General features: G+C 55.3%; 55 protein-coding genes and 2 pseudogenes (2 of these 57 only partly in view). 27 read left to right on the top strand and 30 right to left on the bottom strand.

Annotated features, from left to right (window positions below):
- The 3 genes from BN3277_RS06670 to BN3277_RS06660 all read left to right on the top strand — a co-directional run.
- A protein-coding gene (locus BN3277_RS06670; RefSeq protein ID WP_059041494.1) for an S-layer homology domain-containing protein crosses the window boundary here: on the top strand, window positions 1-1639 show its 3' portion. It extends 164 nt beyond the left edge of the window; 1639 of the gene's 1803 nt are visible here — the last part of the coding sequence; the start codon falls outside the window, past its left edge; it ends in the stop codon at window positions 1637-1639.
- A 133-nt stretch (window positions 1640-1772) separates the two neighbouring features.
- The gene (locus tag BN3277_RS06665) at window positions 1773-2984 is read left to right on the top strand and encodes a lysophospholipid acyltransferase family protein (RefSeq protein ID WP_059041493.1); all 1212 of its coding nucleotides are present in this window, start codon (window positions 1773-1775) and stop codon (window positions 2982-2984) included.
- Window positions 2985-2996: 12 nt separating this feature from the next.
- Window positions 2997-4364, top strand: coding sequence for a sodium/glutamate symporter family protein (locus BN3277_RS06660; RefSeq protein ID WP_059041492.1), 1368 nt, complete (start codon window positions 2997-2999; stop codon window positions 4362-4364).
- Between the two features lie 67 nt (window positions 4365-4431).
- On the opposite strand, the gene BN3277_RS06655 is transcribed toward BN3277_RS06660, so the two are convergent.
- The 6 genes and pseudogenes from BN3277_RS06655 to BN3277_RS06630 all read right to left on the bottom strand — a co-directional run bounded on the left by BN3277_RS06655 (window position 4432) and on the right by BN3277_RS06630 (window position 9033).
- Window positions 4432-5460 (bottom strand): HAAS signaling domain-containing protein, encoded by a 1029-nt coding sequence (locus BN3277_RS06655; RefSeq protein ID WP_059041491.1) that lies wholly within the window; start codon window positions 5458-5460, stop codon window positions 4432-4434.
- Window positions 5438-5794: a PadR family transcriptional regulator gene (locus BN3277_RS06650; RefSeq protein ID WP_059041490.1), complete on the bottom strand. Its 357-nt coding sequence runs from the start codon at window positions 5792-5794 to the stop codon at window positions 5438-5440. Before BN3277_RS06650 ends, BN3277_RS06655 begins: the two co-directional genes overlap by 23 nt.
- Before the next feature lie 252 nt (window positions 5795-6046).
- A pseudogene (locus BN3277_RS06645) lies at window positions 6047-6631 on the bottom strand (carbohydrate ABC transporter permease); the annotation flags it as partial.
- A 178-nt stretch (window positions 6632-6809) separates the two neighbouring features.
- On the bottom strand, window positions 6810-7922 hold the full coding sequence (locus BN3277_RS06640) for a sensor histidine kinase (protein WP_059041488.1): 1113 nt from the start codon (window positions 7920-7922) through the stop codon (window positions 6810-6812).
- Window positions 7915-8619, bottom strand: coding sequence for a response regulator transcription factor (locus tag BN3277_RS06635; RefSeq protein WP_059041487.1), 705 nt, complete (start codon window positions 8617-8619; stop codon window positions 7915-7917). The genes BN3277_RS06640 and BN3277_RS06635 overlap by 8 nt, the downstream gene beginning before the upstream one ends.
- A gap of 42 nt (window positions 8620-8661) precedes the next feature.
- Window positions 8662-9033, bottom strand: a complete 372-nt coding sequence (locus tag BN3277_RS06630; protein ID WP_059041486.1) for a winged helix-turn-helix transcriptional regulator — start codon at window positions 9031-9033, stop codon at window positions 8662-8664.
- Between the two features lie 186 nt (window positions 9034-9219).
- On the opposite strand from BN3277_RS06630, the gene BN3277_RS06625 reads away from it, so the two are divergent.
- Together BN3277_RS06625 and BN3277_RS06620 are read left to right on the top strand one after the other, a co-directional pair.
- Window positions 9220-10455 (top strand): MFS transporter, encoded by a 1236-nt coding sequence (locus tag BN3277_RS06625; RefSeq protein ID WP_059041485.1) that lies wholly within the window; start codon window positions 9220-9222, stop codon window positions 10453-10455.
- Window positions 10452-11294 (top strand): aldo/keto reductase, encoded by an 843-nt coding sequence (locus BN3277_RS06620; protein ID WP_059041484.1) that lies wholly within the window; start codon window positions 10452-10454, stop codon window positions 11292-11294. Before BN3277_RS06625 ends, BN3277_RS06620 begins: the two co-directional genes overlap by 4 nt.
- Window positions 11295-11352: 58 nt before the next feature.
- On the opposite strand, the gene BN3277_RS06615 is transcribed toward BN3277_RS06620, so the two are convergent.
- Together BN3277_RS06615 and BN3277_RS06610 are read right to left on the bottom strand one after the other, a co-directional pair.
- The gene (locus tag BN3277_RS06615) at window positions 11353-11859 is read right to left on the bottom strand and encodes a hypothetical protein (protein ID WP_059041483.1); all 507 of its coding nucleotides are present in this window, start codon (window positions 11857-11859) and stop codon (window positions 11353-11355) included.
- A 119-nt stretch (window positions 11860-11978) separates the two neighbouring features.
- On the bottom strand, window positions 11979-12836 hold the full coding sequence (locus tag BN3277_RS06610) for a M23 family metallopeptidase (protein WP_059041482.1): 858 nt from the start codon (window positions 12834-12836) through the stop codon (window positions 11979-11981).
- Window positions 12837-13010: 174 nt separating this feature from the next.
- Between BN3277_RS06610 and BN3277_RS25300 the strand changes: the two genes are divergently transcribed.
- Both BN3277_RS25300 and BN3277_RS06605 read left to right on the top strand, forming a co-directional pair.
- Complete coding sequence (locus BN3277_RS25300; protein ID WP_392396620.1) at window positions 13011-13181, top strand: DUF421 domain-containing protein; 171 nt, start codon at window positions 13011-13013, stop codon at window positions 13179-13181.
- A gap of 156 nt (window positions 13182-13337) precedes the next feature.
- On the top strand, window positions 13338-13697 hold the full coding sequence (locus tag BN3277_RS06605; protein ID WP_059041481.1) for a DUF5412 family protein: 360 nt from the start codon (window positions 13338-13340) through the stop codon (window positions 13695-13697).
- Window positions 13698-13744: 47 nt separating this feature from the next.
- Here BN3277_RS06605 and BN3277_RS06600 read toward each other — a convergent pair whose 3' ends face one another.
- Complete coding sequence (locus BN3277_RS06600; protein ID WP_059041480.1) at window positions 13745-14347, bottom strand: polymorphic toxin type 44 domain-containing protein; 603 nt, start codon at window positions 14345-14347, stop codon at window positions 13745-13747.
- Between the two features lie 391 nt (window positions 14348-14738).
- On the opposite strand from BN3277_RS06600, the gene BN3277_RS06595 reads away from it, so the two are divergent.
- Both BN3277_RS06595 and BN3277_RS06590 read left to right on the top strand, forming a co-directional pair.
- Entirely contained in the window at window positions 14739-15218 is a 480-nt protein-coding gene (locus BN3277_RS06595) for a DsrE/DsrF/DrsH-like family protein (protein ID WP_059041479.1), read from the top strand.
- Between the two features lie 137 nt (window positions 15219-15355).
- The gene (locus BN3277_RS06590; RefSeq protein WP_059041478.1) at window positions 15356-16900 is read left to right on the top strand and encodes an aminotransferase class V-fold PLP-dependent enzyme; all 1545 of its coding nucleotides are present in this window, start codon (window positions 15356-15358) and stop codon (window positions 16898-16900) included.
- Here BN3277_RS06590 and BN3277_RS06585 read toward each other — a convergent pair.
- Both BN3277_RS06585 and BN3277_RS06580 read right to left on the bottom strand, forming a co-directional pair.
- Complete coding sequence (locus BN3277_RS06585) at window positions 16803-17393, bottom strand: hypothetical protein (protein WP_059041477.1); 591 nt, start codon at window positions 17391-17393, stop codon at window positions 16803-16805. The two genes, BN3277_RS06590 and BN3277_RS06585, sit on opposite strands and share 98 nt — an antisense overlap.
- 39 nt (window positions 17394-17432) lie before the next feature.
- Window positions 17433-18392, bottom strand: coding sequence for a DMT family transporter (locus BN3277_RS06580; protein ID WP_059041476.1), 960 nt, complete (start codon window positions 18390-18392; stop codon window positions 17433-17435).
- Between the two features lie 131 nt (window positions 18393-18523).
- Between BN3277_RS06580 and BN3277_RS06575 the strand changes: the two genes are divergently transcribed.
- Window positions 18524-19570 carry a hypothetical protein gene (locus BN3277_RS06575; protein WP_059041475.1) on the top strand — a complete coding sequence of 349 codons (1047 nt, stop codon included), beginning with the start codon at window positions 18524-18526 and terminating at the stop codon, window positions 19568-19570.
- 73 nt (window positions 19571-19643) lie between these two features.
- On the opposite strand, the gene aguB is transcribed toward BN3277_RS06575, so the two are convergent.
- Together aguB and BN3277_RS06565 are read right to left on the bottom strand one after the other, a co-directional pair.
- Complete coding sequence (gene aguB / locus BN3277_RS06570) at window positions 19644-20522, bottom strand: N-carbamoylputrescine amidase (RefSeq protein ID WP_059041474.1); 879 nt, start codon at window positions 20520-20522, stop codon at window positions 19644-19646.
- 36 nt (window positions 20523-20558) lie between these two features.
- On the bottom strand, window positions 20559-21602 hold the full coding sequence (locus tag BN3277_RS06565; RefSeq protein WP_059041473.1) for an agmatine deiminase family protein: 1044 nt from the start codon (window positions 21600-21602) through the stop codon (window positions 20559-20561).
- 485 nt (window positions 21603-22087) lie between these two features.
- Here BN3277_RS06565 and BN3277_RS06560 point away from each other — a divergent pair, with 485 nt between their 5' ends.
- Window positions 22088-23167 (top strand): bifunctional transcriptional activator/DNA repair enzyme AdaA, encoded by a 1080-nt coding sequence (locus tag BN3277_RS06560; protein WP_059041472.1) that lies wholly within the window; start codon window positions 22088-22090, stop codon window positions 23165-23167.
- Window positions 23168-23314: 147 nt separating this feature from the next.
- The gene (locus tag BN3277_RS06555; RefSeq protein WP_059041471.1) at window positions 23315-23863 is read left to right on the top strand and encodes a hypothetical protein; all 549 of its coding nucleotides are present in this window, start codon (window positions 23315-23317) and stop codon (window positions 23861-23863) included.
- A gap of 618 nt (window positions 23864-24481) precedes the next feature.
- On the opposite strand, the gene BN3277_RS06550 is transcribed toward BN3277_RS06555, so the two are convergent.
- Window positions 24482-25885, bottom strand: a complete 1404-nt coding sequence (locus BN3277_RS06550) for a transposase (protein WP_059041470.1) — start codon at window positions 25883-25885, stop codon at window positions 24482-24484.
- A gap of 417 nt (window positions 25886-26302) precedes the next feature.
- Window positions 26303-26911 carry a pyroglutamyl-peptidase I gene (pcp, locus tag BN3277_RS06545; protein WP_059041808.1) on the bottom strand — a complete coding sequence of 203 codons (609 nt, stop codon included), beginning with the start codon at window positions 26909-26911 and terminating at the stop codon, window positions 26303-26305.
- Between the two features lie 310 nt (window positions 26912-27221).
- Here pcp and serS point away from each other — a divergent pair, with 310 nt between their 5' ends.
- From serS to BN3277_RS25470, 7 genes are all read left to right on the top strand, one after another.
- A complete protein-coding gene (serS, locus tag BN3277_RS06540) occupies window positions 27222-28514 on the top strand; it encodes a serine--tRNA ligase (protein ID WP_059041469.1) in 1293 nt (430 codons plus the stop codon).
- A 76-nt stretch (window positions 28515-28590) separates the two neighbouring features.
- Window positions 28591-29694, top strand: coding sequence for a C40 family peptidase (locus BN3277_RS06535; RefSeq protein ID WP_059041468.1), 1104 nt, complete (start codon window positions 28591-28593; stop codon window positions 29692-29694).
- A gap of 153 nt (window positions 29695-29847) precedes the next feature.
- Window positions 29848-30498, top strand: coding sequence for a guanylate kinase (locus BN3277_RS06530; protein WP_059041467.1), 651 nt, complete (start codon window positions 29848-29850; stop codon window positions 30496-30498).
- 169 nt (window positions 30499-30667) lie between these two features.
- Entirely contained in the window at window positions 30668-31051 is a 384-nt protein-coding gene (locus BN3277_RS06525) for a GntR family transcriptional regulator (RefSeq protein WP_059041466.1), read from the top strand.
- Entirely contained in the window at window positions 31041-31937 is an 897-nt protein-coding gene (locus BN3277_RS06520) for an ATP-binding cassette domain-containing protein (protein ID WP_059041465.1), read from the top strand. Before BN3277_RS06525 ends, BN3277_RS06520 begins: the two co-directional genes overlap by 11 nt.
- Window positions 31915-32625 carry a hypothetical protein gene (locus BN3277_RS06515; protein ID WP_059041464.1) on the top strand — a complete coding sequence of 237 codons (711 nt, stop codon included), beginning with the start codon at window positions 31915-31917 and terminating at the stop codon, window positions 32623-32625. The genes BN3277_RS06520 and BN3277_RS06515 overlap by 23 nt, the downstream gene beginning before the upstream one ends.
- A gap of 187 nt (window positions 32626-32812) precedes the next feature.
- Entirely contained in the window at window positions 32813-33016 is a 204-nt protein-coding gene (locus BN3277_RS25470) for a hypothetical protein (RefSeq protein WP_148500991.1), read from the top strand.
- A 146-nt stretch (window positions 33017-33162) separates the two neighbouring features.
- Here the strand turns inward: BN3277_RS25470 and BN3277_RS06510 are convergent, their stop codons facing one another.
- Window positions 33163-33879, bottom strand: a complete 717-nt coding sequence (locus BN3277_RS06510) for an ArsR/SmtB family transcription factor (RefSeq protein WP_059041463.1) — start codon at window positions 33877-33879, stop codon at window positions 33163-33165.
- A gap of 107 nt (window positions 33880-33986) precedes the next feature.
- On the opposite strand from BN3277_RS06510, the gene BN3277_RS06505 reads away from it, so the two are divergent.
- A complete protein-coding gene (locus BN3277_RS06505; RefSeq protein ID WP_232436350.1) occupies window positions 33987-34616 on the top strand; it encodes a flavin reductase family protein in 630 nt (209 codons plus the stop codon).
- 60 nt (window positions 34617-34676) lie between these two features.
- On the opposite strand, the gene BN3277_RS06500 is transcribed toward BN3277_RS06505, so the two are convergent.
- The 3 genes and pseudogenes from BN3277_RS06500 to BN3277_RS06490 all read right to left on the bottom strand — a co-directional run bounded on the left by BN3277_RS06500 (window position 34677) and on the right by BN3277_RS06490 (window position 37868).
- Window positions 34677-35738, bottom strand: coding sequence for an LLM class flavin-dependent oxidoreductase (locus BN3277_RS06500; protein ID WP_059041461.1), 1062 nt, complete (start codon window positions 35736-35738; stop codon window positions 34677-34679).
- 608 nt (window positions 35739-36346) lie between these two features.
- A pseudogene (locus BN3277_RS06495) lies at window positions 36347-36835 on the bottom strand (glycerate kinase); the annotation flags it as partial.
- Window positions 36836-36848: 13 nt separating this feature from the next.
- Window positions 36849-37868 (bottom strand): SDR family oxidoreductase, encoded by a 1020-nt coding sequence (locus BN3277_RS06490; protein ID WP_059041460.1) that lies wholly within the window; start codon window positions 37866-37868, stop codon window positions 36849-36851.
- 338 nt (window positions 37869-38206) lie between these two features.
- Between BN3277_RS06490 and BN3277_RS06485 the strand changes: the two genes are divergently transcribed.
- A complete protein-coding gene (locus tag BN3277_RS06485; RefSeq protein ID WP_082691372.1) occupies window positions 38207-39529 on the top strand; it encodes an MATE family efflux transporter in 1323 nt (440 codons plus the stop codon).
- An 86-nt stretch (window positions 39530-39615) separates the two neighbouring features.
- Here BN3277_RS06485 and treR read toward each other — a convergent pair whose 3' ends face one another.
- The 8 genes from treR to BN3277_RS06450 form a co-directional block, all read right to left on the bottom strand.
- On the bottom strand, window positions 39616-40344 hold the full coding sequence (gene treR, locus BN3277_RS06480; RefSeq protein ID WP_059041458.1) for a trehalose operon repressor: 729 nt from the start codon (window positions 40342-40344) through the stop codon (window positions 39616-39618).
- Between the two features lie 19 nt (window positions 40345-40363).
- Window positions 40364-42049, bottom strand: a complete 1686-nt coding sequence (treC, locus tag BN3277_RS06475; RefSeq protein WP_059041807.1) for an alpha,alpha-phosphotrehalase — start codon at window positions 42047-42049, stop codon at window positions 40364-40366.
- 66 nt (window positions 42050-42115) lie between these two features.
- Entirely contained in the window at window positions 42116-43543 is a 1428-nt protein-coding gene (treP, locus tag BN3277_RS06470) for a PTS system trehalose-specific EIIBC component (RefSeq protein WP_059041457.1), read from the bottom strand.
- Window positions 43544-43771: 228 nt separating this feature from the next.
- Window positions 43772-43948 (bottom strand): hypothetical protein, encoded by a 177-nt coding sequence (locus BN3277_RS25720; protein ID WP_178022269.1) that lies wholly within the window; start codon window positions 43946-43948, stop codon window positions 43772-43774.
- Window positions 43949-44099: 151 nt separating this feature from the next.
- The gene (locus tag BN3277_RS06465) at window positions 44100-44639 is read right to left on the bottom strand and encodes an NADPH-dependent FMN reductase (RefSeq protein ID WP_059041456.1); all 540 of its coding nucleotides are present in this window, start codon (window positions 44637-44639) and stop codon (window positions 44100-44102) included.
- Window positions 44640-44983: 344 nt separating this feature from the next.
- Window positions 44984-45457 carry an IS200/IS605 family transposase gene (tnpA, locus tag BN3277_RS06460; RefSeq protein ID WP_059040449.1) on the bottom strand — a complete coding sequence of 158 codons (474 nt, stop codon included), beginning with the start codon at window positions 45455-45457 and terminating at the stop codon, window positions 44984-44986.
- Between the two features lie 209 nt (window positions 45458-45666).
- Window positions 45667-46182, bottom strand: a complete 516-nt coding sequence (locus BN3277_RS06455) for a VanZ family protein (protein WP_059041455.1) — start codon at window positions 46180-46182, stop codon at window positions 45667-45669.
- A 40-nt stretch (window positions 46183-46222) separates the two neighbouring features.
- Window positions 46223-47113, bottom strand: a complete 891-nt coding sequence (locus tag BN3277_RS06450; protein WP_059041454.1) for a M15 family metallopeptidase — start codon at window positions 47111-47113, stop codon at window positions 46223-46225.
- A 138-nt stretch (window positions 47114-47251) separates the two neighbouring features.
- Here BN3277_RS06450 and BN3277_RS06445 point away from each other — a divergent pair, with 138 nt between their 5' ends.
- The 4 genes from BN3277_RS06445 to BN3277_RS06430 all read left to right on the top strand — a co-directional run bounded on the left by BN3277_RS06445 (window position 47252) and on the right by BN3277_RS06430 (window position 50650).
- A complete protein-coding gene (locus tag BN3277_RS06445) occupies window positions 47252-47959 on the top strand; it encodes a response regulator transcription factor (RefSeq protein ID WP_059041453.1) in 708 nt (235 codons plus the stop codon).
- The gene (locus tag BN3277_RS06440; protein ID WP_059041452.1) at window positions 47960-48916 is read left to right on the top strand and encodes a sensor histidine kinase; all 957 of its coding nucleotides are present in this window, start codon (window positions 47960-47962) and stop codon (window positions 48914-48916) included. It abuts the gene before it with no gap.
- Between the two features lie 122 nt (window positions 48917-49038).
- Entirely contained in the window at window positions 49039-49971 is a 933-nt protein-coding gene (locus tag BN3277_RS06435; protein WP_059041451.1) for an ATP-binding cassette domain-containing protein, read from the top strand.
- On the top strand, window positions 49955-50650 hold the full coding sequence (locus BN3277_RS06430) for an ABC transporter permease (RefSeq protein WP_059041450.1): 696 nt from the start codon (window positions 49955-49957) through the stop codon (window positions 50648-50650). Before BN3277_RS06435 ends, BN3277_RS06430 begins: the two co-directional genes overlap by 17 nt.
- A 197-nt stretch (window positions 50651-50847) precedes the next feature.
- Here BN3277_RS06430 and BN3277_RS06425 read toward each other — a convergent pair whose 3' ends face one another.
- Together BN3277_RS06425 and BN3277_RS06420 are read right to left on the bottom strand one after the other, a co-directional pair.
- Entirely contained in the window at window positions 50848-53232 is a 2385-nt protein-coding gene (locus tag BN3277_RS06425; RefSeq protein WP_059041449.1) for a GH36-type glycosyl hydrolase domain-containing protein, read from the bottom strand.
- Window positions 53233-53397: 165 nt separating this feature from the next.
- Window positions 53398-53799 carry a hypothetical protein gene (locus BN3277_RS06420; RefSeq protein WP_059041448.1) on the bottom strand — a complete coding sequence of 134 codons (402 nt, stop codon included), beginning with the start codon at window positions 53797-53799 and terminating at the stop codon, window positions 53398-53400.
- Here BN3277_RS06420 and BN3277_RS06415 point away from each other — a divergent pair.
- Window positions 53798-54781 carry a class I SAM-dependent methyltransferase gene (locus tag BN3277_RS06415; RefSeq protein WP_082691346.1) on the top strand — a complete coding sequence of 328 codons (984 nt, stop codon included), beginning with the start codon at window positions 53798-53800 and terminating at the stop codon, window positions 54779-54781. The two genes, BN3277_RS06420 and BN3277_RS06415, sit on opposite strands and share 2 nt — an antisense overlap.
- Window positions 54782-54916: 135 nt before the next feature.
- Window positions 54917-56011 carry a GerAB/ArcD/ProY family transporter gene (locus BN3277_RS06410; protein ID WP_059041446.1) on the top strand — a complete coding sequence of 365 codons (1095 nt, stop codon included), beginning with the start codon at window positions 54917-54919 and terminating at the stop codon, window positions 56009-56011.
- A 16-nt stretch (window positions 56012-56027) separates the two neighbouring features.
- Here BN3277_RS06410 and BN3277_RS06405 read toward each other — a convergent pair whose 3' ends face one another.
- Window positions 56028-56918: the 3' portion of a Ger(x)C family spore germination protein gene (locus BN3277_RS06405; RefSeq protein WP_449289968.1), read on the bottom strand. Its footprint extends 339 nt past the window's final position; 891 of the gene's 1230 nt are visible here — the last part of the coding sequence; its start codon lies beyond the right edge, outside the window; its stop codon occupies window positions 56028-56030.

The raw sequence follows: 56918 nt of genomic DNA, 5'->3' as shown, positions 1-56918 counted from the left end.
CGGGAAATTCAATCCAACGGGGAAAATCCAACGTCAGGATTTCGCAATTATTCTTGCCAAAGCCTTGAGCTTGGATATTGATCAAGCCCCGGCATCCGCTACATTTAGTGATGTGCCTCCGGAACACTATGCTTATGCTTATGTTGAAGCGGCAAAGAGGGCTGGACTGATCAGCGGCTATGGGAATAGGGTTTTTGGTACGGGCAATCAGTTATCACGGCAGGATATGGCGGTTATTTTCGTGCGTGCCCTTGGAGTCGACGCCACCGGCAAAGGAGCCGACCTGACCTTCTCCGATGCGGACGCCATCGCCGATTATGCCAAAGACGCGGTGGGCGCCGCTGTGGAGCTTGGCTTACTTTCCGGTACCGGTAACGGTCGGTTTGACCCCACCGGAAATGCGGAAAGACAGGCCGTAGCCTTAGTCGCCAGCAACTTTCTAAAAAAAGCGGAAGAATACAAAAGTCAACCGCCGGCGGGAGATTCTCCGTCCTCCGATGAACCCACTACACCACCGGCTGAAGCGGACAAGCCGGTTGTACCTACAACCCCATCAACTCCCTCCGTCCCGAGTTCTGGGGGAAGCAGCGGCGGTGGCAGCAGCTCCCCGCAGCCTGATGTGACGGCACCAACGGTAACACTTTTGTCTTCTTCACCGGTTACGATCGGAGGTACGGTGGCCGCGCGAAGCAGCGAATCCGGTACGCTCTATCTCATTCCCGGACCCAACACTCCAAGAACGCGATCCGAACTGGATTCGCTTAGCTCCGGCCGCGGGGTCGCTGCGGCTTCGGCCAATGAAACTACACTGATCCCAACCTCCGGACTGTCGGAGCGGACCTACCGAGTTTTTGCGGTTGATGCCGCGGGGAATGTGTCCACTCCCTCCGATGGGATCGAGCTTGTCGAAGGGTTGAGTGAATTAAATCTGTCGGTGAAACCGGAAGCCCGTTTTTGGCTGAACAGCGGGGCTTCGACTAGCTCGGTTCTATTGGATAGTGTATCCTCGGATCCATTATCCCACAACACGCGCAACATCAACGATCTGATTGAAATTACGGAAGGTACAACCCCGTTACGAATCGGGGATTACTTGGACTTTTATTGCTTCGAAGTGCTGGATTCGTCTAATCACAAGGTAGCTAACCTTGTTGTTGAGTCAAAAGGACCGTGGATTGAGTTGTCTGAAGATCCAACGGCTACAGGAATGACGATCACCCCCGTCGAGGCAGCCGATCAGGATAGTGAAGAATCCCTCGTGTTTACGCTTTGGAGCGATAGTGGCAGGAACTTAGGCAGTACGGAGCTTCCCATTATATTCGATGAAGAGCCCCCTACTGTAACTGATAGCACTTACGTAGATGGGGGAATCACGTTACAGTTCGATGAGGAGGTCCTAGTACGGAACCTTATCCTCACGTATTCTTCTGATGACTTTGCCTCCAGCGAAGAGATGAGACCTGGACATGAATACAACCTAATCACATTAGATCATCGTACTTATCGAATCGAACTGACGACGGAATTCCTTTCTGCTCTTACTTCCCCTGTGAAGGTTCGGATCAAAGCTGATTCGGTATACGATCATGCCGGGAATCGCTTCGATCCGATGGAGATTATCGAAGAAACAATAAATTAATCACCCCACCCCAAGAACGGCCCCCGGCCGTTCTTTTTTCTGAACCGATAAGTTCTCGCCGACGAATTAAACCAAAATATGATATAACAATATTAATGTGTTTGATGAAAATGATTCCTCAGGAAGTGAACTTGTGAGTATAGAGAAAAAACCAGGTAAATTCGTGCAGCGCCTAGTGTTGTCCGTGGTGCGCGCGATGATCCGGAGCCGCTCCCGGATGAAAGTTGAGCGGAATGATACGGTGGGCCTGAAGCCGCCTTATCTGATTTTGGCGAACCATGTTACCAACTGGGATCCGCTGTACATCAACTGCTACGTGGACGAGCCGATCAGCTTCGTTGCCGGGGCATCCCTGTTCCGTAACCCGCTGCTCGCCAAGCTGCTGAATTATACCGGGGCGATCCCCAAAGCCAAATTTAAAAACGATACGCGCACGATCCGCGGCATGATGAAAGCCAAGCAGCACGGGCGGGTCATCGGCTTGTTCCCAGAGGGAAACCGGAACTGGGACGGGACAACCGAGCCGCTAATTTACTCCACGGCCAAGCTGGTGAAGCTGCTGGATCTTCCGGTCGTCATCGCGACGATTTCCGGCGGCCACCTGTCGTTCCCTCGTTGGGCCGAAAGCCATCGCCGGGGCCCCATTCGGATCTCCCTCGTGAAAAAGTGGGACGCCGGCGCATTCACCAACCATACGCCGGAAGCGATTCATGACCTGCTGACGGAAGCGTTGGCGCATGACGACGCGGAATGGCAAACCCAAACCGGGTCCGCTTACTACGGCAAAGCCCCGGCTCATTACCTGGAGCGCCTACTGTTTATTTGCCCGCACTGTGAGGTACCGGGCCGCCTTCGCTCCGAACAAGACCTGTTCGGCTGCACGGCCTGCGGCTACACGGTTCGCTATACGCCGCAGGGCAAGTTCGCCCCGTTTACCCATCTCTTGCGTTTCCCCACCACGCGGGACTGGAACCGCTGGCAGCTGCACCGGCTCAGCCAGGCGATCCAAGAACCGGGACAGCTGGCTGCCTGGGAACCCGTCATGCACGATCGGGTACATCTGTATGTTTCGGAAGGAGAGCAACCCTTTCAATTCCGGGGAACGGGACATTTGCGATGGAACGCCGACCAGGAAGCTTCCCTTTCTTATCAGGCGGAGGCTGGACAAACGTATACCTTCCCGTTTGAGGAGATGGAGGGCATCAATGTACAGCTTCACCACAAGTTCGAGTTTTACGTTGGCGATAAGCTGTACCGGTTCCTGTTCTTCCAACCAAGAACCTCGGCTTACAAATGGCTTCAATTTATCAACGCGCTGAAACCGCGTACACCACGGCACAACTAGGAGGTTCTCCCCTTGGATAATTCATGGTCCTTCGTGATTGACTTTACCTTTCTCTCTCTGTTGATGGTCGTATCGGCCATCCTCAAGGCGCGCATTCCGCTGCTGCGCAAAATCATTGTCCCCACCTCCATGGTCGCGGGTATCTTGGGATTGCTTGTTGGCCCGGAGCTGCTCGGCTGGCTCCAATTTGATCTCGACCGTCTGGGTCAACTCGTCTATCACCTGATGGCCATCGGGTTTATCGCTCTCTCCCTCAAGGAACGGGAGGTATCGAACAGCCCGGCGGTATTGCGATCCGGCATGCTGATCGTATCGACGTACCTAATTCAAGGATTGGTGGGGTTTGGGCTGCTTCTGCTCCTGACGAAGTTCTTCTATCCCGACATGTTTCCGGGTATCGGATTGCTGCTCCCACTGGGCTACGGACAAGGTCCGGGACAAGCCTATTCGATCGGCAGCCGCTGGGAGGCACTGGGACTGGAAGGCGGCGCAAATCTCGGCTTGACGATCGCCGGGTTTGGCTTCATCTGGGCGGTGATTCCCGGGATTATCCTGATGAATTTCCTGATCCGCCATCCCAAATATAAACGGACGGCCTTCGACTCCCACAAGGAGCGGACCGAGGTCACGGAAAAATCGGAAGAGGGCGAAATTCCGCTGAGTGACGCGATCGACAAGCTGACCTACCAAATCGCGTTGATCGGCTTCATTTATCTCGTCACCTACTTGACGTTACGCGGGCTGGAGGCGGTACTCACGCCGCTTGGAACCTATGGCGAAACGCTGGCTCAACTGTTGATCGGCTTCCACTTCCTCATCGGCAGCCTGTATGCGATGTTGTTTCGGTGGATTCTCAACCGTTGGAAGCAAGCGGGCTTCCAACTGGAGCATTCCCCCAACAACTATCTGTTGCAGCGCATCTCCGGTTTCTCCTTCGATTACATGATCGCCGCCTCCATCGCCGCGATCTCGATTTACGCGCTGAAGCAATACCTGACCCCGGTGCTTATCCTAACAACGGTTGGCGGACTGGTCACGGTGTGCTTTATCATTTGGTTAGTGCCACGGGTGTTGCCGGAGGATAAACTGCCGAATATCCTTGGTTTTTACGGCATGTTAACCGGAACGATCTCCACCGGGCTCGCGCTTGTCAAAGCTGTCGATCCGAAATTCCAATCGAATACGACGGACAATCTGGTCATGGGCAGCGCGAGCGCGATCCTATTCGGCTTTCCGCTGCTGCTGATTTTGAACATTCCGATCGTCGGATACCTGCAGAATCAGCCGGTGATGTACCTGTACACCTTCGCCGCCTTGTTCGTTTATTTCGTCATCCTGCTGGGGCTGCTGCTATACCGGTCCCGAAAAACAGCGGCCTAAGCCAAATCAGCAGACGAAAATCCCCACCCTCTTTCAACAAGAGAGTGGGGATTTTTCTATCGACGTTTTATTTCGCCGGTTGGGTAAGGTTCGCTTTGCGGAACCCTTGGTAACTGTCCAGGACGGCGGCCAACATGTAGGCGAACAACGCCAGCCACATAATCCATCCGGAGCTGAAACCGGACACTCCCGAGAGTTCAGGTCCAAAAATATCCTCCATTTTTGCAGTGAAACCTGAGGACAGCAAATCGGCATTACTAATCATGGCGGCGAACACCACCAGCGAAAGGACGTGGTTCGCCACGTTCAGGAACGCGATTGGCACCGTCCATTGGGAAACGATCCATTTGTAGATGGCCAGAATCACATCCAATGCGAGAATCAGCACAACAAACGGCCAATACGCAACCAGGACCTCCTGATTAAAGACCGGAGTGGTCATCTCGATGCCGAATCGACCCGGCTCATAGACGCCAATCAACCGATCTGCGTTAAAATAGACGCTTCCCCAAATCGCCGTCCACATCAGGTTGGCGAAAACCTCGCTTTTCTTGATCACTTTCTTTGCGGGGACATAACGAGTATCCTTCAAGTCATCCGGTGTCCAAGCCTTGAACTTGCCGTTCAGCGGCAGTTCCTTGCCGGTTCCCGTACGCTCCAGAATAACAAACGCCAGGGTAATCCAAAAAACGGTCTGCACCCCTGCACCAAGCACCACCTCGATGGCTTTGCTGAGCAAGCTCGCCGCGGCATCCGCCGGAACCACTTCACCGGAATACGTGATGATTTGGTTGGCGATAAGCGAAAGGAAGGTAATCACGACCACGACCGGGACAACCATTTTTAATACCTGAACATAAGTGTCATAGAAACGCGGCCCGATCAGATGCGCCGGTTGATCCCGATACTGAGCAGCCAATACGGCCGGATCACCCAATTGGGTGAGCGCCTCCTTCACTTCGGCTTCGCTAGGTTCCTCCGGCAGCATATCCTCGATCGTGGAGCGCAGCTCCAGCGCGATGTCGTCCCGGTTCCGTTCCGGCAGCCGTCGAGTCACTTCGTAAACGTAAAGCTCAATCAGATCCGTTGGTTTCATTATCCTTCTCCCCCTTCAATAACGTGTATAGCTCCTGGGAGGTCTTCTCCCATTCCGCCTTCAACTTCTCGAAAATCTCTAAGCCAAACGCGCTCAGCACGTAGTAACGGCGCGGGCGGCTCTCCGTTGTGTCCCAACTGCTCGTCACGAGCTCCTGCTTCTCCAACCGGCGCAACAGCGGATACAACGTGCTTTGATCAATGGTGATCCCGGACTGCTCCAGCCGTTGAACGAGCGAATACCCGTATTGCGGCGTCCGCAACTGGCTTAGCACGGCCAAGGTCAACGTTCCGCGGCGGAGTTCCGTGATCAAGGAGTTCAATAAGTCGTTCATTCTCCCACCTCGTTGTTTCATCCTGTTTTTCGTATACTGTATGTCGTACATGATGTCTTATACTATGCATCATACACTATTGTTTGACATCAAGCAATGGGCGCCACCAATTATTTTTTAGAGGCTTATGTAAAAAAGATCCCGCCTCGTGAGCGAGGCAGGATCTTCCGGTATTTTCAATTCACTAGTCTGCTTGCTTTATTCGTTCAAAAAAGTCGTCGCCCGGTTTTGCATCAGCTTCGCGGCTTCCTCTGTTGTCGTTAAGTAGACCAGCGTAATGCCGAAAAACTGGCGGGCCGGGCCGGCACCTTCCACCTGGGCGGTCTCGTAATAGTCCTGGGGAATTTGCTGCAAGCCGGCCAAAAACAAAATGACGTTGTAGCCGAGGTTCTTCCACAAATACACCATCAGGACGACATAACGAGCTGCTCCGGTTTTCATCCAGTCCACGCGTTGGATGCCGATGTGGCCCAGCAGGTAGTTGAAAACCCCGTTCCAGTCAAACACCATCTGCCAAATCAGAATAACCGATGCCACCGGTACAACCAGCGGCAGTACATAAGAGGTGCGCAGCCATTTCCGCAGGTAAACCTGCCGATTCAGCAACAGAGCTAGTCCCAGGGACAATCCCAGCAGCAGCGGGACACCCAGCGCGCTGAAATACAGCGTGTTGGCCGCAGCCTTGCGGAACGAAGCGCTGGCGAGCAGGTCGCGGTAATTTGCCAAGCCCACAAAGCTTCCGCCAGAGGTGCCGCTCTCGAAGGAGTAGAAGAGACTCATGCCAAACGGGATTAGATAAAAGAGCGCGAACCCCACTACGCTTGGCGCCAGGAACATCCCTGCCGCCGCCGCATCCCTGCAACGCCATCTGGCCAATCCCGACAAGGCCCGGCTTTGGCGCGCACGCCAAAAAACCCACTTTTTCATTTCCCAATCCTCCTGCTGTTCTTGCTCTTCCAGCTTAAGGTGGACTGTTAAAATCAAAAGTGGGGTAATTTTAAACTTTTCCTTAAATTCAGCTTCCCGTGAGTAAGGGCAACCGCACCTCAAATTCCGTGCGAATCAGATCGCTTTGCACCGAAACGGAGCCCTCATGCTGCTCCACGATATTTTTGGCGATAAACAGCCCCAACCCGGTGCTGCCCTCCTGGTGCGTCCGCGCCCGGTCGCCCGTAAAAAACATATCAAACACATGCGGCAGCTCTTCCTGCGGGATGGAATCCCCGTAGTTAGTCACGCGCACGACCACTTCTTCCCCGTCCAGCGTCCCGCGGACGTCGACGTACTCCCCGTCTTTGCCGTAACGAACGGCATTGGACAGCAGATTCTCGAAGACGCGGGCGAGCAGGTCGCCGTCGCCGGAGATCATCAGCTGGGGTTCGGTTTGCAGGCGGGCGGTCAGCTCGTTTTTTTCAAATACCGGATACATCTCTTCGGTTAATTGAACGAGCAGCTCGCTCAGGTCAAGCGGCCGGCGGTGAATGTTCAGCTTCCCGTAATTCATCCGCGTAATTTCGAACAGCTCATCGATCAGCTTCTCCAGTCGCTGCGACTTGGTGTAGGCAATCGTCGTGTAATGCTTCATTTGCTCCGCAGTCAGATCCTTGCCCTGCAGGATGAAATCCAGATATCCGATGACGGAGGTCAGCGGCGTACGCAGGTCATGGGCCAGGTTGAGCACCAGCTGCTCCTTGCTGTTCTCGGCAAAGTCGCCCCGTTCCACCGCTTGCTGCAGCTTCTCGCTGGCCAGATTGATGTCCCGCGCAATCTCCCCGAATTCATCGCCGGAGGGCACATGAACCCGGTGGTTGAAATCGCCTCCCGCCAGCTGGTTGATCCCCCGGGAAATCTCCCGAAAGTAAGCGACGTAACGCCGGGTGAGCAGATAAAAATATAAGAACGAGAGCGGGATAAAAATAATCAGAAATACGTTGATGTCGCCGATCTCACGCATGACCCGGCGGACGTCATAAAGCGGGTCCTCGCGGAGCAGCGTATGATAGTATTCCCGCAGCGCCAGGTAAACCAGAAAGGTCGTCCCGGCGGACAGCAGCATGCTGAGCCCGAACAGCCGGATCATTTGGAAGCGAAAACTGCGAAATTTCGGTTTGTCCGCGTAATTATCCATTGAACGTATACCCTACTCCCCAGACGGTTTTGATCAGCTTGTTCTTGTGCTGGTCTTCCCCCAGCTTCTTGCGCAGGGTTCGGATATGCACCATGACCGTGTTCCCGCCTTCAAAATACGCTTCGCCCCAGACCTTCTCGAAAATATGCTCCGAGCTGAACACCTTCTTCGGATGGCTGGCGAGCAGCACTAATATATCAAACTCCTTGGGCGTCAGCTCCACCGGCTCGCCGTACAGGAACACCGTCCGCTGCTCGGGATGGATTACGAGCCCTCCGGCTTCCAGCACCGTCTCGTCCACCGCAGCGGCGACCGAAGGATTCAATTGGATAAAGCGCCGCAGTTGGGCATTCACCCGAGCCACCAGCTCCATCGGGTTAAACGGCTTCGTCATGTAGTCGTCCGCTCCCCGGACCAGGCCGGTGATTTTATCGAGGTCACTGGCTTTGGCGCTGAGGAAAATAATCGGTAGATGATACTTCTTCTCGCGGATTTGCCGAGTCACCTCGTACCCGTCGATCTTCGGCATCATGATATCCAAGATCGCCAGATCCACGGATTGCGTCTGGATGACGTCCAGCGCCTCCTGCCCGTCATACGCCTTGATGCAGCGGTATCCTTCCCGAGCCAGGTGCAGTTCGATCAGGTCGGCGATTTCCGCCTCATCGTCCGCAATCAATACCGTGATGGGTTTCATCGATCATCGCTCCTTTTCATGGACAGCATAACCGAAGAGCGCTCACGATTTCAAATGTTCGTTCAGCACGTTTTCTTCCAAGACGTCATAGCCGCCGTATACCTTGCAGATATGCTGCTCGCCCCAGGCACACAGCGCATCCAAAATCCCGCGCAGGCTCTCCCCATATTCGCTGAGCTCATATTCAACCCGAGGTGGAACCTCTTGATAGACGATTCGCCGTATGACGCCGTCGGCCTCCAGCTCGCGCAGCTGCTGGGTCAACATTTTCTGGGTGATGTCGGGCATCAGCCGTTTTAATTCACTGGTCCGTTTGCGGCCGTGCGTCAGGTGGCACAGGATCACGCATTTCCACTTCCCGCCGATCACCTCCAGCGTCGCCTCCACGGAGATATTGTATTTCTTCGCTTTCATATTTTGCTCCTTTCATAGGCACTTCAAGGTGCCTACACTACTTTTTGGTGCCTATATCACTTTAAAGTGCGTACTTCTCACAAAGAACCCTATCCCCCATAATAGCATTTGTCGCTCGCTTCTGCACAAGTCCCGCAGATGGCGGCGAACATCAAACCACATCAACATAGGAGGTTAGGGAAGCTTATGAATCCTCAAAAAAGCACCTTGGCGCTGCTGGCCTTGGCGATCAGCGCCTTTGCCATCGGGACTACCGAATTTATCAGCGTGGGTCTGCTGCCTTTAATCGCCGAAGACCTGCACATCGCCACCACGACGGCAGGACTGACGGTTTCCTTATATGCATTAGGCGTGACCTTTGGCGCCCCGGTACTCACCTCGTTAACGGCGCGGATGTCGCGCAAAACATTGTTGCTTTGGATCATGGTCGTGTTCATGATCGGCAATGTTTTGGCCGCTGCAGCGACCGGGATCGGCATGCTGCTCGTCGCAAGGGTCGTCTCCGCCTTCTCGCACGGCGTATTCATGTCGATCGGTTCCACGATTGCCGCCGACCTGGTGCCGGAACACCGCCGGGCCAGCGCTATATCGATCATGTTCACCGGTTTAACCGTAGCGACGGTCACCGGCGTTCCTCTGGGCACCTTTATCGGACAGCAGCTGGGCTGGCGCGCGGCATTTATCTTGATCGTCGCCGTCGGACTGCTTGGCTTCATCTCCAATAGCCTGCTGATTCCGTCCGGCTTGCGGAAAGGGACGCGAACCGCGTTGCGCGACCAGGTGAAGCTGGTGACGAACGGGCGGCTGCTGCTATTGTTTTTAATCACTGCCTTGGGTTATGGCGGCACCTTTGTCGTTTATACCTACCTGTCGCCGATCCTGCTTGAAATTACGGGCTTTAAAGAAAGCGCCGTCGCCGTCATATTGCTCGTGTACGGCGTCGCCATCGCCATCGGCAACATGGTTGGCGGCAAGCTATCCAATCGCCAGCCGGTGCGGGCTTTGTTTTATATGTTTCTCGTTCAGGCGTTGATCCTGCTGGCTCTGCTGTTTACGGCTCCATTTAAAACCGCCGGCCTGGTGACCATCTTCCTCATGGGGCTGCTGGCCTTCATGAACGTCCCGGGGCTGCAGGTCTATGTCGTCATGTTGGCAGAGCGGTTTGTCCCGTCCGCCGTCGATGTCGCCTCCGCGATCAACATCGCGGCCTTTAACGCCGGGATCGCCCTAGGCTCTTATCTGGGCGGGGTCATCGCCGATTCAATCGGCCTCATCCATACTTCATGGATCGGCGCGCTGATGGTTGCAGCTGCCGTGGTTCTCACCGGCTGGAGCCGTGCCTTGGAAAAGAAAGATCAACAAGGAACACAAGTTCAACATGCCATTCCACATCAAACTCAACAGGAGGTTTCATGGTTATGATTACCCATTTACAAGATACCACTACCCTGCACAACGGAGTCAAAATGCCTTGGCTTGGCCTTGGCGTATTCCAGGTCGAGGAAGGACAAGAGTTGGTGAATGCGGTCAAATCCGCGATCACGCACGGCTACCGCAGCATCGATACCGCCGCCATCTATGGCAATGAATCGGGCGTCGGCCAAGGCATCCGCGAAGGCCTGCAGCAAGCCGGCATCCCGCGCGAAGCGCTGTTCGTCACCTCCAAAGTCTGGAATGCCGACCTCGGTTACGAAGAGACGCTGGCCGCCTATGAAACAAGCCTGAATAAGCTTGGGCTGGACTATCTTGACCTGTACCTGATCCACTGGCCGGTGGCGGGCAAATACAAAGACGCCTGGCGAGCGCTGGAGACGCTCTACAAAGCCGGAAAGGTCAAAGCGATCGGCGTCAGCAACTTCCAGGTCCATCATCTGGAGGACTTGATGGCGGACGCGGAGATCGTGCCGATGGTTAACCAGGTCGAATACCATCCGCGTCTGACGCAGCGGGAAGTGCAAACCTTCTGCCGCGAGCGCGGCATTCAGATGGAGGCCTGGTCCCCGCTGATGCAAGGGCAATTGCTGGATCATCCTTTCCTGCAGGAGCTTGCCCGCCAATACGGGAAATCCGTCGCGCAAATCATCCTCCGCTGGGATTTGCAGAACGGCGTGGTCACGATACCGAAGTCGACCAAGCCGCACCGGATAGCGGAGAACGCGGACGTATTCGATTTTGCGATAACGGCCGAGGATATGGAACGGATCAGCGCTTTGAACGAGAACCTTCGCGTCGGCCCGGACCCCGACCACTTCGATTTCTAAACACGCCAAAAAAGAGCAGATACCGTGGATCCGCTGGATCCTTCGGGTCTGCTCTTTATCAGCTGTAGGGGCCGATTTCGATTCGGTGATGCTCCGTCTCGTAGGTGTGGTCCTTGTAGATGCCGTTCTCTTTGACCGAGAATTCGGCGACCGCATAAATTTCATACGTCCCGATCCGATCGATCCGGGTTTCGAAAAACTCGTTAATATCCGTTTCTCCCCCCATGCTGCGAACGACCGCGCTGTCCACTTCGGAAATCGTATTCACCCGGTTGCCCGAGCTGTCCACGATCAGGTAATGGAACACCCGGGGCCGGCTCTGCAGCTCAAACCGGGTTTTGGACAGATTATGCAGGCTGGCGATCAGCGTAAACGTTTGGTCTAAACCGGCGCGCTTCGGAACGGATAACTCTACGGTGAAGGGGCCTTCCGCATCCTGGGCCGGATCCGCGGCGTCGGCTGGTCTCAGCTGGTTCAACGCCTTGTTGACCGGATCGAAGGTGCCGCATCCGGCAAGCAGGAGCGATAACAGCACGACCGTCAAACCTAGCGCGTATTTTTTCAAAACATACCACCTCGAAATAAAAAACGTGATCCCGCCTGTTATGCGGCAAGCGGTGTAAAGAAAGGGTACCCCAAAGGTACCCCCGAAATCAAGGGAGGGCCTTAGGCCGGCCCGGCGGATTAACGGTTCGCTTCCCACCAGCTTAAGTACGGGTAGGCGTTTAGGGCTTTCCAAGGCGACGTCTGGTAGATTCCGAAATGTAGATGCGGCAAAAACAGGCCGGAGGTCCCTTCCGGGCCATAGCCGGTGCTGCCGACATAACCGATAAGCTGGCCTTTCGTCACCTTGCTGCCCGGTCCGATTCCCTCCGCATAGCGCGATAGATGCGCGTAGTAAAATGCGGTGGAGCCGTCGACGCGCACGGTCAATCGCCAACCGCCTAGTTCGTTCCAGCCATAGTTGATGACCTCTCCGGCCATCGCGCTGTACACGGGGGTTCCTTCCTCGGCAAAAATATCGATGCCCTCGTGCGTACGCTGCGCGGATCCCTCTTCCGCCCAGGCCCGGCCATCGCCATAACTGTTCGTCATCGGCGTGTACGTCCCTTTCGCAAGCGGGAAGAAGCCGTTTTCGAACCGGTCCGGCTTGGCTACGGTGCTGGTTATTTTCGCTTCGGCCGGCAGGTTGATCTGCAAGCCGGCCCAGATATTGTTCGGATTCGATAATTGCGGGTTCGCTTTCAGGAGCGAGTCGAGCGTGACATTGAATTTCAAGCTGATCAACCACATCGTTTCCCCATTTTGCACGGTATATGCGGTCGTTCCCGGAACCTGCAACACCTGTCCCGGATAAATCCAGTCACCGGTTAACTGATTCATCGTTTTAAGTTGTGTCGTGCTGATTCGGTAGGCATTTGCGATTTTCCACAGGGAATCCCCTGACTTGACGGTATACGATGCAGCCTGTGAAACGCCCCCAAACAGCAGGGTGCCGATGATCGCCCCGGCGATGCCCAGCATCCACTTCTTGTTACCCATGATGTCAACCCCTAGCAGATGAAATTGTTGGACTACTTCCATTTTACAGGAAATCGGAAGGAGGGATAAGCGGTGAATTCTGGAAGATCCATCACGGGCGGAAAGCGGGCTGCATAAAAAGACGGAGGATGCGCAAGTTACGGTTAATTATGCGGATATGGAGGGATTTACCTTATGGAATTGGATTGGATTTGGAAATCCGTCATTTTGGCGCTGGCCGGCATGGTGCTCTTGCGGATCGCCGGGAGGAAATCCATCTCGCAAATGACGGCCGCTACAATAGTCAATATGATTTCGATCGGAACCATGATTACGATAACCAAAGTGTATAAAACCTTGGGCTAAGTACAAATGTCAAACTAAGGATACATAAAAAGGCCCAAATTAGTGTTCCTTTCTGTTACCTCCAAAGCAGTAAATTGAGACCATTATTTTCCGTTTCATTTGAAATTATGATAAAATATAGAAAAAATAAGACAAGAATAAACGGAGGCTGAATTAATGAAAAAATTCGCTATTATAGTTTTGTCTTTTGCCGTTATTTTGGGGTTAATTGGAGGGTTCATTTGGTATAAAGGGTACTGTATGAGATGTTTACCTGAAGGAGAACTCCTAAATGAAAGTAAATCATTTAATGGTGAATATGCAATTCAAACATACATATATTGGGGGTCTCTGGCTACATCAGATCCTTCGATTAGAGGCGAACTAATCTGGGATAATGGCAAGAGAAGCAAAAATATCTATTGGAATCCAGGGGAATCTGAAGCACAAGTAAATTGGATTGACAATAATACAGTGGAAATCAATGGACATCAAATTAAGTTACCTAATCAGGTGTTTGACGGAAGGAGACACTAAAAAGAAAGAAAGCTCTATTTGCAAATAGAGCTTTCTTTCTTTTTGAATTAGGGAACTGCATTAAAGGCACTATTTACTGTTGTAGCATTCCATGGTTGCCCATTGAGCACAACTCTTTTGTAAAGTTCAATACCAATTTTAATCATTCTTTGATCCTTGGGATCGTCATAGTAAGAATTAAAATCACCCATATTGAAACCACCATTATCAACAATGGAGGCAAGCCCTGCAGCAGCATATAACGTGGTATCCGTGAAGTATGCTTTTCCTACAAAACCGTAGTGAATGTTTCCGAAGTCTTCACCAGTTAGGCTTTTACCAAAAAAACCATAGGAAGTTGAATAACCGTAAGTTCTTTTATAATCCCACGGTCCTCCGGATTTAACCTTTTGAAGGAAATAATTATAACAAAGTGTATCTTTTCCGTAGGGGCTTATAAGAGCATATTCTGGGGCCGTCCAGTAGTAGGACGTCTGGTTATCAAAGTTGTAATAATTACTAGTCATAATGTTTGCCCAGTCGTTTGACTTGTTAGGTAAATCAGGATCAACAAAAATACCAATATCATTGTTGCTGCTACTAATCGAAGCGAAAGCTGACACTGGGGAAAGAACTAAAATAAATACGAGGAGAAAAAAAGATACAGGCAAGATTTTTTTTCATAAGGCACCCATCCTTCCATAAATTTTGATACAAAGGATTAATTTACCTTTAATATCAAAGTCTATTATAATCCAATAGATATTAGATTACAAGATATGGGATTATTGTTTATTATAGGAATGATTAAAAAGTGTCTTACGATAGTGTAAGAATGCGATATATTTTTATCTTCAAGAAGAGGACCACAAATATGGGGAAGATTATTCGGTTTCCTATGCGAAGAAATGAACCGGGATCACGCAGCTACTTTTGAATGATCAAAAGAAATCCCAAATTGCAGTAAATTTTGAGCGATTTATGAACCGGGAATAGACGGCCTCCCCGAAACCATACTAATACCAGCTTTATCCAAACCACATACGATGGAGGCTGGCCGTAATGGAGCAAAAAAGAATGAACTTGCTGATGTTCAGCGGTGATTACGACAAGGCGATGGCCGGGCTGATTTTGGCGAACAGCGCGCGGGATATCGGCGTGGAGGTGACGATGTTTTTTGCCTTCTGGGGCCTGTTTCTGGTGCGGGATCCGGAGAAAATGACGCTGGAGGACAAGACGTTGTACGAGAAGCTGATGACCTGGATGACGCCCAAAGGGCCGGACGAGCTGCCGCTCTCGAAAATGAATTACAGCGGGCTTGGCAAATGGATGCTGAACGAAATGATCGAAGACCAGGAAGCTCCCCGGCTGATCCACTTCCTCAAAGGAGCCCGCAAGAAAAACATCAAGTTCTACGGCTGCAAGCTGTCGGTGGAGATTATGGGCTTCAAGCCGGAGGAGTTCCTCCCGGAGCTGGAGATCATCGAGGCCCAAACGTACCTGCGCGACGCGCTGGAATCGGACATCCAGCTGTTTATTTGAAACCGAGGCGGTCTTAAGCAAGCCGCTCGTCCCCTTTGTGGACGTTTTTTGAACTCTCTCCCTTAACCCTGACCCCCCTAGGCGAATACACATAACCTAAAGCGTGATTACAGTTCCTTAACAGGGGGAGACTCGGCTTGCTGGAGACAGAAGAATTGGAATTCGAGGTTTACCGTGAAAATACGATCGGTTACCGCCACCGATACGTTACGCCGTATGGGACGCAAACGTTGCTGTATGCCGATTGGGCTGCCAGCGGCCGCCTGTATCGGCCGATCGAAATGAAGCTGACCCGGGAGCTGGGTCCGCTCGCGGGCAATCCCCACACCGCCGCCAGCTTGACCGGCACCGCCATGACCGCCGCTTACGAGGAGGCCAAACGGATCGTCAAGCACCACGTCCACGCCGGCCCCAACGACATCCTGTTATTCGAGGGGACAGGGATGACGGGGGCGGTGAACAAGCTGCAGCGGCTGCTTGGGTTAAAAGCCCCCGCCGCTTGGCGGGCGGCTTACCGGAGCGGAATGGCCGAACAGGAGCGGCCGGTAGTTTTTATCACGCATATGGAGCACCACTCCAACCATATCTCCTGGGCGGAAACGATCGGCGAGGTCGTAGGTATCCCGCCGGGAGCCGACGGCCGCGTGGATCCGGCTTGGCTGGACGTCCTGCTCCGCCGCTACCAGGACCGCCGCATCAAAATCGGCGCGTTCACCGCCTGCTCCAATGTGACCGGCTTCGTAACGCCGATTCACGAGCTCGCTCGGGTGATGCATCGGCACGGCGGCATCTGCGTGGTGGATTACTCCGCCAGCGCCCCGTACGTCCCGATCGACATGCATCCGCCGGGAGCGCCGGAGGAGCGGCTGGACGCCATCCTCTTCTCCCCGCATAAGTTCCTGGGCGGCCCCGGCACGAGCGGGGTGCTGGTGATGGATGCGGGGCTCACCGCCGGGGCGTCGCCGGACCGCCCGGGAGGCGGCACGGTGTCCTGGACCAGCCCCTGGGGCGAAGTCCAGTACCTGGCCGACGCCGAATCGCGGGAGGATGGCGGCACGCCGGGGGTGATGCAGGCGTCCCGTACCGCGTTATGCCTGCGGCTCAAGGAGCAGATGGGCGTCGGCCGCCTGCTGCGCCGGGAACGGGAGCTGACGGACCGGCTGCTGACGGAGCTTGAAGCCGTCCCGGGCCTGAACATCCTGGGCGGGCATAGCCGCGAGCGTCTCGGGATCGTCTCGTTCACCTTGGAGCCGGTCCACTATAACCTGGCCGTCAAGCTGCTGAACGACCGCTTTGGCATCCAGGCCCGCGGCGGCTGCTCCTGCGCGGGTACGTACGGCCATTATCTGCTGGGTATCGACCAGGCCGCCTCGCAGCGAATCGCCCGCCGGATCGCCAGCGGCGATTTCACCGCCAAGCCCGGCTGGGTCCGGATTTCCCTGCATCCGATGATGACGGCGGACGAAGTCGCTTTTATCGGATACGCGCTCCGTCAAGTGGTCGCGCAGGGTAGAGATGGGGCCCGGGACTATTCCTACGATCCACGAACCAACGAGTGGAGCCACCGGCGCGAAGAAACCCGAATTAACCTGGACGAATGGTTTCGCTTGCCGGATCCCACCGCCAGGGACAAGGGAGACCTTGCAGATGTATCCCGCCGAACCATTCATCCAGGGGCTTAAGCGCAGCCCAATCTTTCGCTCCTGCCAGCACTTGGCGACCGAGCTCGGTGAGGGCCACGAGGCTGTCGGCATCCCCCGCCAGTGGCCGGTCTATGCTCGGCGGTTCCTCCCAGCCCTTGATGCCTAACAGCGCAAAGGGCTCTTTGGCTAGCGCCGCCAGACGATAACGGAACTCCACATCCCCCAAGCCAAGCCTGCTCAACCGACGCCCCACTTCGCGAAACAGGTCATAGGGGCGTTGGGTCCCTTGGGCGACCAACTCCAGCACCGCCTGCTCAACGCAGCCAAGCCCGTTCACCGTGGAAGGCAGCCGGGAGAGATGGCTTAGGATCGCTTCGCGCATATAAGGCAACGGGGACAGATCCTCTTCAAGGAGTGCAATCAGGCCCTCTGGTTCTGACGAGGCATAGGCCTCCCATACCTGTAGGTCCCCTTGAACAACCCCTTGCCGAAGCTGATCGGCTACCCCATCGCCGTTCACCACATGCAGCATCGCTTCCCCTCCTTCGTGCGTTCGTTCATTAGTGGCAACTCAACTGGACGGCTCAGCGGGAATGGCCGCCGCATCTGGTTCGGAAACCGCCGGGATCTCCTTGCGTTTGGCCCCCTGCCCGGCGCTGCGGGAGCCGTTTCGGTTCGCCAAGTACACCCCGCCGAGGATAAACACCAGCCCGGCCAGCAATCGCCAGCTCACCGGTTCATTCAGCAGCGTGAACCCCCAAATAATCGCGCTGGCCGGAACGAGATACGTGACGGTGGTGGCGAATTGCGGGGTGCCTTTTTGGACCATAAAGTAGAACAAAATATAGGCCACCCCCGAACCAAACACGCCAAGCCCAATCACCGCGCCTAGCGTAGGGAGCTGAGCCAGCGGGGCCAGCGAGTCCCGCTCAACGATCAGCGCCATCAAGCCGCTGCCGCCCATCGCGCTGATCAAGGTGCCGAAGGTCACCTGATACATTGACAGCCCACCGGACAACCGCTTGGACAGGTGCGTGCCGACGGCATAACACAACGTCGCCGCCAGCATGCAGGCGAACCCCAGCAGGTCCACCGAGGCGAGCGAGGTTGGACTGACGCCCACAAGTACGAGCAAGCCCAGGAAGGCGATCCCCATCCCGACCCACTGCATGCGAGTCGTGGCGACGCGGAAGAAGATGACGCCCACGACCAGTGTCCAGAGCGGAGTCGTGGCGTTGAGCACCGACGCCAGGCTGCTCGTCAGCCGCGTCTCGCTGAAACCGATCAATGCCCACGGTATCGCCGTGTTGATCAACGCCATAATGACCATCGCCAGCCAAGGAATCGAACGGAACCCAAACGGCTTGCGCAAGACAAGCATCACGCCCGTAATCGTTGCCAACCCAAAGACGGAACGCAGGAACGCTACGGTCCAGGGGCCGAAGTCGGGCAGCAGGATTTTGATGAAGAAAAACGAACCACCCCAAATTAAACTAAGCAAGATTAATGCAAAATACAGCGTACGTCCCACTCTTATCCCTTCTTTCTAGGATCGCTCGGGCATATCTAATAACGTAACCCGGATCTCTCATGATCTTGATTGTATCATGGGCATGCCTCGATGTTCATCGAAGCATGCCTGTAAATGGTGAGGAGGTATAGATGAAAGTCGAGGAAGCTCGAAAAGTTGCCGCCCGATGGGTCGCCCAACACGCCAGCCGGGAAGCCGGTTTCCGGGGAGCTTACTTCAGCGGTTCCACGGTAGGATTACCGGGAGAAGCCGAGCTTGCGGAGAGCTCCGACATCGATCTGATCGTCGTCACCTCGTTGGCTGCGCCTCCGGCGAAACCGGGTAAATTCCGTTTTGAGCAGGCGTTACTTGAAGTAACCTACCTGTCCTGGAACCAGCTGGCTTCCGCAGAAACCGTATTATCGGATTACCATCTGGCCGGGAGCTTCCGGACGGATACGATCATCGCCGACCCCACGGGGCGGCTGCGCCGGCTCCAAGCGGAAGTGGCCCCCCGCTTCGCCGAGAAGCCTTGGGTCCTGCGGCGTTGCAGGCATGCGCTGGCCCGGATCGAACGCGGGCTGCGCGGAATCGATCTCGCGGCACCCCGGCAGGACCAGGTCCTGGGTTGGTTGTTCCCGACCGGGATTACAACCCATGTGCTGTTGACCGCCGCGCTTCGCAACCCCACCATACGGCTTCGCTATCTGGCGGTCCGCGAGGTGCTCGAAGCGTATGGGCTTGGCGCGACCTACGCCGAACTGCTGCAACTCCTCGGCTGCTCCCAGCTCACCGCCCGGAGGACGGAGGAGCATTGGGAGGCGCTGGAGCGCACGTTTGACACGGCGGCAGCGCGGGCTGCCACGCCGTTCCCCTTCTCGAGCGACATCACCCCCAGCGCGCGTTCAGTCGCCATCGACGGCAGCCGCGAGCTGATTCAGCGCGGCCGCCATCAGGAGGCGGTGTTCTGGATCACCGCCACATTTGCACGCTGCCACAAAATTCTGGCGGCCGATGCTCCCGAGGAAGGGGAGCGGCTCGCCCCGGATTTCCTGGCCCTGCTGACCGACCTTGGCGTCGGGACAACCGAGGCCTTGTTGCGACGAGCGGACGAGGTGCTCCACTATCTGCCCCGCCTCATGTCGGCGGCGCTGACCATCGTGGACGCCAACCCGGACATCCATCCCGGCTCAGCTTGACCCGCAGGATCGGCAAAAGCCCCCAATCTTCGGTGAGTTGGGGGCTTATACGATCTAGCGTTGCTTATGCGGTTTAGTCGATGCGAAGCTCGCCGTCGTAAGAGGTGATGATCTTGTACAGATCCGGCCGGCGGTCGCGGAAGATGCCCCATTCGATACGTTGGATCTCCAACTGATCGAGGTCAAATTCCGCCACAAGTACGGTCTCCTCCGTACGGTCGGCTTCCGCCACTTTGTTGCCTTGCGGGCCGGCGATAAAGGACGAGCCGTAGAACGTGATACTCGATTCTTCATCGGTTTCCGTGCCGACGCGGTTCGAGGCGATGACCGGCACCAGGTTGGAAGCGGCATGCCCCAGCATGCACATCTGCCAGTGATCCCTGGAGTCGATCGAGCCGTCCTGCGGTTCGGAGCCGATCGCCGTCGGGTAGAACAGCAGCTCTGCGCCCATCAGGGCCATGCAGCGAGCCGCTTCCGGGTACCACTGATCCCAGCAGACGCCTACGCCGATTTTGGCATAGCGGGTCTTCCACACTTTAAACCCGGTGTCTCCCGGATTAAAATAAAACTTCTCCTCATACCCCGGCCCGTCCGGGATATGGCTTTTGCGGTAACGGCCGAGCACCTCGCCGTCGGCGTCGATCACGGCCAGCGAGTTGTAGCGGGCGTTATTCTTTTTCTCATAGAAGCTGATCGGCAGGACCACTTCCAACTCCTTCGCTACCTTGCGGAAATGCTGAATCGCCGCATTCTCCTCCATCTCGGTCGCATAGACGTAGTAGTCGGATTTTTCCTTTTGGCAGAAATAAGGGGTTTCGAACAGCTCCTGCAGCAAAATAATCTGCGCCCCCTGCCGGGCCGCTTCCCGGACCAGCCGATCCGCCTTCGCGATGTTCTCGTCTTTATTACATGAGCAGCTCATTTGCGTCGCTGCCACTTTCACGTTTCTCATGTCGTTGGTCGAACCCCCTTCATTATCATTTATGATTTATGGGCGTCTAGCCGCCATTTGCTGTGTGGTGCAGTGGACGTTGCCGCCTTCGCGGATAATCGCCATGCCGTCGACGGTGCGGATTTTGCGATCCGGGAACGTCTCGCTTAGCACTTGGACGGCCTTGCGGTCGGTTTCCGCCGCGGCGCCGCCAAAGATCGGTAAGATGATGCCGTCGTTGACGAAATAGAAGTTCAAATAGCTTAACGTCAACCGGCTCTCCTCGTAAAACGCCTGCGGCGGCTGCGGGATCGGGATGATCTCCAGTTTGCGGCCTTGGGCGTCCGTTGCTGCGCTGAGGATCGCGATATTTTCCTGCGTGATGGCATAGTTCTCATCATTTGGATCGTCGCAGACCTGCAGGATCACCTTACCCGGTGCGGCGAAGCAAGCGACGTTGTCGATGTGACCGTCCGTTTCGTCCCCGCTAAGCCCGCGTTTCAGCCAGATAATTTGGTCGACGTTCGTAAAGTTCTTGACCGCCGCCTCGATCTCTTCCCGGCTCATGTGCGGGTTGCGGTTCTTGTTCAGCAGGCACTCCTCGGTCGTCAGCAACGTGCCTTCTCCATCCGTATGAATGGAGCCGCCCTCCAGCACCAGCGGAGCATCAAACCGCTTAACGTTCAGGGCCTCGAGAATTTGCGGCGCGACCGCATCGTCCAGATCCCATGGCGAATATTTGCCGCCCCAAGCGTTAAAGCCCCAATTAACCCCGGCCAGCTCGCCTTCGGGATGGACAAGGAACGTTGGCCCATTGTCACGCAGCCAGGCATCGTTATGCGCAATCGGCATAAAAGAGATGCGTTCCGCGTTCGGGTCCTGCTCGAAACGAGCCTGCACGTTGTGCAAATCGTCCGGGTTCACGACAACTGTAATCGGTTCAAACTCGGCGATCGCCGTAATGAATTCGGCATACCCTTCGCACACCTCGGCATACCGGTCGGGATAGACCATGGACTCCTGCACCGGCCAGGAGATAAAAGTACGTTCATGCGGCGCCCATTCGGCCGGCATTTTATAGTTTAAGTCTTTAGGATACATCGTTTCCTCCACTACCAAAGAATTTATCGTTTCAAACTAGATTTCGGGGCGGCCCGCCTACTCCGAATGGCTTCTCCATGCCACGGATGCCCCTGATGGTTGTTCCCCATGCTCTAACGCGGATGAGTCACGCTATTTGAAGGATTTCCTTGTTGTACCATTTCTAACGACGCTGTAGATCGTTATTTCCAACAAACCGCCCAATTTCGGCTCGGAAAATAGGATTTAAGCACGGTGAGCAGCGTTAAAAGGAAAAATCGGCGATTTGAGCCGACTTAAGCGCTGTGGCAAGCGTTAGACTTGCGGAAGAGCCTAAAATTCTAGCGCGTTCACCCAATTTACCATGATATCATATAACAAAATTTCCGCACCTACAAATGGAAGTGTTGCCCGAAAAATCAATGCCTGATTTTCGGCGGCACCGTCTCGTCGCAAGCGATATAATGGGGAAATCAAAAGGATAGCTAAGGAGGACCCGGACTGTCATGATTCCCGCCGAACGAAAAGAAGCATACTATCAAGCTTTGCTGGAGAAAAAACCGGAGTATGAAGGGGTGTTTTACGTCGGGGTAAAAACGACCGGGGTCTTCTGCCGCCCGACCTGCCCGGCCAGAAAACCTAAATTCGAGAACTGCGAATTTTACGAAACCGCGAAGGAAGCGCTGCTTGCCTCGTTCCGGCCGTGCCAACGCTGCCGCCCGCTGTCCCACCCGAACCAGGTCTCCGATTTGGTTCGCCAATTGGTGGAAGCGGTGGAGGCCAACCCGGAGAAGCGCTGGAGGGACGAGGATTTCCGGCAGCTGTCCATCGATGCGTCCACGGCACGCCGCCAATTCAAGAAGCGCTTTGGTATGACCTTCGTGGAATATGCCCGCGCCCGGCGCATGGGGCTGGCGCTTGGAAACATCCGTTCCGGCCGCCCAGTGATCGACGCCCAGCTCTCCATGGGATATGAGTCGAGCAGCGGCTTCCGGGACGCCTTCTCCCGGATAATGGGCGCGGCGCCAACCCGCCTGGAGGAGGGTCGGGTATTGCGGGCGACGTGGATCGATACGCCGTTGGGACCCATGATTGCCATCGCTGATGAGGAAGCGTTGTACTTGCTCGAGTTCGTCGACCGCCGCGGTCTCGAACGCGAGGTGGAGCGGCTGCGCCTGCGGACGAAATCCGCGATCATCCCGGGGGTGACCGGCCCCATCCGCTCGATTGAGCGGGAACTCGCGTTGTACTTCGAGGGGCAGCTCACCGAGTTCGCCACCCCGCTGCACCTGCTCGGTACGCCGTTCCAGCAGCAGGTGTGGGCGCGGCTGAGGCAAATCCCTCCGGGGGAGACGCGCTCGTACGCCGAGCTTGCCGCAGAGGTCGGCCGCCCGTCGGCCTTCCGTGCCGTCGCTCAAGCCAACGGAGCCAACCAGCTGGCCCTCGTCATCCCCTGCCACCGCGTGATCAACGCGAATGGCGATCTCGGGGGATATGGCGGCGGACTGTCGCGAAAAAGCTGGCTGCTGAAGCACGAGAACCAAAAAGGAGGAGCTTATAAAGCCTTTTCGAATCAAGCCAATTGAGCTTGCCGGGCGGGGCAAGTTAAATGAGCTAATCAAGCAGCTTTAGAGGATCCGCCTAATGGAATCAGCCTTATTTGCCTCTCCCGGTCGCTTATCCCTTTCCGATTATTGTCCTTGGCATAGGGTAATCTAAAAGGAGAGGGTTCCATGAAATCTCGCAAGGACCAATTAACGATTATCTTAAGAAAAGGCAGACAACGGCTGGTCGCCAAAACGCCCCTTCCGGGGGTGGATCGGGTGGTTGTGGTCGTGAATCGCCAGTTCACCAACGCGCCTAACACAACGCAGATCGCCAGCGGTGCGGGGCATAGCAGCGCCGGCGGCAGCAATGCGGCGATCCGTTCGCCGTATGTGCGGCAGCAACAGAGCGTTGGCGCAGGCGGCAAAGCGTTTAATAAGGACGGCAAAAGCGGTCCGATGGGGGGACGGTGGAGCCGCAAAGGCCAGCGTGATGGACACGGCTTGAGCCACCGCGGTAAAGAGGTCGTGATCGTGGTGAACGACCAGGTGGTTAAGCTGCCCCGCGGCCAGCAAAACGCAGGCGCCACGCAAGTGGCCAGCGGCGGCGGACGATATAGCACCGGCGGCACCAACTCCGCCATCAGCAGCCCCGGGACGCGCCAGCAGCACGGCGGCAGCGTGGCCGCGAACAAGTACGGCCGCCGCAAGAAGGCCGGCCGGAAGCGCGGGCGGTGACGCACGGGTGGTGATGCGCGGGGCGGTGACGTGAGGCGGTAGCCAGCGGCGGTGACACAGGACGCCGTCGGCTGTAGAGCGGGCGTTGACGTGAGGCGGTAGCCAGCAGCGGTGACACAGGACGCCGTCGGCTGCAGAGCGGACGGTGCGAAGCTGTAGCGCAGGACGGTGAAGCGAGGCTGTAGCCCTGCGCGGTGGCGGTGGCCCGCTAAGCGGTGGTGCGAGGCTATAACTCGGAGCTTAGCGCAACACGGTGTCGTTGAACTGTGGCGCGGAGCGGTGATGCCAGGCTGCGACACGGGCAGCTATTTGGGCTATGGGCCGTGGGCTATGGGACAGTGGGCTATGGGCTGTGGGCTATGGGGCCGTGGGGCGCGGAGCGTGACCCCGGCCCGAAGTTGAGGCCAGCATAAGCCCTGGGCGGCAAGAAATGTTGTATTCCGTACAACATTTCTCACGGGGTACATCGAAATTGGGGCAAAAATGTTGCAGTTTATACAACATTTTTGCCCCTTTTTGCTGGAATCGCGCTAAATTGTTGTACTAAAGAGTCAATTTCATAATTCAGTTTGCTGGAGGGCATGCTTGCCCAAAATTCGAGATCGTTTTTTATAAAAATCAGGCGACTTGCCGGTGCTGACTCAACTGCTTGTTCAACTTGTCTAAGGCAAACTTACTGAGATTATAAGCCAACGTGCTTAACTGAAAGTCGACGCTCGCTCGAACACCGCGGTGACGTGTGCGTCTCATTCCGAAATACTCCTTGAGGTAGGCAAATACGCGCTCCACAGCAGTTCGTTTCTTGTACAGCTTCACAAAGCTCTCGCTTCCTCTTGCCGGATAGGTGTGCTTGCGCAGATCCGTTTCAATGCGGATCTTAAAGACCTTCTGGCAGCTGGACTCGGCAAATGGGCAATCCTTGCACTCGTTTGGCCGAGTATATCGAAGTGTCTCGTATTTGGTGTCAAAACTGTCATAGCGGTAGGCATGCCCCTCCTTGCAAACGGGACTGTAATCCCGGTTCATTCCCTCGGGAGGTTCCGTATGGTGGATTATATCAATGACCGGGTAGGCGCCTAGCGAGTGAATTAACTGGTAGACCGCCTTGCTGTCGTAGCCTTTGTCTCCTAAGACGTGCTTCACTTTAAGCATAGGGAACTTCAGCGGCAGGCCCTTAAGCAGCAAAATCGCCATTCGTTGGTCGTTTGGGTTCGCCGAGCTGAACACACCGCTGAGAATGTATTGGCTGTCGGTATCCACTAATATATTCGCCTTGAAACCATACCAGCTGGTGAGCCTGCCTTTAGAGTTCTTTTTGTCACAGCGTGCGGCCTGCCTAGGCAATGCAGCGAGCAGTTCATCGTATGTGGAGGACAGCATGTCCTCCACTTTCTTCTCAAACGGCCCTAGGCTCGCTTCGTAAGCCTCCCGTTCCTTACGCCGACGCTCTGTTTCTTCAGCAGAGGCGCGCCCGCGCGGGTAGGTCGGTTTCCTAGGCCGTTCGCTCACGGGTGGGGGTTGCGACTCGGTGACATCCAATTTGAGTTGTTCTAACTCCGGTGTCTTACTTTGTTTTTTGGAACGTCGAGCGGCCCGTCGCTTGGATGCGGACTCGCTGAATTGGCAGTCCCAAGCTTCGACGATCGAGGAGTCGACGGCGATATGCGTACCAGATACGAATCCTTCTTCTAAGGCGGACAGTACTAGACGGTCCTGTAACTTCTCAAGAAGTCCATTTTGTTGCAGCGCATGGATCAGTCTCGAATAGGAAGCTTCGCTCGGTATGCGATTGGAACCGGTAAACCGACACTGGATTCGAAATTCTTCGCTGGACTTGAGCCGCTTAACCAGGGCGGACACAAATTCTATACCTTCCATTTTTGCGATGAGCAGCGAATAGATCATGGCCGGCACGTTCAATTCCTCCGGTCGCCCACGGCCGTGTTTTTTACTTAGCGATTGCATAACCGGAGCGAGGTTCAAATGCTCGAAGATCTGGCTATATCTATCTTCAGGTTGCATTTGTAACAATTCCTCGAAGGAAAACAGTTCTATTTGGCGAATTGAATAGATAGGGGTTACCTCCTTTTTTTTCTCTCGGGTTTGGTTTGGTTACCTGTTAATTCGAGATTTGGGGAGGTACTCCCTTTTCTATGACCAAAATATCCAGCTAGATCAACGGCTTTGAATTATGAAATTGACTCCTAAATGCAACATTTCTGCCCCCAAGCCAGCAATACGCATAAAAATGTTGTACTTTTTGCAACATTCTCTTCTTCCCTACCCGGTCCCACCCACCATTTACTACCCCTCATTCTACCTATCACCGACCATCTGCTGCTCCCTATTCTGCCTACCACCAACTAACTAGCTACCACCTAATTTTCTCCTTCAGCTGGATGTTGCCCCAAACGGCTCACCGTATGCTTACAGCCTTAGTCATTCCCCCAAGACCTCGATCGCCCGTTCCAAGCCGGTGACCAGCTGCTCCAGCGTCATGCTTGGGGCCCCCGGGTGACGCTCCGCTTGCTCCGGCAGGTAAGGAACATGGATAAACCCGCCTAGGATGGACTTGCCGCTAACAGCGAGATGGTGCATCAACCCGTAAAAGAGGTGGTTGCACACGAAGGTTCCTGCGGACAGCGATAGCGACGCAGGGATTCCCGCTTTCTTCAACCGGTCCGCCATCCGCTGAACTGGCAGCGTGGTCCAATACGCCGCCGGGCCCTCCGGCACGACCGGCATGTCGACCGGTTGGAATCCGGCATTGTCGGCGATGTTGGCGTCGCTTAAGTTGACGGCAATTCGCTCGAACGAGATCCCGTCTCGTCCGCCGGCCTGCCCCAGCGCGATCACCACTTCGGGTTCGGTTTCCTTTATCCCCTCCAATAAGCGCTCGGTGGATTTGCCGAACACCGTTGGCAGCTCCAGGCCTACGATCTCCAAAGAGCCGATCACGCGGCCCTGCAGCCGTCGCACCGCTTCCACCGCCGGATTAATGGGTTCTCCGCCAAAGGGTTCAAAGCCGGTCAGCAACAATTTTCTCATCCAAACTCCCTCCTCCTCTTGAAATCCATCGATCCCTTGCGCTATACTGCTATACAAATCAAATCTCGGAATCATGCCTATGAAGAGCATCCAACTCGGAGGCGTTTTCGTCAAGGGGAACATCGCGTTCAACGCGGGGTTATCTCCTCCTAAGCTAACCGGGTCCGCCCGTTACCGCGGAACTAAAGGGGATTGAACCGACCCAATCGGTTCAATCAATTTGGGTGGCACCGCGAGTCGATAAGCGCTCCTCGTCCCAATCGGACGAAGGGCGCTTTTTGTATTCTTATCGAAAAGGAGCGGATCACCCATGTTAGACATCAAATGGATTCGGGATCATCAAGAACAAGTTCAAACGGCCGCGGAGGAAAAAGGGATCGAATTGTCGGTCCCAGAGCTCTTGCGCTGGGACGACCAACGCCGGGTTTTACTGCAGGAGACGGAGCGGCTGCGACAGGAGCGCAATCGGCTGACGCCGCAGATTGAGGCGCAGATCCGGGAGCACGGACCGGACGCCGCCGTCACATTGAAAGACGATGTCAAGCAGCTAAACCGGCGACTACAAGGGCTGGAGAAGGAGTTGGTGGAAGCCGACCGCGAATATCGTCGGCTGATGCTGCTCGTCCCTAACCCGGTCTCGCCGGATACACCCCAGGGCCGGTCGGATCTCGATAATGTCGAGGTGAAGCGAGTCGGCGAATCGCCCACGTTTGGGTTTGCACCGCGAGACCATGTCGCGTTAGGCGAGCTCCACCGGATCATCGACATCCCCCGCGGGGTCAAAACGGCCGGCTCGCGCAACTACTACTTAAGCGGTGCGGGGGTCCTGCTCCACCGGGCGGTACAGCAACTGGCCATGGATCTCCTCATGGCCAAGGGCTTCACCCTGCTGGAGGTGCCGTTAATGGTACGTTCGGAGGCGCTGGAGAACACCGGGTTTTTCCCGTTGGGCGCGGATCAAACGTTCCGGATAGCTGACGATGACCGCTGGCTGGTTGGCACGGCCGAGGTTCCGCTCGTGTCGTATTACGACCACGAGATCGTTGACCTCACCCAGCCGATCAAGCTGGCAGCTGCCTCGGTGTGCTTCCGCAGCGAAGTGGGTTCGGCAGGCCGCGACGTGCACGGCTTGTACCGCGTACATCAGTTCTCGAAGGTCGAGCAGGTTGTGCTCTGCGAGAACGACGTGGAACGGTCGGAGCAGCTGTTTCAGGAAATCACCCAAAACGCCGAGGAGCTGCTTCAGCTGCTGGAGCTGCCTTATCGGGTGATGGCGGTGTGTACCGGCGACATGTCGCAAAAAACGTATAAGCAATACGACATCGAAACGTGGATGCCCAGCCGCGGCGCTTACGGGGAGACCCATTCGTCGTCGCAGCTGCTGGATTTTCAGGCACGTCGTTCGAACCTCCGCTATAAGGATCGGGACGGCAAGCTGCAATACGGCTATACGCTGAATAACACCATGGTTGCCTCGCCGCGGATCTTGATCCCGTTGCTGGAAAATCATCAGGAAGAAGACGGCAGCATCCGGATTCCGCTGGCGCTGCGCAAATATATGAACGGGCTGGAGCGCCTGACACCAACCAGCTTGCAATTGTAGGAAACATTTCCCACACAACAAATTGGCTTGGGTTTCGTCCAATTATATAAACCATCCAGAAAATAGGTGATTTGTAATGACGAAACCATTCCATACAAGAAAACTGACCTGGCTGCTGGCAGCTTCCCTGGTGCTGGCCGCTCAAGCGGGAACGGCCGGTGCGGAGCCCGCGGGCGGCACGGCCACGGGAGCCTTGACCGAGACCGCGATCTCAGCAACCCAAACCACCTCCACCAGCGGCATCGCCATCGAACTGGACGGTCGGCCGCTGCAGACGGAGACACCGCCGATCCTGGTGGACGGCAGCGTCCTGCTGCCGATTCGCGACGTTTTTGAAGCGCTAGGCGCCACACTCGCCTGGGACGATAGCAGCAAGACCGTTACGGCCACACAAGGCCAAATGACACTGGTTTACCGCATCGGCGACCCAACGGCGCTGTTGAACGGCCAGACCTTGACGTTGCCGGTCCCCGGGCAGATTGCGGACGGTTATGCGCTGGTGCCTCTGCGGTTCGTCAGTGAAGCGTTGGGCAGCGAGGTCGCTTGGGACGGGGAGAGCCGTACGGTGCGGATCACTTCGACGTTGAACTATGAAACCACGGTCACCTGGGGCGTTAATCTGCGCAGTTCACCGGATGCGAGCAGCGATACGGTTGGCGAGGAGCTGCTCCCCACCGGCAACAAGCTGCATGTCGTTCGCGAGGCCAGCCCGCTCTGGTTGGAGGTGCGTACTCCCGACGGGCGCTCCGGGTATGTCTCGGCCAAGCCGAAATACACCAATTATCGCAGCAATTCCTTGGCGGACAAGCAGGCCGACGAGTTGATCGCCTATGGCAAAACGTTTGAAGGCACGCCCTATGAATTCGGGGCATCCTCTGACCAAACGAAGACGTTCGACTGTTCTTCTTTTGTGAAAAGGGTGTATGAGGACGTTCTCTCGATCGAGCTGCCCCGCGTTTCCTATGACCAAGCGAAAGAGGGTACGGAGGTCAGCCTAAACGAGCTGCGCAAAGGGGATTTGCTGTTCTTCAGCGCGCGCGGTCTGGATATCGGTCATGTGGGTATTTACATCGGGGACAACCAAATTTTGCATACCTACTCCAAAGAGCAAGGCGTTCATATCGAGGCGTTTGACGGCCAGTGGACCAAGCGGTTCGTGACCGCACGGCGACTGTTCTAAGCATCTGCGGGTGCTAGATCGAGTTCATTCAGTTTTCATCCGATTTTGCCGACATAATAAGTAAAGATGTTGGCGAAGGAGGTGAATCCGTGTGGTTTTGCCGGGCATGTACGAACGGATGAAGTTACACCGGAAAAAGCGCATGGAGACGCGATGTGGAAATGGCTGAAAGGCTCGAAAGCAACCCTTGATCCTGCCCGCAGCGAAGCCGCCGCGACAAGCCAGATGGACACGCCCCTGGCAAATGATCTCCCCCCGCAGCCGAAGGTTATCATCATTACCGGCACAAGCGGCTCCGGCCGCAAGAGCATCGCTAAGCGGCTAAGCGCTGATCTGGGCCTTCCTTATGTGCTGCCATACACGACCCGTGCAATGCGTGTGGGTGAAAGGGACGGCGAGCACTACCGTTTTATTGGGGAAGCCGACTTTCAGGCGATGGTGGAACGACTGGAGTTCAGCCAAAGCGTCCGCTTGGAGCGAGGCAGCTACGGCATCGCCGAACGCGAGCTGAGCGATGCGCTGGAGCAGTATGGCGCGGCGGTTGTCGTCGTGAATCACGACGGCTTGCAGACGCTGCGGAAACGGTTTGGGCCCCAGGCAATTCGGATTTTCCTCTACGTGACGAAGGAGGACATTCGACTGCGCGAGGAGCGGGAAGGAGCGCCCACCGAGGTCATTGAGGAGTATTTAAGGAACTACTCCGAGCAGGTGATCCACAAGAAGGAATCCGATTATTTGCTGCAAAACATCGATCCCGCCGCGACGTTGGCGAAGATTAAGGTCTTTTTGCAGGATAAAATCTAAGATGGAAGCGGGTTGTCCCGGCCAAATACGGCTGGGCGGCCCGTTTTTTTGCGCTTTGAGCAGAGCTGGGCTGATGAAGCTTGACGAGAGAGAAATTTATTTATATAGTTATATACAAGACTATATAACCATACAACTAATAACTAAGAGACACGGAGGTGAATTCCCGTTGAGTCCGTCTTTTGACGATAAGAAGCCGATTTTTCTACAGATCAAAGAGCTCATTGAGGACCAGATCGTAAACGATCAATTGAAGGAACACGAGCAAATTCCGTCCACAACGCAGCTGGTTCAATTTTACAAAATCAATCACCTGACGATTTCCAAAGGCATCAATTTGCTGGTGGATGCCGGTATTTTGTACAAAAAAAGGGGGGTTGGCATGTTTGTAGCGGAGAAGGCCAAGGAAATGCTGCTGACGCAGCGCAAGGAACGGTTTCTCGATGAGTACGTCCTGCCGATGATGCGGGAGGCCGTCAAGCTGGGGATTGCCGACGGCGAAATCAATCTGCTGATCACCAAAGCAAAGGAAGGGATCAAACATGAGCCTTAACGTTACGCTGGAGCAGGTAAGTGTCAACTATGGCGGCAAGCGCGCGCTGTCGGATATTACCTTGGAGCTGGAAGCCGGGAAAATTTACGGTCTGCTGGGCCGAAACGGTGCGGGGAAAACGACCCTGCTCTCCCTGCTGGCCTCTTATATGGAGCCGACGGCAGGCCGGGTGCGGATTGGCGGCAATAACCCGTATGAGCATGCGGAGACGATGGCCCAGGTCAGCTTCATTTACGAAACCAACTATAGTGAGGAAAGCGATAAAATAAAGGGCATGCTGCAGGTGGCTGAGCGGTACCGCCCCCATTTTGACCGGGCCTATGCTGAGGAGCTGGTCCAGTTGTTTGGATTGCCGATGAACATCCCGATTAAGAAATTCTCCAGCGGGATGCAGTCGGCGCTCAATGCCGTAATCGGCCTGGCAAACCGGACGCCGGTAACGATCTTTGACGAGGTTTATCGCGGGATGGACGCACCTACGCGGGAGATTTTTTACAAGCAGCTGCTGGAGGATCAGGCAGACCATCCGCGGACGATGATCCTGTCCACCCACCTCGTTTCGGAAATGGATTATTTGTTCGAAGACGTGGTGATTTTGCACAAAGGACGGATGCTGCTGAAGGAGCCGATTGACCGGCTGTTGGACCGCGGCGCCTCCATCACCGGAGCGTCCGCTGAAGTCGACGCGTTCGTCCGCGGCATGAAAATCCTGAACGTTCAGCAGTTGGGCGGAACGAAATCGGCGATAGTCTATGGGGAGTTCGATGAGGCCCAGCGCAGGGCCGCTGCGAGCAAAGGCCTCGACATCGGCCCGGTCCCGCTGCAGGATCTGTTTATTCACTTAACGGGGGAGGAGGGTTCCCATGACAACCATTCCGAGTTCTAAAAGTCAATCCGTCAATAACGCCGGTCGCGCCCTTCGGGTCGCTGCGGATATGTCCCGGCTTCAGCTGAGCTGGTCCGCCTGGTTTATCAGCTTTGTGATCCTGGCGTATGCGTTAATCGAAATCAATGCGCAAAACTTCATTACGTTCGCTTTTCAACCGGCTAAGGTGTTTATGCTCGTGATCGGGATTGTTTCGGTATCCGGTTTCCTGAGCTTCTATGCCCGACATGGGGTTACACGAAAAGCTTATTTCTACGGCTCCTCGCTGGCTGCGGCGATCGTGGCCCTCGTGTTGATGGGGGGCGTCGGGGTCCTTGCCGGCTTGCAGCAATGGCTGATCCCCGCACCCTCGAAGCCTTTCTTCCTGGGGGAAAACGCCTCTTGGTTGCTTACCGTCATCGTATATATGCTGAATGCCTTAGCGTACTACTTGGCGGGGTATATTATCGGGATCGGCTTTTACCGGTTTGGCAAGCTCGTCGGCATGCTGTATATCGTCCTGGCGCTTGGAGTGCTTGCTGCATCCGAGGCGATGTGGGATGTAGAGCTTAAGGAATTGATTAACCGCGTTGTGTATATCGGCCAAATCCCGGTGTGGGGCTCTATCTTGGGGGCGTTGCTTCTGGTTGGCATTGCACTGGGGATCATTTGGGCCACGATCCGACGGGTACGCTACAAAATAAAATAAGCGGGCGTAGTTCATTGTCCCTTTCGATCCTATTGGGGATTCGTCTAATGGGTACGAAACTAAGATGCCCGAGGTGATCCCTGACCATGAAATACAGTGTCATCATCCCCAGCTATAATAAGGCGCTGCCACTGATGCTGACATTAACCGCGTTTGAAACCCAGACTATCCGCACGATCAATTTGAAGTGGTGGTCGTCAATGACGGATCTACCGATCAAGGCCATTCTGACTTAGGCTTGCCAAAGTCTGTGGCCGGACTCGGCGAAACCGTCCCGGCACCGGCGACATCGCAAACGTTTAGTGCACCGAGAGGTACGCCGCAGAAGAGGGATCCGGCGGATAATTCGGGCCGCCGGGAAAGCCGCTGGCCGTACCCGCGGCAAGACTAGCCTGCGGAGCCTTCGCCTGTTTCGGGCCAGCGTGTTGCGCGGAAGAAGTCGACGGCGGCACCGGCGGTGAAAAGGAAACAACCCTCTCTCCCTTAGGAGAGAGGGTTGTTTCTTTTTTGAGGAGAGATTGCGTTTCAGTTAGCGGGTTAGCTGGTTCCTTCCTCTGCATTCACATCCAACGCAAAGGTGTCCTTTAATCCTGCCCGCCCCTTCGCGGTCACTTTGACCGCCCGGCTCTGCGGACTTCGCTCCACCCACCCCAGCTCCATCAGCCGCTCCAAGATTGCATTGCCGAGCGCCCCGGCGAGGTGGTGTTGGCGTTCGCTCCAATCCAGGCATTTGTGGGAAAAAGAACGGCGCTTGCTCCTCGCCCGGTCGATATCGACCCCAAATCGGTTTAGCACGGTTTCCCCCTCCGCGGTAACTTCAAACGTCCCGTCTCCTTCGGCGAGAACCCCTGTGCGCACCAAGCATTGCGTCAGACGAACACCAAGACTTCCCGCCAAATGGTCATAGCAGGTTCGGGCAACCCGCAATGCCTGGTCCTCCGTCGCCTGCCGTAAGGACTGAATCGGAGCCGGAGGTGCGATCGACAATAACGACTCCAGCACCCGGGCGACCTCCGGACTTGCGATCCCGTAGTAGCGGTGACGGCCTTGTTTTTCGACGGCCACCAGGCCAGCCTCCGTCAGTTTGGCCAAATGAAAGCTGGCGGTTTGCGCCTGAATCCCGGCCATCCGCGCCAGCTCACCGGCCGCATGGTATCTCCCGTCGAGCATGGCCGTCAGCATCGCCGACCGGCTGGAGTCGCTGACGAGCGAGGCGATCACCGCAGCTTGCGTCTGCATCGGTGCGACTTTCATGGCAATGAACTCCCCCTTTTGAGGATGCATCCATATTTCGATGCTCATCGTAATGTTGCCATTATACAATGAACAGGAAGTGACGGAAAACCAAGGAGGGGATTTATTTGTATTCTTCGAAAGCGCCAATTCCGCCAGAGGACACCTTGCTTGTCCAGCCCAAAATTTTGTATTACGGAACGCCCGTCGTCCTGCTCACAACCCAAAATGAAGACGGAAGCACCAACATCAGTCCGATCTCATCCTCTTGGGCGCTTGGGGACCACATCGTCCTCGGCCTCGGATTGGGCGGAAAAGCCGCCGAGAACCTACAACGTCACCCGGAGTGCGTGATCAATCTCCCCGATCCTTCCTTATGGGAACAAGTTGAGCGCCTAGCCCCTACAACGGGAAAAAACCCCGTACCGCCGGTAAAAGCCGCACAAGGTTTTGTTCATCAAAAGGATAAGTTTGCGGTCAGCGGTCTTACGCCCCAGCCTTCCCGACAAGTCCAGCCCGCCCGCATCCGCGAGTGCCCGTTGCAGATCGAAGCGGTAGTGAGGGATTTCCGCGTGCCGGCGCACGCCCCCTTCTTCGCGATCGTCGAGACTCATGCCGTGATCGTCCACGCCCACCGCGACCTCGTCATCGGCGACCGCCACATCGACCCTCGCCAATGGAGCCCGCTCATCTACAACTTCCGCCACTACTTCGGCCTCGGGGAGCCGTTGGGGCGGACGTTTCGGGCGGAGGTTTGAGGGGGTGGGGAACCTGGGAGTGTTACGAGGCGGTAGATCCAACGCTGCGCTTACGGTTATTTACTCCGTATCCCCGCCCTCGGCTTCCCAACGGGCGATTTCCTCACGCACGCGCGGAGCCACCTCTTTACCGAGAAGCTCGATGGCTCGCATTACGTCCTCATGCGGCATGGTGCCAAGCGGGCAATGCAGGAAGAACCGAGTGATGCCTACATTTTTGCGCAGATAGATGATCTTGTTGGCCACCGTCTCCGGATCGCCGACATACAGTGCGCCTTCCAGGCTGCGAGCCGCATCGTAACTGGCCCGACCGTAATGGCCCCAGCCGCGTTCACGGCCGATGATGTTCATCACCGCCTGCGTCGAAGGGAAAAACTTCTCCACGGCCACATCGTTTCGCTCAGCGACAAATCCGTGCGAATGGGAAGCCACCGTCAGCTTTGAGACGTCATGCCCGGCCTTAGCTGCGGCCTGCTTGTAAATTTTCACAAGCGGCGCGAATTGAGTTGGCCGGCCGCCAATGATCGCCAGCACCAGCGGCAAACCAAGCACTCCGGCGCGAATGACGGATTCGGTATTGCCGCCGCTGCCGATCCAGACTGGGAGCGGGTTTTGCACGGGACGCGGATAGACGCCTAAATTTCTGATCGCAGGACGGTGCTTGCCTTGCCAGGTTATTTTTTCCGACTCACGCAGCTTTAGCAGCAGATCGAGCTTCTCCTCAAACAGCTCTTCATAATCGTTCAAATCGTATCCGAACAGCGGGAAGGACTCGATAAAAGAGCCGCGTCCAGCCATGATCTCTGCACGCCCGTTGGATAGACCGTCCAGCGTCGCAAAGTCCTGGAACACGCGAACCGGATCATCGGAAGACAGCACGGTTACGGCGCTGGTCAGCCGGATGCGCGTTGTCTGCGGTGCGGCGGCGGCCAGCACCATCGCAGGCGAGGAAGCCGCATAATCCTGACGGTGATGCTCCCCTACACCAAACACATCCAACCCAACTTTGTCGGCGAGCACAATTTCCTCCACCACCTCGCGCAGCCGTTGCGCATGACTAATCAATTCGCCAGTGACAACGTCCGGCGTCGTTTCTACGAACGTGCTGATCCCGATTTCCATGTTTCGTTCCTCCGCTTCATCTATTAACTATATTTTTGTATTTTACTATACTTTTCTCATATGAGCAAAAGTTAAGCGCCCCCCCGCATACGCGTCCCGTCGTCCATAAGCTGAGCGCATTGACGTTCACCTATACGTACGTGCGGGCTGCGGGGGAGCCGCGCGGGTGAGTGTGGCGCGTAGACGCTCACTCGGGGGGGGTGTTGGCCCCCGCGTGAGCGGCGGAACGCCCCGAAATGTTGTAAAAATTGCAACATTTCGGGGCGGTTGGCGGGCCGGGGGAGTGAAAATGTTGCATAAAGTGCAACATTTATCGCCGGGAACGGCCCGCGGGGGCTTAAATGTTGCAGTTTATGCAACATTTCGCCCCGCAGGGGCAAAAAGAAGGGAGAAATGTTGTAGGAAATACAACATTTCTCCCTTGGGGCGCGGCGAGCGCGTAGACGCGGGCCAGCGGGGCCCGGGAGGGCCCGGCGCGTGCCGCTCTACACGTGTGGTGTTCCTCTCTGCGGTAATCTGCAACCGGCCGCCGCCTTCGGAGTGAACCCCGGTGCCCCTCAAGCATCGGCCCAGGCGTACACCGAGACACGCCGCCCACTCGGCTGAGCCGCCGCGTCCAGGAAGCGCGCGCCCAGCGCTTCGGCCATCCCGGCACCGCCGTCGTTCGTCGCGCTGCCGCCAATGCCGACGATGATCCGGCGCACGCCCTGATCGAGGCAGGCGCGGATCAGCTCGCCGGTGCCGTACGTCGTTGTCTGCAGCGGGTTGCGCCGATCCGGAGGCACCTGCTGGAGCCCGCTGGCCGAGGCCATCTCAATCGCCGCCGTCTCCCCGTCGCCCAGCAGGCCGTACTGCGCAGTCACCGACTCACCCAGCGGCCCCGTCACCTCCAGCGAGCACAGCTTGCCGCCCGTGGCGTCAACCAAAGCCTGAACGGTCCCTTCCCCGCCGTCCGCCATCGGGACATGGACAAAATGCGCCTCCGGGAACGCTTGGCGCAGCCCTTGTTCCATCGCCAGGCACACTTCCTTCGCCGTCATGCTCTCCTTAAACGAATCCGGCGCCAACACGAACGTGGGTTGCCGTGTCAAACTCATCGGTGCCCCTCGCCTATTCTTTCATGAACTTCGCAGCCGCTTCCATCGCCCCGACCACCCGATCGCACCAGGCGTCGAATTCCGGGTCCGCCACCTGAAGCTCAGGGTGCGCCAGGATATGCTCCACCGTCCGCCGGACCCCTTGATCCACGCGAACCGTAGCCGTAAAGCCAGGCACCAGCCGCTTCAGCTTACTATTGTCGAAGACAACCGTATTTGCCTTGTCGCCCAGCAGTCCGCCGCGGAAATCGTAAGGGCCGTTCTCCGCCAAAAATTCAGAAGCGACATGCACCGCACGCAGCTTCACGCCCAACGCATCCGCGATGATTTCGTAAATTTGGTTCCAGGTCACGCTTTCGTCCGAAGTAATATGCACGGACTCTCCAATCGCATGCACGTTCCCCATCAGCCCGATAAAAGCTTGCGCAAAATCGCTGTTATGCGTTAACGTCCACAACGACGATCCGTCGCCATGGATCAGAACCGGCTTGTTCTCCAGCATCCGCTGTGCCACCTGCCAGGACCCCTTATTACCGTGAACGCCCAGCGGAATCGACCGCTCATCGTAGGTGTGACTCGGCCGCACAATCGTAATCGGGAAGCCCTGCTCGCGGTATTCCTTCAGCAGATATTCCTCGCAAGCAATTTTGTTGCGGGAATAAGCCCAATACTTATTGGACAGCGGCGTCCCTTCGGTGATTCGATAATCCGACAAAGGGGTTTGATAAGCCGAAGCCGAGCTGATGAACATAAATTGCTTCGTTTTGCCGGCAAATAACCGGACATCCCGCTCCAGCTGCGCCGGTTCAAAGGCGATGAAATCCGCCACCACGTCAAAGGTATGCCCTTCGAGCTTCGCGGCCACCTCGGCTTCCTGATGAATATCCGCCTCAATGACATGCACGCCGGGCGGCAATTCCCGGTTCCGGTTCCCCCGGTTCAGCAGATACAGCTCCCAGTTGCGGTCTTCCGCCAGCTGTCGGGTAATCGCCGAGCTGATCGTCCCCGTGCCTCCGATAAATAGCGCTTTCATAACAATCCCCTCCTAAGTCAAGTGAAGTCCAATTCGCCCAATCCCCTCCATGGTAACACCTCCCCTCACATTTTCCAACTGACCTGACCCTCATCGCCCAACAACCCAGCCGGATGCCTTATCGCATTGACATCGTTCCTGCAAAAATGGTATCTTCAACCCTACCCGGCCTTCGAAAAGGCGGGGTTGCTCTGTTGCTTTAGCCTTTGCGCGAAATGTCCGATAATAGGAATAAAGCGTTAACAATTATAAAGAAAAGAATGTGATGTCTATTGAAGCCGATTTTCGCCCGTCTGCAAAATAACGCCTTCCTGGAGAAGCATCTGTCCGGCGAATCCATGGACTACCGGCAGATCTTTGCTTTGTTTCTGCCGATCCTCATCGACCAGGCGTTCATCGTTGGCCTCAATCTGGTGAATACCGCCATGATCAGCTCGTCCGGCGTCGCCGCCGTCAGCGCGGTGAACATCGTCGACTCGCTGAACATCTTCCTGATCAGCGTGTTTGTGGCCGTCGCGACCGGGGGGACGGTGGTGGTCGCCCAATACAAAGGCAGCCGCAACGATCGCAACGTCTCCCGCGCCTCCGCAGCGACGGTCACGGCGGTGGCCTTGCTTGCTGTCGGGATTGCCCTGCTGTTGATCGGCTTTCACAATCCGATTCTTAAGCTGCTGTTTGGCGCCGCATCCGCCGACGTATTGGACAATGCCCGCGTCTATCTGATCGGCAGCAGCATCTCTTACACCGGATTGGCCATCGTCCAGGCGGTCTGCTCCGCGCTAAGGGGCATCGGCAAAACCCGGGCCTCGTTAGCCCTGTCGCTGATCATGAACCTGCTGTACGTGCTGCTGAACATTTTGCTGATCACGCTTCTCGATATGGGCGTCTTCGGCATGACGCTGGCGATCAATATCGCCCGGTTCGCAGGCGCGATCTGCGCGCTGTATTATCTGTTCAAAATGGAAGCGTCCCTGCATCTCCGCTTGCGCGACCTGTTCCACTTCCCGGTGGAGATGCTGCGCAAAATCCTGTTCATTGGCATTCCGTTTGCGGCCGAGCAGCTGTTCTTTAACGGCGGCAAGCTGCTGACCCAGGTCTTTATCGTCAGCCTGGGCACCTACGCGATTGCAACAAATGCCATCGGCGGCTCACTGGCCGGGGTATTTCAGATTCCCGCCAGCGCCCTGTCCCTGACGATTGTCACCGTCGTTGGCCAATGTATCGGCAGCGGCAGCGTTGGCGACGCGCGGAAGTTCATCAAGTCCTTCCTCTGGCTCGGCTCGGGATCGCTGGCGCTGATCAGCCTGATCCTGCTGCCGTTGTTCCGGCCGCTCGTGAGCATCTTCTCGCCGCCGTCCGACATCGTCGGCGACATCTTCCTTGTGCTCCTGGTGAGCTCCATCGCCCAGGTGCCGCTCTGGCCGATCAGCTTTATCCTGCCGTCCGCCCTGCGGGCGGCAGGCGACTCGCGCTTCACCTCGATGACCTCGATGCTGACGATGTGGCTGTTCCGGGTGATTCTCGGCTACATTCTCGGGATCACACTGGGCCTCGGTATCCTCGGTGTCTGGCTGGCGATGTGCAGCGAATGGGGCGTACGCGGAGCAGTCTTCTTCTGGCGTTTCCGCGGGAAGAAGTGGTACGCGCATAAGCTGATTTGACGCCAACAACCAGCAATCCCACAGTCAACACGAACAAGGCCGCCCCAATCAAGGGGCGGCCTTTTCCATGGCTCGCTTTCCAACGACTACGCTCCACCGCCCGAATGAATCCGCCGCGCGAAATCCACGAAGCGGAATTTGTCTGGCCGGTGCCGGGATTCCGTGTACTGGAACAAGCTGGCGTCCTCCAGGTAGACATGGCTGCGGATGACAACCATGTTGTGGAAGCCTTCCAGGTCCAGCAGTTGCTTGTCCTCGTCCGTAGGCTCCTCCACGACGATTTCTTTCTTGGCGAAGCTGATCTTTAGTCCGAGTTCATTCTCCAAATACTCGTAAATCGAGTTCTCGCAGATTTCCCGGGTCAAAGCCGGGACGAATTTTACGTTCAAATAATCCTTGTCGAGCAAGACCTTTCCCCCGCCAAACTCCCGGATACGCACGGCCTTCCACACCTCATCCTTACCGGATAGGTTCAACTGCTGCTTCACGAACGCATCCGGCTTCCCCCGGGACAGCTCATGCACCAGAGTTCGAGGCTTCTCGCCCATCTTGCCGGTCATCTCCTTAAAGCTCACCAAACCGGACACGGGAAAATCCACCATACTGCTGCGGATCACGATGGAGCCCTTCCCCTGCACCTTCTGGATATACCCGTTTTGCGCCAGCAGGGTCAAGGCTTTGCGAATCGTTTCCCTCGATGTGTCGTAACGCTCCTTCAGTTCATGCTCGGACGGCAGCAACGAATGGGGCGCGATCTCCCCGGCTTCAATTTGCCGCGCGATGTCATTATGAATCGCTAAATACTTGTTTGTCATGCTTCCGACCCCAACTTTTTTACGTTCTATGAAGATAATATACCACAGATTCGTAGGGTCTCAGTCGAATCCGTTGCGGGTCCGCCGGGGAATCCGCATAATTGGACAGCAGCAGCCGGCTTTCGTACCCGCGCCAACCCTCTAAGTCGGGCAGACCAAATTCCACTTCCTCACCAAAAAAGTTGTTCACGACAACCAGCTTCTCCGACCCGCCATCGCGTACATAAGCAAATACCGCCGGGTCCTCCTCGTGAAGCAGCTCAAACCGTCCGGTTGTGATCAGGTCATATTCCTTCCGCAGCCGTATCAGTTTCTGATAATGATAATAAATCGAGTCCGGATCCGCTGCCGCTCGCTCCGCGTTAATCTCCTTATAGTTGTCCGCTGGGCGAATCCACGGCGTACCGGTCGTAAATCCGGCGTTAGGCCCGTCATTCCATTGTACCGGGGTCCGCCCGTTGTCGCGGGATTTCTGGGCCAGGATCTCCAGGATGTCCGCCTCCGCTAAACCACGCTCCTTCAGGATGCCATACATGTTCAGCGACTCCACATCGCGATAATCCTCAATCCGGTCGAAGCCCGGATTCGTCATCCCAAATTCTTCCCCTTGGAAAATATAAGGCGTCCCTTGCATCATGTGCAACGCCGTGGCCAGCATTTTCGCCGATTCGCGATGATACTTCCCGTCGTCCCCAAACCGCGACACGGCGCGGGGCTGATCGTGATTGCACCAGAACAACGCATTCCACCCGCCGCCTTCGTACATCCCGGTTTGCCACTCGGCCAAAATCCGCTTTAACCGCAAGAAGTCGGGCTCACCTTTCGCCCACTTCTCCCCGTTCGGATAATCCACCTTCAAATGATGGAAGCTAAAGGTCATGTCTAGTTCTTTGCGTTCCGGATGCGTATAGCGAACGCAGTGCTCTATGGAAGTGGACGACATCTCCCCAACGGTCATCATCTCGTAATCGGCAAATACCGCGTGGTTCATCTCCTGCAGATATTCATGGATTTTAGGCCCGTCGGTGTAATATTTCCGGCCGTCCCCGGGAGCAACCAACCCGTCGTCATCCAAAAAGCGCGGGTCCTTGGAAAGGAGATTGATCACGTCCAGCCGGAAGCCGTCTACGCCTTTATCCAGCCAAAACTTCATCATTCCGTAGATTTCCTCACGCAGCCGGGCATTCTCCCAATTCAAATCCGCCTGGGTCACATCAAAGAGATGAAGGTAGTATTGGTCCGTTGCTTCGTCGTACTGCCAAGCGTTCCCGCCGAATTTGGACACCCAGTTGTTCGGAGGGCCGTCTTCCTTTCCGTCCTGCCAAATGTAATAATCCCGGTAGGGGTTGTCCTTGGACGACCGGGCGGCGACAAACCACGGGTGTTCGGTGGACGTATGGTTGACGACGATATCCATCAGGATTCGAAGGCCGCGGCGATGGGCTTCCTCCAGCAGCTGGTCGAAATCCTCCATCGTGCCGTAAGACTCGTAAATCCGGTAATAATCGCGGATATCGTATCCGTTGTCCCGTTGCGGCGAGTCGTATACCGGCGTCAGCCAGATCACGTCAACGCCTAGCTCCGCGAGGTAATCCAGCTTGCGGATGATCCCTTGCAGATCACCTACTCCATTACCGGTCGTGTCATTAAAGCTCTTCGGATAGATTTGATAAACAACCGACTTCTTCCACCAAGGTTCCGTCATGTCCAACACCTGTCCTTTCCTGAAAAAATGGTAAAGGAGGAACACTCCTGTTCCTCCGCATAAGGCTTAATTTTTCTTAAACGAGACTTTGCCGATGTTCGCTTTGGCAAAGATCATTGTAAAAATAAATGGGATCACGATCGCCACGGCCATCGCCAAAGCGAAGGTCACCATGTGTTGCGGCTGGATCGACAAGATACCCGGCAAGCCGCCCACGCCGATGGAATTGGCCATCACGCCGGTGCCAACCGAGATGACGGCCGCCACCAGCGAACCGATCATCGCAGCGAGGAACGGGAACCCGTACTTCAGGTTAATCCCAAACATCGCCGGCTCGGTAACGCCCAAGTAACAGGAGATTGTCGCCGGGATGGAGACCTGTTTCTCCTCTTCATTTTTACGATTAATAAAGATCATAGCCAGTACAGCCGAACCTTGGGCGATATTCGAGAGCGCGATCATCGGCCACAGGTTCGTCCCGCCCAGCTCGCTCATTAACTGCAGGTCAATCGCGTTGGTCATATGATGCAGCCCCGTGATGACCAGCGGCGCATACGCGAATCCGAAGATCGCGGCGAACAGCCAGCCAAACGACGAAGTCAAGCCGGAATAAACAACGTTGGAGATGACGGAGCCAATCTCCCAACCAATCGGGCCCAGCACGGTGTGCGCCAGCAGAACGGTAGGAACAAGGGCGAAGAACGGAACCACGATCATGGAGATGGACTGCGGAACGATTTTACGCAGCTTCAGCTCCAGGAAGGACAAGACCAGCCCCGCCAGGATCGCCGGAATCACCTGCGCTTGATAACCGATCATCTGCACCTTGGCAAAGCCGAAATCCCAATACGGAATGTCCGTTGCCCCGGCAACGCCATAAGCGTTAAGCAGCTGCGGCGAGACGAGCGTGATCCCCAGCACGATGCCGAGAATCGGCGTAGCACCCATCTTTCGTGCGACCGCCCAGGTGATGCCAACCGGCAGGAAGTGGAAGATCGCTTCGCCGATCAGCCACAGGAACGCGTGGGTACCGGCCCAGAACTGCGAGACCTCCACCAGCGTTTTCGTGCCGTCCTCCAGCATTTTGATGTCGCCGATAATGTTGCGGAAGCCGAGGATCAGACCGCCGACCACGATGGCTGGAATCAGCGGGGTGAAGATATCCGCCAGATGCGCGATCATCCGCTGCAGGAAGTTCATATTCTTCTTGGCTGCTTCTTTGGCTTCATCCTTTGAGGTATCGCTGACGCCCGCGATTTTAATGAACTCGTTATAAAATGAGGCCACTTCGTTGCCGATGATAACCTGAAACTGGCCGGCTTGCGTAAACGTGCCCTTGACCAGTTTGATGGCCTGGATTTGCTCGACATCCGCTTTTTGCGGGTCATTTAAGACAAAACGCATGCGGGTCGCGCAGTGGGTCACGACTGAAATATTATCGCGGCCGCCGACATGCTTCAGCAAATCGTTTGCCGGTTGAGTATAGTTGCTCATGGATGGTTCCTCCTTCGTGATGTGAGCCGATGAACAGTTTATTTTGCAGCAAACGCTTGCAAATGATGCCAAATCCGGCTTTCGATCAACTTGTATATACAGGTTTCTGTTTGCGTTTTCATTTTAGCTTGTATATACAAATCCGTCAATCCCCATTTTTCGACAAAAAAAAGAGCGTCCCTGTGCCAAATCACATGGCGGGTACGCCCTACTTGTTCGATCGCCGGCTTAGCCGATATAACCTTTTTCTTTCATCGCCTCATAGGCGGCTTTTTCGTTCTCATCTTTAACCTGATACTCCAATGTTCCATCTACGATTTTGGCGCAACGTCCGCCGAACGGTTTCAGGGATTCCTTGATCTCTTTGAGATCTGCAGTCCCTTTCAAGGGATAATTGACTTTCATAAGTCGTCCACCTCCTAAAGGTACAATTAACAAATGAGTCAGCTCGTCGATATGACAAATCTCACAGTAATTGCACCTCCCGCAGTCATGCAAAAAACCCCCGCGCCATAGATTAGGCGCAAGGGTTCCTATTAGAAGCTCGGAATAAAGCTTAACGCAGCGTTTTCAACGCGCCGCTCCAAGCGAGGACTTGGTCCAGCATGTCGTTCAAGTTCGTTTGATGCAGATCTGCCGGCTTGAAGACACTGTAGTTTTCGAAGTCGGTGAACAGCGAGAGGGCAACGTGTACGCGCACATCGGCTACCATCAGCTCGCCCAGGATCCCGCGCAGATGCTCAGCTGCACGAGCGCCGCCTACAGAACCATAGCTGACGATCCCGGCCGCTTTGTTGTTCCACGCTTCACGCGCATAGTCGAGTGCGTTCTTCAGAGCACCGGTGATGCTGTGGTTGTATTCTTGCACGATAAATACAAAGCCGTCCAAACCGTTCAGCTTGTTGTTCCAAGCGGCGGCTTGCTCACTGGCATCGGCTTCGCCAAGCAGCGGCAGTTTGAAATCCGCGATGTCGATGATTTCATAGTTTGCGTCGCCGCGGGCATCCGCATGCTTTTTCACCCATTCTCCGACCTGCGGGCTCACGCGGCCTTCGCGTGTACTTCCCAAAATAATCCCGATATTTAATTTAGACATGGTTTTTTCCTCCTCAATTGGTTTCGTTGCTCTACCTAACAATTTGCCCCAAAAACTCATCTGTCACACCACCAAGTATCCTTCCCGAACTTCTCCAATTGTTTAAATTTGGATTATTCGAACTAGAGATAATGATATCCGCCCCAGTTCCTTTTGTCAAGTAGCTTACAAAAAGTTTGTGAAATTGTTCCCTTTGCATCCAAATCATAACCACCCGTCCAACGGGTGGTTTGCTCTTGGGGTATAACCCCCTGTTACCAAACTGCGCCTAAAGACGCCAGCCTGACAACATGGTTGTTCAGGCTCAATGTAATTTGTCACCTTCACTCACCCGTTAAACGGGTTTATTTCTTTTTGCTGCTATTACTGCTAAACGGATCTTCGTATTCTTTTACACTCAATTTATCTATGGCTTGGTCGTGTGCTTCTTGTTCACGAATGTATTTGGCTACTGTGGCTTCATTTAGGCCTACTGTACTCACATAATAGCCCTCTGCCCAAAATTTTCGATTCCCATATTTGTACTTCAGTTGGGCATGCTTTTCAAAGACCATCAGCGAGCTTTTCCCCTTTAGGTATCCCATGAACGATGCTACCGATATCTTTGGTGGAATCGCGACCAGCATGTGCACATGATCTGGCATCATGTGACCTTCTAAAATTTCCACCCCCTTGTATTTACATAGACGTTTGAATATTTCGATCAAATCTTTTCTCACTTGATTGTAGATCTCTTTCCGTCTATACTTCGGGGTGAACACAATGTGGTATTTACACATCCACTTTGTGTGAGCTAGACTGTAATTCTTGTTTGCCATCTAAGACCATTCCTTTCATTTTGAGCCTGAACATCTCAATTTTATCGGAATGGTCTTGTTGGTCAAACCCTAGGTCCCTCCACCCGCATAGCGGGTGGTTTTTTGTTTCGCACGCTTCGCGAGCTCAACCGGCTAAAGCCGCAATAAAAGGCTGCCAAATCCGGCAGCCCTTGAATGGAGCGAGTTCGCTCCCTTATATATTCAAATATTCAGCCCTCTCCCGTGCGTACGAAGGCTTGTGTCCCGAGCGCCGTAGACAGGAAGAGGTACATGAAATAACCAAGCAACGCCCCTCCCGTATTCAGGAGCAGGTCATCCACGTCAAACTGCCCCATCGCCAGCAGCAGCTGGGCGCTTTCCAGACTTAGACTCACCGCGAATGCATACAGGATCGTCTCGATGCTGGAGATGCCTTTTTGGCGGAACATAACCCCCAGGAGGATCCCAAACGGGATAAAGAGAGCCACGTTACCGAAGACGTTCACCATATCATGTGGTGTCATCCCCTCCAGGCTCCGGGTAATTTCTTTTAAAGGAACCAGATTGCCTTGCTGCAATCTCCTGTAGACCAGTCCCGGAGAGTTCAAGCTAAATTCGAATTGTCTCCAAAGCACATCGAATCCGAAATCGTGAAACTTGAACAGAATGATTTTGACCAAGAGACCTAAATATAAGACAAACAGCACTCGAACCCCTGCGTACTTCAGCCAGCTTTCCGTTTCCATTGGATCTCCTCGCTTTCCTGATGTTCTCCCTCGCCGCTGTCTACTCGCGTACGGTTACGATGACTCCGTCCATGTTGTTGCCGGAAATCTCATATTGTCCCTGCACCGGTACCTGAAGGGTCCGATCCTTAGATACCGGGTAGTAAAACACGTGATACTTCTGGCCTTGCACCTTCAAGCTCACCGACTGTTGTTCCTTTAGGTAATCCATATATTGCTCCAGCACAAACCCGTTCTCCTGAATGATCGCACTATGCGGCAAACCAACATACCGGAAATGCCAAGGCTCGAACTGAATGCCTGTGATCGCCGTTTTGTCGTCCGGGTATCGTAGAATAAACCCATATTTCCACGCGTTCTTCTTCAACCATTGGCCTTCGGGAGCGCTGTTCATCTCTGCCTGGGAGGACCCGATATCCAGCGACAGTCCCAGGTTGTGCTCACTGTATCCGGCGGGCAGAGCCAGCTTGGAACCCATTTGGCGGTACAGCTCGTCCTGCTTCTGCTCATCCCGGTACCCGCTGCTGATCAGAAAATGATTGATTCCTTCTTTCCCGGCCGCCTTGACCATCGCAGTAAATCGCTCCGCCATCTGCGGCGACAACAGCACCTTGTTATCCAACACCCCAAATCCGTCGATCAACTCGGCGTTCCGAATCAAACTCACAGCTTCGCTGTCGGGGTGCAGCCCCTTCGGAACGGGATGGTCTTTGTTCACCAGCAGCAAATCACCTTGATACACCATCTCCTTGGTAACATCGATCGTTAGTCCCTCTTCGGCTCCGGCGGCAGACGAATCTGCGTTATAAGGTTCATTGATCTCTAATGGCTGCGTCTCGTCCTGCGGCGTCCGGGCCATACTCGCTTTAAATTTCGTAACCCCAAATCCCAGCAGCACCAGGATCATCAGGCAAAGAACCCACTTTTTCACGTTTGTTTCCTCCTAGCTTTTGTTCCTCTTTAGCATAGGTAAAATTACTTAAGAAGAACGGGGGCAAAAAATAAAGTTTTTCTTAAATCGGAGCTTCGCTTAGAATAGGGGGTAAATTCCAAGAGGAGAGGCGAAGTCATGGAAGGCCATCTACTAATCATTGAAGACGATCCAGCCATCAGCACGATGGTCAAGGATTACTTGGCCAAAGAAGGCTATCAAATTACCGTGGCTGAGGACGGCGAGCAAGCGCTTCGCGAGTTCGCATCCGCCAGCTATGATCTGATCTTACTGGATCTCATGTTACCCAAACGGAGCGGGCTCGACATTTTAGAGCAGATTCGAAAAGAAAGCCGCGTCCCGATTCTGATCTTGTCCGCTAAAGACGGCGAAGTCGAGAAGGCGCTGGGCCTGCGGCTGGGTGCAGATGATTATATCGCGAAACCTTTTTCCCTCATCGAGTTGGCCGCCCGCGTGCAAGCCTCCATCCGTCGGGCTACGTTATATTCGAACCCGGATGAAGCGGGTCAGACGCCGGAACTCAAACTGCTGTCCGTCGGGGAATTGACGCTGGATCCCGATAATTTTACGGTCACCAAGCGGGGGCAGGAGATCACGTTGACGTCCAAGGAATTTCAAATTCTAAAGCTGTTCCTTCAGCATCCAACCCGGGTATACACTAAAGCCATGCTCTATCAACTGGTTTGGAACGAGGACTATTTCAAGGATGATAACGTCATTAACGTACATATGAGAAGGCTGCGAGAGAAGATTGAGGACGATCCGTCAACCCCCCGTTATATTCGAACGCTTTGGGGAATTGGGTATCGATTGGGGGAAGGGTAAATGCTAGGTTACGGGTGGTTGCTGCTCCTTCCCATCGCTGTGCTGGTAATATTGTATCTCAACCAACGCAGGACGAACCTTGCGCTTCGCAAGGAGCTCGCTTATATCAACCGGAAGCTCATCCCCTTTACCGATCCTAAGCATCCCTTAACGCAGGAACGTATCCTGACCGTCACTCCCCTTCCCGAGCTGCGGGAATTGCTGCGGGCGATCAACGACCTGCTGGACCGAGCCGGCCAATCGGCCGCGGACTATGCTGGCATGGAGCGGGCGATGCGAATGATGTTATCCAACGTCTCGCATGATTTAAAGACGCCGCTGACCGTCATCATGGGGTATGCCGAGATGCTCTCCCAGCAGACCGACCTGTCGGAAGACGAACGCCGGCGGATGCTGGGGGAACTCTATAAGAAGACGGCTCAGGTCCACGAGCTGATCAACACCTTCTTTGATCTGGCTCGGCTGGAATCGGGCGATCTGGACCTCCCTCTATCGGTAATCGATGCGGGAGAAACCGGTCGCCAGCGGATCCTGGCTTACTTCGACCTTCTCTCCGAGCAAGGCTTTCAGGTCGATATCGATTTGCCGGAGCATCCGGTCTGGGTGTATGCCAATGAAGAGGCGTTATCCCGTATTCTGGACAACTTGCTGTCGAACGCGATGCGATATGGAGCGGAAGGCCGGTATTTGGGGCTGACGCTTCAGGCTTCGGAGAATCAGGTCTCCCTCCAGGTGATCGATCGGGGGCGCGGCATTTCGAGAACCGAACAAGCTCGGGTCTTCGATCGGATGTATACCATGGAAGACTCGCGCAATCGGAATATGCAGGGCAGCGGATTGGGACTGACCATCGCCAAGCGGCTTGCGGAGCGGCTGAATGGCACCCTCGAGCTGGAGAGCACGCCGGGAGTCCGCACCTGCTTTACCCTTACCCTCCCTCGTTCAAAGCGGGCCTGAGGGGGGCGTTGACGGTTTCCGTTCCTTTCCGTTCCGGACGTAAGAAAAAAGTAAGATCTATGACATAGAAAAGAGAGTTTCCCCAATTAAGCTAAGAGTACAGAAACAAGGGGAGTGAGAACATGAATGAAATCGTAAGAACGTATCAGCTAACCAAAAGCTACGGGACAGCAGAAGTAGTCTCCAGCGTAAACATGACCCTGCGCCGGGGCGAGATCTACGGATTTCTCGGACCCAATGGGGCCGGTAAATCCACGGTTATGAAAATGCTGCTGGGGCTGGTCAGACCCACCGGCGGGGAAATCGAGCTATTCGGGGAGAAGCTGATGCCCGGGGCTACGGAGCATTTGAAACGCATCGGCCATTTGATTGAAACGCCAGTGTTCTACGAAAAGCTGACGGCAGAGCAAAATTTGGAGCTGCATGCCGAGTATATGGGTTACTACAAGAAGGACGCCATTCGCGAGGCGTTGGAGATGGTGCAGTTGATCGGCACCCAGGATAAGCCGGTCAAACAGTTCTCTCTTGGTATGAAGCAGCGGCTGGGGATTGCGCGAGCCATCTCAACCCGGCCGGAGCTGCTGCTCCTGGACGAACCGATCAACGGCCTGGATCCCGAAGGTATTCAGCTCATGCGCCAACTCTTCCGTCGGTTGCGTGACGATTGGGGCATTGCGTTGTTGATTTCCAGCCATTTGCTTGGAGAAATTGAACAAGTGGCTGACACCATCGGCGTCATCGATGGGGGAAGACTGCTTCGCGAAGTCTCGATGGAATCCGTGCATGCCTCCACGACGGAATACGTGGAAATTGTGACTTCGAACGTAAATCTGGCTGCCTTTGTCCTCGTGGATACGTTAGAGGTTGAGAATATCAAGCGAATCGGCGACAACATCATCCGCATCTATGACACGAAGCTGTCCCAAGAGGCATTGACCAAAGGGCTAATCGCCAACGATGTGCCGATTCAATCGATCAACCGCAAACATCCGAGTCTAGAGGAATATTTCTTCGATATGGTCAAAGGAGGGGAAAGCCATGCTTCAACTTATTAAACTGGAACTCAAGAAGGGGCGCTTAACCAGCTACCTTTGGGGGGCGCTCATCGCTTACCTGTGCATTGCCGGAGCCATGTCGGTTATTTACTTCGCAGACCCCGCGAATCTCGAAGACCCTTCGTTTCGGAGTCAAGCCGAAATGTTGTCCATGATTGATCTGCTCGTCCGGGCAACCTTCATCGTATATGCCTCCGTGCTGTTATCGAAGCTGATCATCAGTGAATTCAAAGACAAGACGATCGCCCTGCTGTTCGCCTATCCGGTGAACCGTAAAAAGTTGATTTTCGCCAAGTTGGCGATGGTATTCGTCTGGACATTTGTTAATGTCATTGTCGCAAACCTGCTTGTGGGCGGCCTCTTTATCGGGATCAATTCGATCTGGGGGTATCTGTCCGACCCGCTGCAAACGGAAATGCTCCTTCAGCATGGACTCACCGTATTCATGCAGGCCTTCGGAGCTGCTGGGATGTGCTTGTTGCCCCTGGTCGCCGGTCTGCGGAACAAATCCGTTCCAACGACAATCGTATCGTCGATTGTGATCGTCATGATCGTATGCTCCAATAACCTTGGCTTCAGCCTGAGTTCCATCCTGGCGATTCCGCTGTCGCTGTCGGTGTTGGGGATTCTCATCACCTACCTCAGCTTCCGTAAGATCGATCAAATGGATGTGGCTTAACCGCATCTAACATTTCCAAGGAAAAGGCTTTCAATTTGGGCTAGATGGACACGCACTCCTCAAGTATGCTTAGGGTTGAGATGCTTACCAACCGCGAAGGGCTGCCGGCTTTTCCGTTTACGACAGAAGCATAAAAAAGCGCAAGTACCCGGGATTCCTTCCCTCGTACTTGCGCTTTGTTGCATGGTCCGCTGTGTTTACGCTCCGGCCGGCAGCTTCACCTGTACGCGGTAAGTCTTGCCCGGCTGCACGTCTCGCAGCACGCCGTCCGGCAGCAGCTCGCCTTCCGCGTATACCTCTGTCCCCGCCGCTGCCGCATCCCGCCGGATCTCGACATGCAGCGTAGCGCCCCGGAATTCGCGCGTGACCGCCGCCTCGTTCCAATGACTCGGCAGCTGCGGATTCACGCGGATGCCGTCCTTCGTGCCCTGCAGCCCAAACAGCCCGTCGATCAGGCAGCGGTACACCCACGGCACCGTTCCCGTGTTGAACAAATGGCTGGAACGCCCCGCCGTACGCGGGAACTGGCGATAAGCGCCGCGGTAATAGTTCGGGATAAACACCGGCAATTGCCCCCGCTGCACGATGTCCTCCACGTCCGGGCCGGGCAGCATTTTGCGCAGCAGCCGGAACGCGTCCTCCCGCTCGCCCACGACGTACAGGGCGTAGATGTAGAAGGCAGCGGCATGATTGTATACCGCGCCGTTCTCCGCCGAGCCCGGGTGCTTCTGCGTCACCCGGCCGACGTCCTCACGCATCGCCGTGTAGGAAGGGGCCAGCTTCTCGACGCCATACGGCGTCTCCAACTGTTCGCGTACCGCCTGCATCAGCTTCGCCCGCTTCTCCTCATCGGCCGCGCCGCTCAGCATTGACCAGCCCTGCGGGTTGATAAAGATCCGGCCCTCTTGGTCGGTGCTAACTCCAAACACGACGTTATCATCGGTGATGCCCCGTGCATACCACTCGCCGTCCCACAGGTAGCGGTTCACCGCCTCGTTGGTCTCCTCAGCCGCTGTGCGATACTCCCGCGCAACCTCCGGCCGCCCGCTGTCCTCGCAAATGCCAGCCCATACCTGGAACGCGTAGGCCGTCGCGATGGTCAACCAGCCGGACACGCCTTTGCCTTTGTAGCCAACCATGTTCATCGGATCGCACCAGTCGCCCTGATTAATATAGTTCAGCCCCCGCCCGTCGCGGTCGTTCCTCAGCCAACGCATCGCTTTATCGACATGGACATAGACGGGTTCGGCCTCCTCGCTGTCGGCATAAGCCACCTTCTCCTCCAGGATGGAGTAATCTCCCGTTTCGTCCAAATAGGTGCTGAGGCAAATCGGCAGCCACACGCAGTGGTCGGTATGCGGCACCTGGTTGATGTATTTCAGCTCGGCGTCCGGGTGCAGCACGATGCCGTCCGGCATGGCGCCGTTGGCTTTTTGCTGCCCGAGCGCCGTCAGGAACGAAGCCCGCGCCACCTGCGGCTTGATGTAGCTCATCCCCATATGATCCTGCAAATAATTGCGGGTTTGCGGATCAGTGGTCAGGCGGTTCGTTTGCCCGTGATAATAAATTTGCCGGGGCAGCCAGCGATTGACGAACAGATCGAGATCCGGGTCGGGAGTGGAGATCGTTAAGCAACCCCGGCCCTCCCGGATATATCGATCGTATTCCTGTTCCGCCGCCTGAAAGCCGTCCTCGCCGGTCCCGCCGGCCTTGCCGAAATACGTCCCCCGAATTTGCGCGATCTCCCGCTCATCCCGAGCCGGTCCAAACAGGAAGCGGTATTCCCGCGTTTCGCCAGCCGCCAGTTCCATCCGGTATTGCATCACCGCCACCGGCGTCTCGTAGCGCGCGTCTCCCTTCGCCAGCTCCGCCTGTTCCAGGGCGGACGGGCTTGCGATCCCGCCTTCGCCCTCGAACGCCTCCTGGTTGACCTCCCAGGAAGTTGGCGCTTGTTCGGCAATCAGGAACGTTTTGTCGCGGAAATTCTTGATCTTGTCGTAATCTTGATATTTCTGATACGGTGTCACCGAAGAGCAGACGATCGCCTGCAGCTCCTCATGATATTCGCCGGATTGGTTCATCCAGGACATATATCCAACGGTAAAGTAAGGGTAAACGCTCAGCTTCCGCGCCTGCTGCGACACGTTCGTCACCTTGACCCGCCAGAGCTCAAGCGGATCCTCCTTCGGCAAGCTGAGGCTCATCTCGATCAACACGCCCTGATGCTCCACCTTCCAGACGATCCGGCTCTGACCCAAGGCAAAGGAGTAACTATCGGTCTTCACCCGCACGGGTTCATACGGCGCAGAAAAAACGCTGTTGTTCTCCTCGTCCTTCACATACACGAAACGGCCCGGGTGATGCGCATAATACGGCTGTTCCGGCTGCATAAACGTCTTCGCTTCCAGATTCGGCGCATGCGAATACTTCGCCGGTTCCGGCTGCATGAACTGGGCGACCGCATATCCGCGACAGTTCATGTGGATCATCATCGTTTCGTTCCATAGGAATCCCGACGCCTTGGGCAGGATCGTAGGGCTCAGCAACTCGTAGAATTCCTGGTCCTCCGTGGCTCTGAACATGGTTCAACCTCTTTTCCGTGTAATCTTGTCTACTTGTCTACAACAAGTCCATTATACAACGGAAAGCCCTTTTTTGAAGCGTTTTCTTCCCTTCGCGCAGAAAAAAAGAGCCGAATTTCGCCGAAACGAAATTGACTCGATGGCCGCATGGCAACCCAAGCTTCTTTAGATAAACAGAAACGGAATCAGGAACAGCAATGCAATCGCCGCCCAATCAAACGCATAGGCGTTGTAAGCATACCCCGGATATCCTCCTCCGTAACCGTAACCCGGATACCCCGGTCCGTAGCCAAATGCTTTCGTTTGAACCTGGGCATTGGCTTTGGTCACGGCTTTATTCGCGCCCTTGCTTTTGGACTTCAGCTGATTCAGTTGCTTCTTGGCTTTGGCGGGCTGGGTGGAGAGAACATTGGCTTCCGAAGCGTATCCCCCGTTCAGTTGGATGCCGTTCTCGTTGACGTCCGTGATCGTGCCGATGTAATAGCGGCCATCCCGCATTACGGCACATACGGTTTTGCCGATGTGCGGTTTGCAGGTGTCAACGCCAAGCGGATAAATCTGCTGCATGGACTCGTGCCTCCCCTCTCGAATGCTCATTTATCCTATTCAAGGGCGGGTAATTTGCACAGGGCGGATGTCCCGGTCCTTGCATAAAATCCTTCGCCGGGGTCTTCCACAGGGATGGAAGCCTATCTTAATCGCGCTCGAAGCGCGGCGGCATATTCTGCTGAGAGAGGAGTGGCGGAGCTTCATAAAGGAGGGCAACAAAGGGATGAACTATCACGAAATCATCGCCGCCGTCGGGGAAGGTTCGGCGCATCCGGGGGGATACCAGGGAACCGTTGACTTCATCCGATTTGCTGGCATTACGCCGGGACTGCGGGTGCTGGAGGTGGGGTGCGGAACGGGCCGAACGGCCTGTCTGCTGACCCAATTGGGGGCTCATGTTACGGCCATGGATCACAGCGTCGTCATGCTGGAAAAAGCCGAGCGCCGGGCGCAACTCCAGCAGCTGCAGATCGAGTGGATTCAAGGCGATATCACCGCGATCCCGCTGCGGTCGGATACCTACGATGCGGTGATCGCCGAGTCGGTGACGGTGTTTGCCGCCGACCCGGTGAAGGCCTTCCGCGAATATCACCGCGTCCTGCGCAAAGACGGGCAGGTCTGGGATCGGGAGCTGTTCCGGACGTTGCCCCATCCGGCGCTGGAGCGGGAGATGCGCGAGCTGTACGGCAATCCGCATCTCCCGGACGCTGCCGCTTGGATGCGGATGATGCAGGAGGCTGGCTTCCGCAACGTTCGTCAGTGGGAGCCAGGAGCCGCGGCGGAGGAAGGCGTAAGCCCGAACGCAAGTAAAGACACGAACCCGCGCCAGGGCGGAGCTTCGTCCTTCGATTGGCAGAACGCCTGGGACCCGCACCGCATCCTCGACCTGGAGGCGCTGCAGGATCCCGCCGTCCGGACGTTTTTTAAAGAAAATGAAGCCTTTCTGCAACGCTACCGGGCACATCTGGATTACGGCGTGTTTATGGCGGAGAAACGCTAGAACAGATTGACATCCCCCTAACTTGAACCCGCAAAGAAGGGCACCCTGTACGGGTTTGTGCCCCCGCCCCAATGGTAACAATGAGTAGCATCCATTTTCCTGTGTTGTGCTGCTTAGGGGAGGTTAGGTGGGGACATGGACTTTAAAATTTCCAAATATCAATTGTTTACGATGACCTTCATCTTCCAACTGGGAACGACGATTATCTTCGGATTTGGCGGCGAGGCCGGTCGAGATGCCTGGCTGAGCGACCTGCTTTCCTTAACGCTTGGACTTGTCGTCGTTGCGATGTACACGGCTTTAAGGCACCTGAACCCGGGCTTAACGCTGGTTCAATGGTTCCCGGCCCAATTGGGGCGCTGGCTTGGCACGCCGATCGCGTTCTTATACCCGCTCATGTTTTTGTACCTTACGGGGCGAATTATCGCCGATACGAGAGATATGGTTTCGACCGCGATCTTACCCGGAACCCCGCTGCTCGTGATCACGGCCGTATTCACTTTGATTATCGCCTATTGCTGTTACGGTGGAATCGAGATCACTGCTCGGATGGGGGAATTGGTGTTTCCCATCGTTGTCCTCATGTTTCTGACCGAAACCATCCTGCTCATCGGCTCAGGCGTGCTGCACTATCATCATATCCTGCCGGTATTGGATGAAGGGTGGGCCCCCATTTGGGATGTCGTGTATCCGAACGGGATCACCCAAGGATTTGGCGAAACCATCGCCCTCGCTATGTTCTGGCCGGATGTCAAAGACCAAGGGAAAATCACCAAAATCACTCTGCTCGCCACCTTGTTGTCCGGGTTTATGATCGCCAGCTTTGATGTTTTAGCTATATTGGTCTATAACGATTTGTTTTCCCGTTTCGTATATCCGCTCTATACTCTGCTGGGTGTGATCAGCGTAGGGAATTTCGTCGAGAACCTGCAGATGTTTGGCATTCTTTATTTTTTTGCGACGGCATTGATGAAAAGTGCTCTTAACCTGCTCGCCGCACTCCAAGGCATTCAGCAGCTCACGAAGATGAAGGGCTACCGACGCTTGATCCTCCCGGGAGCCGGCGCCGCCCTCATCCTGGGGATGACGATGTCCACGAACATCAGCGAGCATATTTACTTCCAACACTATAAAATCCTCGTGCCCTATTTCTGGGTACCGATGTTTTTAGGGATTCCGGCACTTCTGCTGCTCTTGTCTTGGATTCGAACCTTGGTACGGAAGAAATGACCGACCGTGGAGCCCTTCATTTTTGAATATTCCGCTCCTTCAGGTGCAGCGAGGGACCCGTGACGCCAATTCTCCGGATCGTCAGGTCCGCCTTCACGGACACCTCCGCTTTCCGGAATTCCGCGTCCCAGTCCTCTCTTAGGGATTTCCAGCGTGACGGGTACTTTCGATGGATCACCTCGCCAAACTCGAATACGTCGGCTCCAAACTCCTCTTGCACCTTGGTAATCGTTTGGGATACGCTTGTTTCCACTTGCTTCTCCAACGCTTCCTCGGCGATGGTAAGGTTATGCGGCTGCATGAGATCTAGATTCGTATTATTCTCGCGAATCATCCCCTGCCCTTTTAAAATGACCTGGATCTTGATCTGATCGCCTTCAAACCTCGGGAGCACCTTGCTCCTGAGCTTATTCAGATCCAAGCTCACTTCGCCTTCTTCCTCCTCGATTGGGGCTGTAACGATCAGCTTACTTAGTTCCCCCTTAATCCATCGCAGCAATTTCCCTTCGCTCCCTTTGATATATCCGAGCAACTTCAGCTCATTGTCGAAAATCGCAGTCCCTGCAATGCGAAAGCCCTCTCCCCCCGAGCTTCCGTCTTGATCCGTGTCCTCCGGCCCCGTCGTGTCCGAACCTATCGCAATGGCCGGCAAAGCCGGACAGTTCCCATCGCTAATCGAAGAGATCAGCAAGTTGATCAAGCCCATTTCCTTGAGCGTGCCGATCTGGCTGTATTCCTTTAAAGCTCCTATACCTGGGATGTCCTCCAGCGGATAGGCCACATTTAGAAATTCTTTAGCCGTCCCTCCCTTGACGATAAAAACATCGCTGCGCAGCTTGAGATTCGGATCCCGGCTATACGTGTCGAGCACCTTTTTCAGCCCCTTGCGAGCCTGTGCCTCTCCAAT

This window comes from Paenibacillus rubinfantis (assembly GCF_001486505.1).
GTDB lineage: Bacteria > Bacillota > Bacilli > Paenibacillales > Paenibacillaceae > Fontibacillus > Fontibacillus rubinfantis.
Note: the sequence above shows the minus strand (reverse complement) of the source record. Positions and strands in the feature narration are given on the sequence as shown.

Bases quoted from the DNA above. Each gene is read 5' to 3' on its own strand.
- BN3277_RS06595 (WP_059041479.1), top strand. From the start codon at position 14,739: ATGGAGCAAAAAAGAATGAACTTGCTGATGTTCAGCGGTGATTACGAC.
- BN3277_RS06490 (WP_059041460.1), bottom strand. From the start codon at position 37,868: ATGAAAGCGCTATTTATCGGAGGCACGGGGACGATCAGCTCGGCGATT.
- serS (WP_059041469.1), top strand. From the start codon at position 27,222: ATGTTAGACATCAAATGGATTCGGGATCATCAAGAACAAGTTCAAACG.
- BN3277_RS06610 (WP_059041482.1), bottom strand. From the start codon at position 12,836: ATGGGTAACAAGAAGTGGATGCTGGGCATCGCCGGGGCGATCATCGGC.
- BN3277_RS06465 (WP_059041456.1), bottom strand. From the start codon at position 44,639: ATGTCTAAATTAAATATCGGGATTATTTTGGGAAGTACACGCGAAGGC.
- BN3277_RS06425 (WP_059041449.1), bottom strand. From the start codon at position 53,232: ATGTTCAGAGCCACGGAGGACCAGGAATTCTACGAGTTGCTGAGCCCT.
- BN3277_RS06555 (WP_059041471.1), top strand. From the start codon at position 23,315: ATGAAATCTCGCAAGGACCAATTAACGATTATCTTAAGAAAAGGCAGA.
- BN3277_RS06510 (WP_059041463.1), bottom strand. From the start codon at position 33,879: ATGAAAGTCGCACCGATGCAGACGCAAGCTGCGGTGATCGCCTCGCTC.
- BN3277_RS06535 (WP_059041468.1), top strand. From the start codon at position 28,591: ATGACGAAACCATTCCATACAAGAAAACTGACCTGGCTGCTGGCAGCT.
- treP (WP_059041457.1), bottom strand. From the start codon at position 43,543: ATGAGCAACTATACTCAACCGGCAAACGATTTGCTGAAGCATGTCGGC.
- BN3277_RS06430 (WP_059041450.1), top strand. From the start codon at position 49,955: ATGCTTCAACTTATTAAACTGGAACTCAAGAAGGGGCGCTTAACCAGC.
- BN3277_RS06530 (WP_059041467.1), top strand. From the start codon at position 29,848: ATGTGGAAATGGCTGAAAGGCTCGAAAGCAACCCTTGATCCTGCCCGC.
- aguB (WP_059041474.1), bottom strand. From the start codon at position 20,522: ATGAGAAACGTGAAAGTGGCAGCGACGCAAATGAGCTGCTCATGTAAT.
- BN3277_RS06655 (WP_059041491.1), bottom strand. From the start codon at position 5,460: ATGAAACCAACGGATCTGATTGAGCTTTACGTTTACGAAGTGACTCGA.
- BN3277_RS06635 (WP_059041487.1), bottom strand. From the start codon at position 8,619: ATGAAACCCATCACGGTATTGATTGCGGACGATGAGGCGGAAATCGCC.
- BN3277_RS06565 (WP_059041473.1), bottom strand. From the start codon at position 21,602: ATGTATCCTAAAGACTTAAACTATAAAATGCCGGCCGAATGGGCGCCG.
- BN3277_RS06515 (WP_059041464.1), top strand. From the start codon at position 31,915: ATGACAACCATTCCGAGTTCTAAAAGTCAATCCGTCAATAACGCCGGT.
- BN3277_RS06435 (WP_059041451.1), top strand. From the start codon at position 49,039: ATGAATGAAATCGTAAGAACGTATCAGCTAACCAAAAGCTACGGGACA.
- pcp (WP_059041808.1), bottom strand. From the start codon at position 26,911: ATGAGAAAATTGTTGCTGACCGGCTTTGAACCCTTTGGCGGAGAACCC.
- BN3277_RS06585 (WP_059041477.1), bottom strand. From the start codon at position 17,393: ATGCTGCATGTGGTGAACGGCGATGGGGTAGCCGATCAGCTTCGGCAA.
- BN3277_RS06440 (WP_059041452.1), top strand. From the start codon at position 47,960: ATGCTAGGTTACGGGTGGTTGCTGCTCCTTCCCATCGCTGTGCTGGTA.
- BN3277_RS06620 (WP_059041484.1), top strand. From the start codon at position 10,452: ATGATTACCCATTTACAAGATACCACTACCCTGCACAACGGAGTCAAA.
- BN3277_RS06640 (WP_059041488.1), bottom strand. From the start codon at position 7,922: ATGGATAATTACGCGGACAAACCGAAATTTCGCAGTTTTCGCTTCCAA.
- BN3277_RS25720 (WP_178022269.1), bottom strand. From the start codon at position 43,948: ATGAAAGTCAATTATCCCTTGAAAGGGACTGCAGATCTCAAAGAGATC.
- BN3277_RS06650 (WP_059041490.1), bottom strand. From the start codon at position 5,794: ATGAACGACTTATTGAACTCCTTGATCACGGAACTCCGCCGCGGAACG.
- treC (WP_059041807.1), bottom strand. From the start codon at position 42,049: ATGACGGAACCTTGGTGGAAGAAGTCGGTTGTTTATCAAATCTATCCG.
- BN3277_RS06560 (WP_059041472.1), top strand. From the start codon at position 22,088: ATGATTCCCGCCGAACGAAAAGAAGCATACTATCAAGCTTTGCTGGAG.
- BN3277_RS25300 (WP_392396620.1), top strand. From the start codon at position 13,011: ATGGAATTGGATTGGATTTGGAAATCCGTCATTTTGGCGCTGGCCGGC.
- BN3277_RS06625 (WP_059041485.1), top strand. From the start codon at position 9,220: ATGAATCCTCAAAAAAGCACCTTGGCGCTGCTGGCCTTGGCGATCAGC.
- BN3277_RS06520 (WP_059041465.1), top strand. From the start codon at position 31,041: ATGAGCCTTAACGTTACGCTGGAGCAGGTAAGTGTCAACTATGGCGGC.
- treR (WP_059041458.1), bottom strand. From the start codon at position 40,344: ATGACAAACAAGTATTTAGCGATTCATAATGACATCGCGCGGCAAATT.
- BN3277_RS06575 (WP_059041475.1), top strand. From the start codon at position 18,524: ATGAAAGTCGAGGAAGCTCGAAAAGTTGCCGCCCGATGGGTCGCCCAA.
- BN3277_RS06455 (WP_059041455.1), bottom strand. From the start codon at position 46,182: ATGGAAACGGAAAGCTGGCTGAAGTACGCAGGGGTTCGAGTGCTGTTT.
- BN3277_RS06630 (WP_059041486.1), bottom strand. From the start codon at position 9,033: ATGAAAGCGAAGAAATACAATATCTCCGTGGAGGCGACGCTGGAGGTG.
- BN3277_RS06410 (WP_059041446.1), top strand. From the start codon at position 54,917: ATGGACTTTAAAATTTCCAAATATCAATTGTTTACGATGACCTTCATC.
- BN3277_RS06605 (WP_059041481.1), top strand. From the start codon at position 13,338: ATGAAAAAATTCGCTATTATAGTTTTGTCTTTTGCCGTTATTTTGGGG.
- BN3277_RS06500 (WP_059041461.1), bottom strand. From the start codon at position 35,738: ATGGAAATCGGGATCAGCACGTTCGTAGAAACGACGCCGGACGTTGTC.
- BN3277_RS06445 (WP_059041453.1), top strand. From the start codon at position 47,252: ATGGAAGGCCATCTACTAATCATTGAAGACGATCCAGCCATCAGCACG.
- BN3277_RS06420 (WP_059041448.1), bottom strand. From the start codon at position 53,799: ATGCAGCAGATTTATCCGCTTGGCGTTGACACCTGCAAACCGCACATC.
- BN3277_RS06485 (WP_082691372.1), top strand. From the start codon at position 38,207: ATGGACTACCGGCAGATCTTTGCTTTGTTTCTGCCGATCCTCATCGAC.
- BN3277_RS06550 (WP_059041470.1), bottom strand. From the start codon at position 25,885: ATGCAACCTGAAGATAGATATAGCCAGATCTTCGAGCATTTGAACCTC.
- BN3277_RS06415 (WP_082691346.1), top strand. From the start codon at position 53,798: ATGGACTCGTGCCTCCCCTCTCGAATGCTCATTTATCCTATTCAAGGG.
- tnpA (WP_059040449.1), bottom strand. From the start codon at position 45,457: ATGGCAAACAAGAATTACAGTCTAGCTCACACAAAGTGGATGTGTAAA.